The following is a 50,137-nucleotide window of genomic DNA, read 5'->3' on the forward strand; positions in this document are numbered from 1 at the left end:
GCGATGCAGAGCGTTTTGAAGTTTAACGCTTCATGCAGTTCCATCGATTCGTGCGGCGCTAGCGTTGGATTAGCCATTCAGAAATGATCCCCTCCTTTTTCATCAAGATTAGATTTTCCAATGCATCGGATCTTATACTAATATGGATCACCGGAGAGGTAAGATCCGAATATTCCCATACAGTCGCAGGGATATATACAAAATCTCAATCCCATACTTATTTCTGTTTAAATGAATGATCTTACTCATGGAAGGAGGAGTCACGGTGCCCAATAAAAACAAAATTGATCTAGCAACCGAAAACGCAAGAAAACCAGCAGAAGATGCACTTAACTCGAGTGGTAGTAATACGCTGGAGCAGCATGCATCTAACGCGGTTTCTAAGGTGCAGACGGCTTTAAATCAGGCAATAAGCTCGTTAAGTGAATCTAATGCGGCAACAAATTCACAAGCGTTGGAGATTGCCAGGCAGCAATTGACCCGAGCAGAGGAATTTTTAGATCAAGCGATAACTTCAGCCAATGCATTAGGTTTACCGGACCAACAATAAAACGGTTTTGGTACTGATAAGCTTGGTAAAGTTTTGCGTTGACGATCGGAAGAAGCATTTTTCCTAGAGCACATATAGTTAACGTCAACATGCTTCGGCTTACGCCGAAGTTTTTTTGTATTTTTAAATGTATCGGACAATTTCAAAATCGAGGTTAAAAAAGAATGATTAAGGGCCAGGCATTAGAAAAAGTCTTGAACATAATTATAGGTAATATCTATTCAACTATGTTGAGGAGGACATCATACAGCCTATGTTACCTATGGAAGAATATTTTGGTAAGTTAGAACTCGTTCATTCCTTTTACGGGGCTATGCCTACAGGCGTTAGTGTATCCGAAACCGGGCGTACCTTTATTTGCTTTCCAAAATGGGGAGATGACGTTAGATTTACGGTAGCGGAAATTGTTGATGGTCAGATGCAACCTTATCCTAATGAAGAAACGAATTTGATCAACCCATTGAATATCGTTATGTCCTTCATTAGTGTCCAGAGTGTTGTTGCAGATGGAAGGGGAACCCTGTGGGTACTGGACACGGCTGCACCAAATTTTTCAGAGCCTATTAAAGGAGGGGCAAAATTAGTCGCGGTAGATTTAGAAACAAATACAATTAGAAAAGTATATACATTTGCAGATGATGTAGTCTTGCCGACAACGTATCTAAATGATGTCCGATTTGACTTTCGTGTAGGAAAAGCAGGTTACGCATATATAACGGATTCTTCTTCCAATGGTCCAGGCGCTATTATCGTCGTAAATTTAGAAAACGGAAATGCGTATAGACGGTTGCATGGAGCAAGCTCGACCTCACCCGATCCGTATTTTGTGCCGAAAGTGGAAGGTAAAATTTTGATGAATCGAAACGCGGATGGTTCGACATCTCCGTTTCGATTGGCCTCTGATGGTATAGCGATTTCCCCTGATGGAAAAATGTTATTCTATTGTCCATTAACCAGTCGCCAGTTATTCTCTATCTCAACAGAATCGTTAAGAGACAGAACGATACCGGATTTTAAGTTAAGTGATCTTGTGCAGTATTGGGGAGAGAAGGGTGCATCTGATGGGATGATCACAGACGCTAAAGGAAACGTTTATGCTGGAGATTACGAAAACGATAGTATTCGAAAGATATTGCCAAATGGAATCATGGAAACCATCGCCCATGATCCCCGAATTTTATGGCCGGATACTTTTTCTATTGGTCCGGATCAATACTTATATGTAATTGTGAACCAATTACATAGGCAGGCCAGATTTCATTACGGAAAAGACCTGCGACAAAAACCCTATAGTCTACTACGCATGAACATTGATGAATTACCTGCTCCTACCTTTTGATACATCCCACTTTTCAAAGCAGATTTTAATAGCAGATTATTCAGTTCATTTTGCGGGACCGTAGGCCCTTTATCTAAGGGCAATATAGTAATTCTAATGAACTTAAGATAGGGACAGGTATCAGTTGATGCCTGTCTTTTTGTTTTTTGTCGCCCAAGAGGAAAGCCGGAGACAGATACAAAGGGTAGGGTACCATAATACACTCATTCGATTAAGATTAATCTGGTAGCATGTTGTTCCCGATATTGCTGTTAAACTACAAATTGCCGGTCGTATGATTTTTCGATTACAGGACAAGATATTAACCTTATCACCATTTTATTACTTTGATAAAGGAGACGACCATGGTTGAAAAACACGAGCCTCAAATGAAAAATCATCAAAAGTCTACATGGCTTGATGATTTAAAACAGATATTAAACCATATGGAAGATGCCGAAATCATTGAGCACAAAATAGGTACGAGTGCTTCAGTCCATCTTTTATTTATAAAAACATTAATAGATCAAGAGCGTTTAAACGAGGCGATTATTCAGCCACTTCATCAATCAGGCGGAAATTCGCTTCCTTCATGCATAATCAATTCTGATGTTTCAGAAGTTATATCGATCGAAGATGCTGGGCAAAAAATAATGCAAGGATATATTCTTCTATACGATTCAGTCAACGATCAATGGCTAGGCATACAGTTGGAAAATCCTCTTGGCCGGGCAATTGAACCTTCCCAAACGGAAACGGTTATATATGGAGCGAAAGATAGCTTCAGCGAACAAATCGATAATAACATTACAATGTTGCGCAGACGTTTGCCTATAACGACATTAAAAACGGAAAGCTTCACTATAGGATCACTGAGTAAAACAAAAGTTGTGTTAATGTACATAGACGGAATAATTAATCCGGAATTTGTTTCCCTTGCAAGAGAGAAAATTGAAAGTGTGGATTTCGATCAGTTTTTAGACTCCGCACAGCTTGCAGCTTTTATTGAAGATCATAACCATACGGTCTTTCCCCAGTTTCTACAAACGGATCGGCCGGATGCCTGCGCCTTCGCCTTAGGTGAGGGTAAGCTGACTTTATTAGTCTCCAATTCACCGTTTGCTTTAATTTGTCCCATTACATTATTCCATCTATTCCAATCGCCAGAAGACTACTTCCTTCGTTGGCCGGTAGCCAGTTTTTTACGTTTAATGAGGTATGGAAGTTTTATTATTTCTTTGACGATGATTCCTTTTTATGTTGCGTTAACGACATTTCATTACCAAATGGTTCCGCTGCCGATTCTCTTCGTATTATTGGAATCGAGAAGCAAATTGCCCTTTACTCCGTTTGTGGAAGGAATTTTCATGATCGTAACGCTGGAAATCATCAAAGAAGCAAGTTTGCGAATGCCGACCAAAACCAGTCAAACTCTAGGGGTTATCGGTGGTATTGTCATTGGACAAGCGGCTGTAGAGGCAGGCTTTGCAAGTAAAGTATTAATTGTTTTGATGGGTATATCCGCTATTGCTTTCTTTTTAGTTCCCAATTATCAAATGACAAAATCCATGGTTCTGTTGCAATTGCTTCTTCTTATCCTTGCATCGTTTCTTGGGCTGCCAGGAATCGTGGTCGGGATAATCGGCATTCTTGCGCATCTCCATGCATTAACGTCATTAGGTCAACCTTATTTAGCGCCGCTTTCACCTTTTTATGGGAAGGATTGGATTGACCTCTTTATTCGCGGGCCTTTGATTTGGATGAAAACGCGTCCGCATAATCTAAAACCACTACAGAAATGGCGACAGGAGAAGATGAAGAAATGAAGACTTTATCCCTATTCAATCAAACTTCCACCCTTGGCGGCATCCATTTCCTTTTATTAGTTAATCGAACGCAAATGCATTATTTTATTTTAATCATGCCGGTTTATTTGGTTCATTCCTATATGGTTTGGGGAATTGTCGCCTTGGGGCTACTGTCCCAACTTAATTTGATGATGCTATCCAAATGGTTTACTTCCAGTTATGCATCGAAAGGCTATCAAGGATTTGTACAGCTTTTTGGGAAACGGGCGGTTCAAGTTTTCGCGATACTTGGTTTTGTAATAATACTGTTAAAAATTTCAATCATCACACTGGGTTACGTTGAAATGCTCCATAATTTTATATATCCATCAATGAATAAAAAGTGGCTGATCCTAGTTATCCTTTCGATCAGTTTATTTGTGGCTTCACATGGCATGGAAAAAACATTGCGTTTTGTCGTTATCGCCTTTCTTTGCGGGGCGTGGATCTTAATCATGTTTATTCCCTTTTTCTTTCCAACGATTGCAAATTACCGCGATTTGTATCCTCTAATCCCCACCGAATGGTCAGGACATTCATGGCAGGGCTTGTTGTTTATTTGGTCGGCATTTTCCGGTCCAGTATATTTGGCCTTTATGGTTCCATGGTTAAGCTCCAATAAAAAAATATCAAAATATCTTGTCATTGGAAACATGCTGACGATTATGGAATATTCATTATTGTTCATTGCTTCGGTATTGTTTTACGGTTCAAACTTTTTAAGCAAGATCAACTTTCCGGTAGTATATATGGGAAGTTACATTCAAATGAGTGGTTTAGAACGAATCGATTACATCCTTATCTCTTTCCATATGTTTAATTATGTATTTGACATTTCAATTCTTTTGTTGTGTTTATATGGAGCTGGAAGAGTCTTTATGAAAAAAATGAACAAAAGCACAACTCGGCTCGGATTATTGTCGAGTTGGTTTGTCATTTTGATAAGTATTATCATAATGGATCAATGGTTATGGCAAACGGTTCCGGGTCAAAAGATGTTGCTGAACATTCAAATCTGGCTTGGTGCATTCATTTATTTACTTGTTCCTACGATCCTTTTCACTATGGTTAAACGAAAGGAGAGTGTGTAGGCATGATACCATACAAGCATTATGGTTTATTGGCGATTGTAAGCCTTATGTGGATGGCCGGTTGCTCTTCACCATATGCCGAGAACAATATCATCGAAGAGATCGCTCCGGTAGTTTTCTGGTCGGTTGACAAGGGGACGGAGGGGAAGTTTAAAATCAGCACTTTAGTGCCACCACTCATCAAAGAAAAAAAACGCTTTCTCTCCAAGGAAGTTGATCTGTTAAAACAGGGGGGCAAGGAGTTTAATTTAATTTATTATCGGGAATTAAAGCAGGGGCAGCTGCGAATGTTATTAATCAATGAGGAACTGGCAACAAAAGAAGGCATTGAAAAGCTGATCAATACGATATTGGTTGATCCCGATATTTCAATGCATGTCTATTTATTGATTGTCAGAGGCGATTTTGATGAATACATAAAAAATCAATTGACGAAGCAAGAAAACCAAGATTATTTTCTTTATCGGATGTTAAAGCATTACGAGGAACATAACCAAGGTGAAATGAGCATTGTCAATATTCATCAATTCATGAAGATGTTATATTCCCCTCTTAAGGATCCGATCCTGCCGGTTTTTCATGCGGATAAAAACAATTTCAATTACGTAGGAACGGCCTTTTTCCAAAATGATAAAGAAGTAATGGTTACTCAAGACGTAAGTGATGAAATTTTTCAACTTCTGGATAACGATCATTTCTTAAAAGTCTTGGCCATTCCAAAGTTATCTATCAGTTTGGGACGTGTTCGATCCAATATTCGCATGAAACTATCAAGTGACTATTCATCCTTGTCTTTACATGTGGGATTGAAAGGAAGAATTGAGGAATATCAGGGAGAAAAGAATATTCAAAGCGAGGAACAATTGGAACATTTAATTCATGAGATTGAGGTATACCTTGAGGAACAAACGTCAGAATTATTAAAAAGTATGCAACGGTTGAGAGTGGATCCCTTAGAGGTCGGAACACATTCACTTAAGCCTTTTTCTAAACCAATAACGGAAGAGCAATGGTTGAGATATTGGGAAAATATGAAAATTAATGTTGACTTCGACATCAAAATACAGCCTTTGATTAATGTTGAACGGCTGTCGTGATTTAAAAGATGCCCCCTACATGATCAAATACATCATTGTGGGGGCATCTTTTTGTTCAAATCATGTACAAAGAGAGCTTATTACTGCAGCCCGTGGCGGACAAGCCATTTGGATATCTTTAGAAAATGGAAAGTCTAATGATCTTATCGTCAACAATAACAAAATGATAATCCAATAATAGCGGATCGGGTAGACCCGTCTTATCGTAGGTACCATCCAGCTTGCATGTTAACACAATTTCATCACCTATTTTTTTGGCTTTTGTTGGCTCTAACGTTACATTCGCCGCGAAATGGTTTTGATCACTCCATTTCCGAATCGCCTGTTTGCCATTTCGCTTTTTTCCTTCATCCATCACAACGGCATTTTCTGAAAAACAATCTACAAATACTACTGGGTCTGGCTTGTTAGATGCAGTAATGTATTTGGCAATTACAGACGGTAAATGATTGAGATCCATATTGTTCTCTCCCTTTATTAATTAATTATTAGACGGTAGGGATAGTTCCCCCATCTATGACATATTCACTACCTGTAATAGATGCTGCTCGGTCTGAGACCAGAAATGCGACCAGCTCAGCGACTTCTTCAGGAAATCCTGGCCGACCAATTGGAATACCTCCGAGTGAAGTCATAAGTTGTTCAAGGGCACTTTCTCGACTTCCGGTTTCAGTTGCGATCCGATCAATTAATGCGTCAGCTGCTTCTGTCTGAATAAACCCAGGAGACAACGTATTTATGCGAATTCCTTGTGGGGAAAATTCATTTGATAATCCCTTGCTATAATTAGCCAGCGCGGCTTTGGCAGACGCATAAGCCAGTGTAGTTTCATATAAAGGCAAACGTCTCTGGATGGAAGTGAAATGAAGAATAACGCCTGAATTATTTTCTAACATAAGTGGAATTAAGCCACGATCAAGTCGAACTGCTGCGAGTAAATTCCAATTTAATGTATGAAGCCAATCCTCATCACTCAATGCAAGTGCGCCTCCTGGTGGTGTCGTTGATCCACCTACGCAATGGACGATAATATCGATACCTCCAAGTTGCTCTTTTACTGCTGTAATTATTTGCTCTACACCTTCAGGTGTGGCGACATCTGCTTGCACAAATTTGACCGAATTTGGCAAGTCAGCAGATAGGGAACGGGCAGTAGTAAGAACTGTAGCTCCGCCGTTTGCAAGTCTTTTCACAACTGCTTGCCCCATTCCCTTTGTTCCTCCGGTTACAAGCACCCTTTTACCTTTAAATTCTGATACAGAGAACTCAAACTCTTTATGCATAACTATTCCTCCTAGTGATGGTATTCAATGATTAATTTGAAATTGCTCTGTCTCTAAACCTTAATGTGTAGTTCGAGAGGAGCTAGAACTAATACTACACTTGCTACTTTCATAACGTCCAATTTATTATAATAATAGAAATGATGAATATTATTAATATATGGAGGGGTGTTTTAATGGAACTTACACAATTGGAATACTTTATGACCGTTGCACAGCTTGAACATATGACCTTAGCCTCCAAAAAACTCGGTATTACTCAGCCAGCGTTAAGTCATGCAATTGCCAAGCTTGAAAACGAGATAGGAGCTCCTTTATTTGAGAGAAATGGACGAAATATTAAGCTGAACCGCAACGGTACTATGTTCTCTAAATGGATTGGTAGGGCCCTACATAATATTGAAAATGGTCTAAAGGAAATCGAAGAGTGGTCCAACCCGGATACTGGTGTGATTACGTTGTCTTATCTAAATATTCTCGGTGTTGAATTGATCCCTAGCCTAATTCGGAGTTATCAATTGAAGTATCCCAAAGTTCGGTTCGAATTGACACAAGGGAACTTAGGAGATATTGATGAACATCTGGAGCAAGGATTCTCGGATATTATGATTACATCGAGGGAATCTACTTTGGATAATCATCACTGGAAGACGATTAAAAATGTTCCTTTATACATTGTTGTTCCCTCCCAACATCGTTATGCAGATTGTAGCGCTCTTAGTTTGACAGAGCTGTCTGGCGAGCCTTTTATTGGATTGAAAAACAACTGTGGATTAAAAGCAACGATCATATCCCGGTTCCGACATACCGGATTTTTTCTTGCTTCGGCTTATGAAGCGGAGGACCTGATCACTGTAGCCGGTTTTATAAAGTCGGGTCTAGGTGTATCAGTACTGCCTAAGACGCTGGGGTTGATGTTAGATGAATTGGTCTGGATCCCTATCATTGATGAAGGATGGTACTGGGAAATAGGATTAAAGTGGAGAGATGATCATAATATTTCCCCAGCAGCGAAAAGGTTTATTGAATATGTGGATACTTTACATCAAGGAGAATGACCGCCAAATTTTTTAGTTTTGAAAAGAAATTCTGAGAAAACAATCATACTTTATTGTATTTGAACACAAGGAAAAAATCCTTTTACAATCATTGGCAGTGCGTTATAATACAATCACCAGGTAGATAACAAACAAAAAAGTGAAATATTGTAATACCAGTCACACTCGGCTCATCATAGTTCTTTGAGCCGCTTATCACAACATAATAGATATCGGAGGTATGGTTATGGTCAAGAAGAAAATTTCCACAGCCCTCAGTGCAGCTTTAATCGTTTCTATGCTGGCTACTGGCCTAATAGTCACTATCCAAGGTAACACAACGTTAGAGGTAGCGAAGTCAGCAGGGGATAAAAAGGTTGAAGTTATTAAATGAAGGCAAGACGTTAATTAATTAACCTGCCGCGGGAAATGAACATATTCCTATTGAAGTCGCTATTTTAGCGGCTTTTTTTGTTTTATCGGTAAAATTGGGTTTAATACTAACGAATATTTTGTTGAACAAGTAAAGAGAAGTTTAGATGCAACCTTTTTTACATTTGTAAACCATTAGGTTTAAAGCAATAAAAAAATGATTAAGTCAACTTAAATAAAAAATTGTTTTTTTCTATAATCAATCATAAAATGTGCAAATGTAAACTAAAACAGATATATACATAAATAATAATGTTCATTTAAACAAAAATACTTTGACAAATGAAAACGAGTGGCTTATTTTGTTAATAAGGAATGCAAATTACTTTTTTAGATTTTAAATAGCCTTAAGGGAGCGTGAATAAAATTAAAAAAGTACATCTATCAGGTGAAAATAATATCAGCAAAGATCCAGAAAACTTTATTTATAAAAATGAATACCGACCGCAAATACATTATTCCCCTAAGGGAAATTGGATTAACGATCCTAACGGAATGGTTTATTACGAAGGAGAGTATCACCTTTTCTACCAATATACTCCCCATGATACGCAGCCTGACTTCGACAGAATGCATTGGGGACATGCAGTAAGTAATGATTTAGTACATTGGGATGAACTCCCACCAGCCATCTCACCTGGGGAAGATGGAGCGATCTTTTCGGGAAGTGCGGTAGTCGATAAGAACAATACAAGCGGATTCTTCAACGAAGCAGGATCAGGATTGGTTGCAATTTATACTAATAATGGTAACAACGCTCAACCCGGTAAACCGCAGGTTCAAAGCATCGCTTACAGTAAGGACAATGGTCGAACCTGGACAAAGTATGAAGGTAACCCTGTTTTATTCCCCACGGAGACGCTAGACTTTCGAGACCCAAAAGTATTCTGGCATGAAGAATCCTCAAACTGGGTAATGGTTCTTGCTGTAAGTGACCATGTAGAATTTTACACATCTTCGAATCTTAAGGATTGGTTTTTTGCAAGCGGTTTCGGTTCTGATATTCCAGGCATACATCGTGGGATTTTTGAATGTCCTGATGTTTTTAAACTCCAAGTGGATGAGGACCCTAATACCACTAAATGGATTCTGACACTAAGTATCGGAGATAGAAATGGCGTAAATCCAAACGATTCAGAACCACCCGCAGGCGGTTCTGGCATGATGTATTTTATAGGTCACTTTGATGGTAAGGTTTTTACACTAGATGAAACATTGGAATCATTCGATACAATCCAATGGATAGATTACGGATCTGACTTTTACGCGGCCGTGACCTGGGATGGTATACCGAATGAGGATGGGCGAAAGATTTGGGTCGGCTGGATGAATAATTGGCGTTATGCTTCCACTCTTCCTTCTAAAGAATGGCGTGGCCATATGTCCATCCCACGAGAGATTCAGCTCAGGACGTATTCGGAAGGACTTCGCTTAATTCAAGCACCCATAAGTGAGTTAAATCAACTTAGAAGATCAATTCTGTCTCTACAAGACATTACGATTAAACCAGATATGAACGTTTTGTCTGATGTTTCTGCTACAAAGATGGAAATTATTGCGGAATTCGAAATCGGTAATGCAATAGAATTTGGGTTCAAGGTGCGAAAGTCTTCCTCTTCCAACCAGGAGACAGTCATCGGATATAATGTCTTGAATGAGGAGTTGTTTGTCGATCGAACGAAGTCAAACGCTGTTGATTTCCATCCCGATTTTGCTACAAAACACAAGGCCCCTATGAAGCCAGAGCATAGACGGATACAGTTGAGCATCTATGTTGATTGGTCAAGTGTAGAGATCTTTGGCAACAATGGGACAACTATCATTTCAGACACGATTTTCCCCGACTTGGGAAGTAGAGGGCTGGAACTCTATGCCATTGGCGGAGAACTAAAGGTCGTGTCGCTTCAAATCAATGATCTCGTAAGCATTTGGGAAAATCAACCGAACTGAACTGGTTGTCCAAAACCAATTAAATTTGAACCAACTTCACAATATTATTAGAAAAGAGGGTATGGAATGAAAGATAAATCTAAATTCGCAATATGTCTTCTGATGGCAACGGGATTAGCTCTGACTTCAAACGGGATTTTTACATCTAAATCAATTGCGGCTAGTGCTGTACTTGCAGATCAGGAAACAAATAAACAGGCAAAGGAGGAGCTTGATATTTTTGAAAGCGCATCCAAATCAAATACCAATCTGATAGGCTGGCAAGTGAAAGGAAAAGGAGGATTAGAGGATACTTCAGAAGGAATCTTGCTAACTTCACAGCCTAAAGAAAATGTAATGGCCATCTCAGAGACAGTGTCCGATGATTTTATCTATGAAGCTGATGTCATGATCAGGGATACGAAGGCGGATGCAACATTGTTGTTTCGATCTAATGAGGATGGCTTTAGCTCGTACATGCTGCAAATCGTTCCGGACGCAGGCCTGATTCGGTTAAGAGATGCAAGAAATGGAGATGGGAAATTAAAGGAGGAGCGTAAAGTTTCTGTTGAAATGGGGCAAATCTATCATCTCAAAGTGAAGGCAGTGGGTTCCTCGCTAAAAGTATATTGGGGCAATCAATATAAACCATTAATTGATGTTCAGGACATTTCGTATCAAAGCGGAAAGCTTGGACTCCATGTATGGGATGGATCCGCCTTGTTTTCGAACATCGTGGTGAGTGATCTGAAAGGTAATTTGGGGCCGGTGATTTCTAGCAAGGGAAAATGGCAACCTGATATCAACGGCAAAAGAGGGACGGTAGAACAGGGGAGCATAGCACAGCAAATCTATAACAAAGAGGCGACTGATATGGTCTATGAAGGGAATATTACCCTTCGTCCTGATTCTATTGCAGCTCTCGCATTTCGATCTTCAACCGATGGAGCTGAAGGATATGAAGCTACTCTTACGAAGGAAGGAGATCAGGTCCGTGTAAGTTTGACGAATACAAAAGGAACAGTAATTGCAAGTTCGCAACGTACTTATCCGAGTCAGATGGGAGCCAAACATCATGTGGAAATCAAGGCAAAGGGAGATCGAATTCAGGTCTTCCTGGACGGATACACTACGGCCGCGATTGACGTGAAAGATTCAACCTACAGGAGTGGAAGTACCGGAATCGTCGTAAAAAAGGGGACGGCTTACTTTCAGGATACTTATGTAACGGAACTGAGCCAATATTACAATGAGATATATCGTCCACAATATCATTACACGCCAATACGTGGTTCAGCGAGTGATCCGAATGGACTTGTCTACTTCGAAGGAGAATATCATCTCTTCCATCAGGATGGAGGAACATGGGCGCATGCGGTAAGTAAAGATATGCTGAACTGGAAACGGCTTCCGATTGCACTTCCCTGGAATGATCACGGACATGTCTGGTCTGGGTCGGCTATTGCGGATATGACAAATGCATCTGGTTTATTCGGAGATTCAGGAGGCAAGGGCCTTATTGCATATTATACTTCCTTTAACCCAGATAGCCCGAATGGGAACCAGCGTATAGGTCTGGCATACAGTAAAGACCAAGGTCGTACTTGGGAGTATTCGAAGGAACGCCCGATTGTGATCGAGAACCCGGGTAAGAGCGGAAATGAAGCTGGGAATTGGGATTTCCGCGATCCGAAAGTGATCCGTGATGATGAGAATAACCGCTGGGTTATGGTTGTGTCCGGAGGAGATCATATTCGTTTCTACACGTCAACGAACTTACTTGACTGGACATTGACAGATAATTGGGGATATGGGGATTACGTCCGCGGAGGCGTATGGGAATGCCCTGATTTGTTCCAGCTTCCGGTAGACGGAACGTCACAGAAGAAGTGGGTTATGATGATCAGTACAGGAGCGAATCCCAAAACAGGCGGATCAGATGCCGAGTATTTTATCGGTCATTTAACAGCTGATGGTAAATTCGTGAACGATAATCCGGCGGGTAAGGTACTAAGAACAGATTTTGGTAAAGAGTTTTACGCTTCGATGTCTTTCGCTAACATGCCTGATCATCGCACAGTGATGATGGCGTGGATGACGAATTGGGACTATCCGTTCGCTTTCCCAACGTCCAATTGGAAAGGTGAACTAACCATTCCGAGAGAAGTATCATTGGTAACAACCAAAGATGGAATTCGGATGACGCAAAGTCCAATCAAAGAATTGGAATCACTGCGTAAACCTTTGTACTCTGCTTCTAACAAGTCGGTGAGTCCTTCTTCCGGGAATCTGCTAAAAGGTATTATTTCAGGTGCTTACGAAATTGAAGCTGAAATTGAAATCCCTGAAACCAGCACAGCGACCGAGTTTGGCTTTAACATTCGTGAGGGTGCAAATCAGAAGACGGTCGTGGGTTATAAGGCAAGCGATAGTAATATGTTTGTGGACCGAACTGCATCCGGTGAAACGGATTTTTCTAACCTATTTAGTAAGAAACATGAAGCGCCTACGCAAATGGAGAATAATCGGATCAAGATGCGTATTCTTGTGGATGAATCTTCTGTTGAAGCCTTTGGTAACAACGGCAAAGTCGTCTTTTCAGATGTAATATTTCCGGATCCTGCTAGTAGAGCGATGAGTTTTTACGTGAAAGGTGGGAATGTGAACGTTGTTTCCTTGAAAGTGCATCAACTTCAATCTGTCTGGAATGAGGACATTCCTTCAAAAGCTCAAATAAAGATGGATACGAGGGTTCGGGAACTGGGGGTAGGCGAGTCGGATACACTGCAGGCGATGGTCGAGTATGGCCCAGGTCTAGGCGTTCAACCGCTGAAGTGGAGTTCCAGTAATAACGACGTAATAGCCATAGACTTGGTAGACAATTCACATGCAGTTATTAAGGCAAAAAAAGAAGGGGAGTCCACAGTCACTGTATCTACTCCGAATGGTAAAGCTTCCAGTAGTGTGCTCATTAAAGTCTCAGGTGGCGAGTTCCGGACAAACCTGAGTGGATGGACTAAAGATCTGTCTGCTGCTTCATGGTTAGTTAGTGAACATGGGATTCGTGGTAAGTATTTTAGCGATGCGAATTATATTGCCAAAGAGAAGGCTGGGAACTTTACGTATGAAGCAGACATGATGCTCGGTGAAACAGGAGGGGCAGGTTCTATTTTGTTCAGGGCTAGCGAAGATGGTCGCAGTGGTTATTATCTGAATCTAGACCCTAACATGAAGGCCATTCGTCTTTTCTATAAAATCAATGGAGGATTTGAAGAACGTCAGGTTCTTGCAAAAGTACCAACGTTCATTCAGCCAGGTCATACGTATAAGGTGAAAATAGAAGCGCATGGTCCGCATATTGTCGTTCACGTGGACAGTCAAAAAGTGATAGATATCATGGATGGTACTTTTGCAGAAGGCCACTTTGGACTCCATGTTTTTGGCGGCTCCGCATCTTATCAGAACGTCAATGTGAGCAACGGTGAACCTGCAAACATCACCAAGTCCAGTCTTATAAATGCCGCAACACAAAAATCCATTTATACCGTGAACCTTGTCAACGGGGAGCCGGTTACCTTGCAAGATACAAGTGCAGCTTCCGTCCAGAAGTGGGTATTTGTTCCGACAGGTGACGAAGAAGGTTCGTATTCGATTCGTACTACGGCCGGTCAGACGCTTGATCTGGATATAGGGCAAAACAAACTTCAGCTGTATCATTACTTAGGGTACAACAACCAGCGTTGGGTCCTTCACGAGAACAAAGACGGATCAGTTCATATTACTTCAGCTCATCATCAAAAAGCATTAGAGGTATCGGAAGATGGGACCGAACTCTTCTTAAGTGAACTGAATCCATCACTTGATCGACAAAAGTGGATATTAGCAAAATAATCAAAGTTTATTCCATAATGGCGTAACTAATAGATATTCCAATAAAGAAGTGTCGTGGGAAGGGACATTGTTCAATTCAAGTCGCTATTATAGCGGCTTTTTTCTTTTAATCTTGTCCTAACAGAGGTTCGATGGCTATCGCTATGCGGATTCGTAAGCTTTCAGTTGGATCTTTGAGTTTCACACCCAGGATTTTTTCACACTTTTCCAGTCGATACACCACCGTATTTCGATGAACGAAAAGTTGCTTGGATGTTTCGACAAGCTGGCATTGTGTATCGTAAAAAGCGTTTAAGGTGCGCAGCAACTCTTTTTTTTCATGTTCGTCTGCAATCTGCAGCAGTCCGTTTAAGGTCGCGTCGTAAAATTGTTTCAGTTCGTTGTGGGGAAGCATGTGGAATAAATATCCGATGTCCTTGGCTTGGTAAGATTGGACAAATTGCTTGCGTTTTAGCCAGTAGCCGAATTGCAATGCATTAACCGCTTCTGTATAAGAATGACGAACGCCGAGTACATTTGTTGCAGGTTTGCCAATGCCGATAGACAGACTCAGTCCTGTCTCAACATGCAGCTCTTTAAGCATTCCTGACAACTGCTCGGTGATTTTCGCCTCATCCCACCCCGACTCAGGGATAGATAACAGAAGACAGTAGGTATCATGTTTGGTAAACATGACGAAGGAATGATCTAACCCACCAAAAAGACGTTTGATGTGTTCATATTGCTCTTCTTGCTCCGTGATATTATCTCCTTTCGGAGGCGCCGAACCTTCGTGATTAGGAAATCTTTGATGTATGTGATGCACCTCGTCATTACGCATGGTCAGCACAACGCTTGCACGCCCCTTGATAAGCCCACATCTCTTGCCGCGGTTCAGCGCCTCCTGCTCAGAAGTGATATATCCCTCAATCAGATCGGAGAAGAACTCGTTTTTGTGCCTGCGGGAGCGCTCTTTGACAGCCTGTGATTTGGTCAGCTCCATTCCAATGACATTGGAGGCCTGTTCAAGCGTCAGACCGAAAAGCCCAGTCCATTGATCCGGTGAATGAAAGGATAACAAATAGCCTTCGTGGCGGTAAGTTTTTACTGGATATACCAGCATGCAGCAACGCTCTCGGACTGATGAGTTGATGAAGCACAACGAAGTGGGACTAGAAATATCGGACAAGTCTTGAAGTGTATTTACAGCGGCTGCAGTGAGTTCAGCAACACTTGTATTCTGGCTGGAAGCAGAGATAGTTTGCCATTTGTAGTTTAACAGAACGACTGGGGATGAGAACAGTTTGGACAGAGAATCGATAATGCTGGAAATTCCTTTGCCGCGCATGATCATCTCGGAGAATTTTTTGTGGATGCTGAGTGCATATTGCAGTTCGTCGCTCTTGTTATTCAGAATCACACTGGTCGATCGCTGCAAAATTTCGCCAAGGGATAGACGGACATCGGAAATTTCGATGATGGGAAATTCGTTCTGATCCGCTTCCCAAAGTATTTCATCAGGGATTGGCAGTTCAAAGCGCTTGGTTTTGATGGCCAACCCCGAGCACTTAAGACGCTGCATGTCCCTGATTAGTTGAATAAACATCTCAGGCTGCTGTTTCATGAAAAAACCGTTGGTCAGCAAGAGCTCGTTTGGCCTTAGAAAGTGAATGATATCCGGACAGTCCATAATGTTGACCGTTTGAACCTCACGTACTAGACCCTTATGCCCCGTAATCACTCTAGCATCATCGTAAATGCCGTTTTTCAGCAAATCTGTCAGCAGCACATCGAGCCATCCCTTTCTGGAACAAGTTATTTTATTGTTAAGTAATATAACACTACGATCATGTGGAGTAAATATCTTTGGTTTGATCATCCAAGATTGCTAATTATTTTTATCCTTTTCATCCAATGATTTCTCAGAAGGAGTGAATTATGCTTAAAGTGTTTCTTGCGTGTAATAAAAGCGTACATGAACGGAGGATGTAATGATTGATCTACTTATCACAGATACGGTGATTTCCGGGGATGAAAGGCGAATGGATGTCGGGATATCCTCAGGCAAGATTGCATTTGTCACGCCATGCGGGGAAAGGAAAACCGAAGCGTCTCGTGTAGTGCAAGGCGAAGGGGGCTTATTGCTGCCCGGATTCGTCGAGCCGCATATTCATTTGGAAAAAGCATATTTGCTGGATTCCATGGATCGGGAGGCGGAGTCTCTCCAGGACGCGATTCAGATAACATCCAAACTGAAAAGTTCGTTCACAAGGGAGGATATGTACCGGCGCTCACTGGTTGTCATTCGGGAAGCCGTCAGGAATGGTGTAACCCATATGCGTTGCCATGCAGAGGTCGATCCGGTTCTTGGACTCAGAGCTGTCGAATCTGCTCTTCGTCTCAAACAATCCTTAAAACATCAACTGGATTTACAGGTAGTTGCCTTTCCGCAAGAAGGGGTGTATAAGAGTCCGGGGACTGCTGGGCTGATGGAAGAGGCCATTCGTATGGGAGCCGATGTGATTGGAGGAATCACTTATCAGGACGCAGATCTGCGAGAGCACTTGGATTTTGCATTTGGTCTGGCAGGGAAGTACGGAAAACCGCTGGATTTTCACGCCGATTTTTCGGTCGATTCCAACGACCGTGCCGTTGTGGAAATTGCAAAAAGGACAATTGCTGCAGGAATGCAGGGGCATGTAGCCGCTGGACATGTAACCTCGCTCGGTTCCCTCCCTGAACACGAAGCTTTGGCTATCGGAGAGCTTCTGTGTCGTGCCGGGATCAGCATCATTACGTTGCCGATGACAGACCTCTTTTTGAATGGAAGAGAAGGCCCAGAAGGACATCATAGAGGTCTCACTCCCGTGAAACTGCTGCAGGATTGTGGAGTGAATGTGGCAATTGGCGTCAATAATGTGCGCAACCCATTCACGCCGTTTGGCAAGGCAGACCCGATTGAGGCTGCCTGGCTATTGGCAATTACTTCGTACATGGGCGGCAAACGGGATGCGTTCATCTTGACCAACATGCTGACGCATAACGCGGCACAGGCGTTAGGCATTGAGAATTATGGCGTTAAGGTTGGCGCTCCGGCTGATATGGTATTGTTCCGAGAGCGGTCGGAAAGGGAAGTGCTGCTTAATAAACCGGAGGCCCGTACGGTCTGGAAATCAGGATTACAGGTAGCTTGTACTGACTCAAAACCATTGGAATTACCTTGGTTGTCGGATCGGATCGAAACAATTTGATTATGATGTAAGGGGATGGAGTTATGGAGAAAGGGTTAACACTCGTAAAAAATGTCAAATGGTCGGAAAACCTGTTTGATCTAACGATTGATCAAGCAACTGGACTTATTGTCAGCATTGAGACTGCCGGAACGGATGCGGATCTCACATCTGTAAATATTGCCGGTAGGGCGACAACCGTCATTGACGCGGACGGGCTCCACTATGTACCGCCAATGGCAGATATGCATACCCATCTGGACAAGCATTTTATTGGTGAGCCGTGGAAATCTTTGCAGCCGTTTGTCACGCTGCCCGGCCAGTTGGAATTTGAGAAAAGCATGTTGGGAGAACTACCGACCGGGGCGGGAGAACGTGCGAAACGAATGTTGGATTTAATGTTAGCCCAAGGTACAACGGCAATCCGCACACACGTTGACGTCGATCCACAAATTGGTCTCTCTCATCTTGAGGAGGTCTTGGAAGTGCGTGAGATGTACCGGGGACGCATTGAGATAGAAATTGTGGCGTTTCCCCAGCAAGGCCTGCTTCGGTCTGACTCCGTTTCCGTCATGCGGCAAGCGCTTCGTGCTGGAGCCAACTATGTTGGTGGTGTGGATCCGGCCGGACTGGACCGCCGGGTGGATGCCAGTCTGGAAGCCATGTTTGAACTTGCGACAGAATTCTCTGCGGGCATCGACTTGCATCTGCATGACCCGAGTCATCTCGGAATATACACGATCAGCCGCTTCGCCGAACTGACAGAACAAGCCGGTATGTCCGGCCGTACTGCGGTAAGCCATGCCTATTGTTTGGGCCAGGTTGGGGAAACGGAGGTACGCTCACTCGCAGAAAGGTTGTGTGCGACCGGCGTAGCCATCATGACGAGTGTGCCCATTGATAGGCCCATGCCCCCCATCAAACTGTTGATGGAAACGGGAGTGTCCGTGCATATCGGTTCCGATAACATTTTGGATTCGTGGAGCCCATTCGGAAATGGCGATATGCTCTCCCGTGGGTCACGTCTCGCTGAAGCATCCGGTTGGGTGGAAGACTTCTGGCTGTTAGAAACGTACAAGCTTATTTCCAATGCGCCATTAACTCCAAAAGTGGGTGAACGAGGCACTTTCTCGTTGGTAAATGCCATAAATGCGATGCATGCGTTGGCTGCAGCACCTCCACGCGAAGCTGTATTTTCGGGTGGTGTGCTTGTTGGTGGTCGAATGTTTCCGAACAGCAGACAGATGGCAGCCATCCATTCGTAACAATCTTTAATATACATGAAGCAGCGCATCCTTTTTCAGGTGCGTTGCTTTTTGGCATGAAAAGGCTGATCACATGACGTATAAAACATCGCTCAATGCAGTGCATGTCATAAAACATTACATTTAAATTGAAATAGGATTTTCTTTTGGTGTAACAATCCAAATGAAATCATTTTTTTTAGTGAATCACACCAATGACTGAGGCTTACTTACATCGTATTATTCATATAAGAACAATTTTGAGTCACATTAACTGACATTCATAGAATAGGAGGGATGTTGGAGGAGTTACACAAACCAAACATCATTGTTACGAACAGGGGGAGAGAGACATGCGTCGAGGTTTCCATGCAAACCGCATCCAAAATATCAGAAAGCATGGGCTGTTATTGGTCATGATTTTGCCGGGCATCGTCTATCTGTTCATCAACAATTACTTGCCCATGTTCGGCATTGTGATTGCGTTCAAAGATATCAATTTTGCAAAAGGAATCTGGGGAAGTGACTGGGTAGGCTTCGATAATTTCGCCTATCTGTTCCAAACGCAGGATGCTTGGGTGATTACCCGAAACACGTTACTCTACAACGGCGCATTTATCGTGCTTGGAACAGTGCTCTCCATAGCTGTGGCCGTATTGTTGAACGAGGTAAAAAAGCGATTTGCCTCCCGACTGTACCAAAGCATCATTTTGCTGCCCTATCTGATCTCGATGGTCATTGTCGCTTACTTGGTTCTGGCATTGCTCAACGAGGAAAACGGATTCGTCAATCATTACGTGCTTCCTTTGCTGGGGATTGACCCCGTGTCGTGGTATGCGGATTCAGGTAAATGGCCCTTTATATTAAGTGTCGTATATCTGTGGAAAAACGTTGGTTATACATGCATTGTTTATCTGGCCTCAATTGTAGGCATCAGCCAAGAATATTATGAATCCGCTACGCTGGACGGTGCATCCAAGTGGAGGCAAGTCTGGAGCATTACCCTTCCTTTGCTTAAACCCACGATGGTCATTATGGTGCTTCTTGCAGTGGGACGCATCTTCAATTCCGATTTCGGTTTGTTCTATCAGGTTCCGCTGAATTCGGGTGCACTGCAAACGACTACCGATGTCATTGACACATACGTTTATCGTGGATTGATGACTTTTGGGGATTTCGGAATGTCATCCGCTGCCGGACTTTATCAGTCCATAGTCGGTTTTCTGTTAGTATTGACGACCAATGCGATCGTTCGTCGCAAAAACCGGGATTTGGCGCTGTTTTAGCTAAGGGGGAGGACAACATGTATTCAAATAGGATATATCAAATAGCTGTTCACCTCGTGCTCATCATGATGGGAATCGCTGCAGTGTTTCCGTTTATACTTCTGATATCCGCTTCCCTAACCGAGGAACAAGCCATTATCAGGGATGGTTATCGTTTGTTACCAGCTCAATTCAGCTTCGATGCTTATGTGTATCTGTTTAATCAGTATTCGTTGATTCTGCGGTCGTATGGAATTACGACGTTCATCACGGTCGTGGGCACAATCGTTGGGTTGTTGATCACAACCCTGGTCGCTTACCCGCTATCCAGAAATGTGCTTCCATTTCGTTCGTTCCTGTCCTTCTTCGTATTTTTCACCCTGCTTTTCAATGGGGGGCTGGTGCCGATGTACCTGGTTTATACGGACCTCTTCCATTTGAAAGATACCATCTGGTCGCTAATCATCCCGAATTTACTGACCAACGGGTTCTACATTTTGTTGATGAGCAGTTTCTTTTCCACATCCATTCCTGGAGAAGTCGTGGAGTCAGCCTATGTGGATGGAGCCAACGAATGGGTTATTTATTGCAAAATCGTTCTCCCGCTTGCTCTCCCAAGCCTGGCAACCATTGGTCTGATGCTCATGATTTCGTATTGGAACGATTGGTTTAACGGTCTGATCTTCATCAATGATGGAAGCCTCTACAGCATTCAAAATCTGCTTAATCGAATGTTGTCTGATGTCCAGTACTTGCAGCAAAACAGTCTGTCTGGCCAGACGGCTGTTGTCTCATCCGTACCTCTCGGCAGTGTGAGAATGGCTATTGCCGTAATCGGCGTGTTGCCACTGATCGTAGCGTATCCGTTTTTCCAGAAGTTCTTCGTCAAGGGATTGACCATTGGTGCCGTAAAAGGTTAGTCATTGCTTCGTATCCAAGATGTCTCATCCAAAAGCAAACACGGGGAGTGAATGAAGATGTTTAGAAAAAGATTACCTGCGGGTTTCATAACGGTAATGTCCTTAATTTGTGCGGCCCCTCTATTGTTGACGGCATGCGGAAATCCAGACAGTAAGGAGGGAGCAGAACCTGGGAAAGCTTCAGCAACAGATATGTATGAAGTGGTCATGACGTATCCAGCTTTTGGGGATGTAACAGATGTTAAGGAAATTCAGGAAGCCATCAGTGATATTACAGCGGAAAAGGTAGGCGCCACCGTGAAGCTCTTGCCTGTTAATGGATCGAACTATGCCAATCAAATGAACTTGATGCTGGCGGGCAGCGAGAAACTGGATCTGGTGTATACCAGCGTATGGTTCGGCCTTGAATCCCAAATCGGCAGGGGGCAGTTACTGCCCATGGACGAATCGCTGAATGAATTTGGTAAAAAGATACTGGAGGCTGTTCCGGAGGAAGCCGCAGAAGCCGGGAAGATGAATGGCGAAACATATGGCGTTCCCAGCATTAAAGCTTGGGCACTTTCCCCCAGTTTTGTGATGGACAAAGAGCTTGCCGATAAACATGCTATTGACCTTAGCGCCATAAAAACCTGGAATGATATCTCTGCTGTATTGCAGCTTATCAAGGACAAGGAGCCGGGTGTCACGCCGATTGTCAGCTATAACTCACAGGAAACACCCGGACAAGCCATGCTGAATTTTGATCCATTGGGAACAGCACCTGGCGTACTGGATTTTGGCGGGGAGGACTTCACCGTGCAGAACCTTTTTGCGACTTCGCGGTTCTCCACAATGGCTGACCTGATGCGTGATTGGTATCAAAAAGGTTATTTCAGCAAAGATGTCGCAACGTCACAGGAAACGGGCTCCAATCTGATCAAGGCAGGCAAAGCCTTCTCGTATATCCGGAATATCAATGAATGTTACTCGGAATCACTTGCGGCTGGGACTGAACTTGTATGCGTCCCCCTTGAGGATTCGTATATGACGCGAAATAGCGTAGCTTCCAACATGATGTCTTTGGCAAGGAACAGTGAGCAGCCGGATAAGGCGATTCAAGTATTGGAACTGTTTTACTCGGACGAAGCAGTCATTAATCTGTTTACGAATGGGATCGAAGGCAAGCATTATGTTAAACGGGATAATGACCTAATCGGCAAGCCGGATGGCTTTACTGCAACAGGATACGATTCAAACCAATATGCCGTGGGGAACAATTTCCTGTCCTATATATGGGAAGGGAACGATCCTGACATGTGGGAGCACTTGAGGGGCGAAAATGAGAGTGCCGTAAAATCAAGGGCGATGGGTTTCAGCTTCGACATCAATCCGGTCAAAACACAAATTACCTCGGTGGCCAACGTCCAAAACCAGTATGATGCAGGCTTTCAGACAGGAACTTTTGACCCGTCAGAACTGGGTGCTTATCTCGACAAACTAAAGAATGCAGGCGTAGAGAAAATATTGACGGAAAAGCAAAACCAGTTAAACCAATGGCTTGAAAATAAATAGAAGGAGCTGATCACGCATGTTTAATCCTGTCATTGATGTTCACCACCATATCATCTCTAAAGAAATGCAACGAAAGCAGCGGGAGCTGGGAATGGAAATTCCAAGTTTTATGCCGAAGTGGACGCCCGAGATCGGGATGCAAAAAATGGATGTATGTGACATCTCGTTTTCATTCCTTTCGGCCCCGTCAGACCTGACGTTCATCGACCAATCTTCTGCCAACGCATTGGCACGTAAAATGAATGAAGAGCTCGCATCGTATGCTCAACTTCATCCTGAGCGGTATGGTGCGTTTGCAACGCTTCCGCTGCCGGATCCCGCAGCAGCCATGAAAGAAACCTTGTATGCACTTGATGTTCTTGGGATGGATGGTGTTGCAATGCTGACAAGTTATCAGGGGAAATATTTAAGCCATCCGGATTACACCGAATTGTTAACCGAATTGGATCGACGCAGTGCTGTTGTGTTTCTGCATCCCATCCTCATACCGCAAAAAATCGCTGGGCTTAGTCCTGCATTGCTTGAGGGCACCTTCGATACAACGCGGGCTGTCACTACGATGGCTGTTCATCGCATTTTCGACCAATATCCATCCATTACGTTCATTCTTCCCCATACAGGGGGCATGGTGCCGTATATCAAATGGAGAATTGCGCTTGCCGCCATCGGGCAAGATTCGATTCAGGTTGAAACAACACCGGAACAATTTCAAGCTGAAATAGCCAAACTGGACCACCTTTATTATGATTCCACGTTGAACCTCGGCACGATCCAAAAGTTGATTGCGCCTGATCGGATTCTGTTCGGAGCGGACATACCTTGGCCAGCGGACAGCGTCCTTCGGATACAACGGGAGTCGGTATTCCATGAAGCACAGCAGATCAGCGAAGAAAACGCGAAAGCGATCGCTTATGGCAATGCCTTTCGTCTATTTCCCCGCATTTCTAAGCTTTTTGATATAGAGAAAAATTTAATTTAAAGTGTTAGGAAACGATAACCCAACATTACAAAACAATAGTTTAATCTGTCATGACAATGTAACAACAAAACAATCGTTCTTGAAACGGTTGTTTTGTTGTTAACACCCATTAGTTACATTCTGGTTCCTATCTAATAAAAAGGTGCCTACTTTTCAAGTAGTATGAGACATTTTAAGATTAAACGAAAGGTGGTTAAACAGAGGGCGTATGTAATGAACAAAAGTTATATGCAACGTTGCTTTGACGTAATAGAGATCATCCCGAAGGAGTTGAATATAGATCGCACCATTACTTTGTAGAAGATATGCATAGTGTGATCGTCAAATTAACCGATTAAGTGGGAGATTCATTGAAAGTAATTGAGGGGATGGTAGCGCCATGCCAATTGAAATCAAAGACATTGTAGTGTTTTAATGAGTAAGCTTCAAGATCATAGTTTAAACTTTAATTTTAATCTAGGTATTCTTCGAGTTGCTGACGAGTTGAAGACATTAACTGGCGAAACCATCTTTATCGGTGTCTTGAATGATGATTCCTTTTATTAAAGAGCTCGAGCAAATTAAAAAATCGGGTTTTGCGGTAGATAACGAGGAAGCCGATCAAGGAGCAAAGAAAACAGAATAACCCTTCTCAGAAATGAGGTGGGTATCCTGTTTATAGATGTTGGCATTTTAAAGTGCCCTCAATCATCATGGAGAGCCTTTTTTTGGGGAGTAGCATAGTTTAGTGTTAATCATCTGAACTAGTGAGTAGAAATTTTCCGATAATATTCTCGTTGCTATCGTACAAGTTTATATACTTATCGACTTTTGGTTCATTCATACTCTGAATTGCTTCTTCGGGAGTTTGTGGCAGATCTTGATTCATATCTGAAGTCTTGATGTAACCTTCAGTTCCGTCTACACCAAAAGCCTTAACTAGATCTAATTCTGTTTCATCATGATAAATAAATGAACCATATGTTTGACCGTTATCATTGATTTTTATTTCCATTTGATCTTTAGAGGGACTAGTATCGGCAGATGCAGCTCCCCAGCCATAAACTCCTATTCCAATCCCTAAAGCACAAGTCACACCAACTGTAATTAATTTTAGTGATTTTGTTTTCATTAGAATATCCTCCTAATGTTGAATGAATGGTGTTTTAGAACCACCGTCATATTCATACTTACCAGACTGTCAAACGGCAAACACTGCCTCAGTTTCGTAATCCCCAGATCCTTAACTCCAGTAGAATCTATTAAATTACTCAATTTCAAATTAATGTAACATTTAATGTCGTAATTGTAAACCATTTTTAGGTTATTTAGATTCTTATGTAACCACGGAAAATTCACTGGCATATTCAGTCGCAATAGAGGGCAACCGGAGGAAGGAACAAATCCTTTTACAATCATTGTCAGTACGTTATAATACAATCACCAGATGGATTACCCAACAAAGTTAAATATTGTAATTAGACATTGGAGGTATGGTTATGGTCAAGAAGAAAATGTCCAAAGCCCTCAGCGCAGCTTTAATCGTTTCTATGCTGGCTACTGGCGTGATAGTCGCTATCCAAGGTAAAACAACGTTAGAGGCATCGTCAGGTGATAAAAAGGTTGAAGTTATTAAAGCACAAGCGTGACCTTACTATGAAGAAGCTTAGGTGCGACTATATCGTCCCAATTAGGGCATATTCGAAGCACCTGATGCGAAAACCTCAGCTCGGTTAACCGAGCTGAGGTTTTTTCATTATCATTATGAATTGATGTCGAGGGACAAGATCATGGTGCGCAATTACCAATTATACATTGGCACCTCGTGCAGGTACATGGGCAATTTTACGATGGCATTCAGCCACCACTTGGCATGCCTTACGGATGGATTCGATTTCATAATCACTTTTTAAAATGATCATGTTCGTATCAGGCCCCATTCGTAATAGCTTGCATAGCGAGTCGGGCGAGTCCGGTGCAAAAGTAGGAGGGCACGGCGACGTCCAGGATTTCTTCTTTGCGCTACATACGTATGAGCTCATTTTGTTCTTTAGTACGGGGGCGGTGAGCAACGGGACTTGTTTAAGGAATTAAGCAAAAAAGATGAGTTATCTGTACTTCAGAGAGATCCAAAACTTATCTTAGTTGAACTATATTTTATAAGGAGACACGTAAGATGGAATTAAAATTTAGGGAAAAGGCTCTGTTATTTTATTTGATCGAGGCTAGATACAATGATTTGGAGTTACGAGAGGAGCAAGTATATCAGGAAATTGAAGATCTATACTTTAAATTTAAAGATGAGTTAGAAAGAGAATATGGGGAAGACTGGCGAGAAATTTAAAGCAAGGAGGTACCCAAGAAAATGATTTATTGGAGTATGCAGACATCAGAGGTTTGGAAACAAGCTCAAGAAACAGGTTACTTGGAGGGAAGCTCTGAACACTTAATGTTTCCAAAACAATACATATGGATGATGGAACAAATGAAAACAAGATTACCTAATTATAAAGGTGAGTATCCAATCTGGCTATGGATCAAAAAGCCGGATATGAGATCTACCGGACATTTTGAGGGAGGAACTAAATGCGTAAGATTGACCATTGATCTCAAGGAGACAGATGTACTAATATCAGATCTTGATAGATGGAACCTGGTACTGAACAATGGATTTTGCTCTGATAATGAACATGAAGAAGGTGAGTTTAATAAGGGGATACTAGAAATGACGAAAGAAGAAAGTTGGGAGCGGATTTTTGATTTAAATCGAGCGGTTGATGTTAATTGGACAGGTAATGGTGCATGGCTTCAGGGAACTACGGGACGAATCTACTTAGAAAAAGTGAAGAGAGTAGAGCAATATATTAGTCGTAAATCAAAGTTATACTAATAACAATTATAACAATAAGGTAAATAAGACATATCATGACCTCTTTTCAAATGTTGTTGGGGGAACATTGAAAAATCCTTCCCTTTAATCGTTACTTACAATTCCAAGTTAGGATATGGCCAATAGCCTAAATGTGTGAGGGCTAAAGTCATTAATCTGGTGGTTTAGTACTCTAAACTCATCATTCATAATGTCAGAGAATATAGTTGATAAGCATTATCATTCATGATATATTGTTAACCAGTAAACTAAATATAAGAATTTATTTAGAATAACTCTATTTTTTAAAGAATATTTTTGTTTACAAGTAAATAAGGAGCGATCAAAGAATGATCTCAAAAGATCGAACAAAACAGTTGCTTTATGACCAATTTATCCGTTTTTTACATGTGTATGAGAACCACAAGGATACAGAAATCGAGCATTTCCTAAGTATCGCCCAGCGTGAAAGCATCGAGAAAATCCCTCAGCATTTGACCGCGGTTCATATGATAGATTGCATAGGCAAGCATGAGCCAATTAACAACACGGGTATTGCCGAGGCAATGAATTTGTCCAAAGCAAGTATCACCAAAATTGGCAACAAACTGCTGGAGGAAGGATTCGTCAAACGTACGAAAATGAACGACAACAAAAAGGAGAGCTATTTCCGGTTGTCACCGCAAGGCAAAAAGATCTTTGAACTGCATGAACGTCTGCATATACATGAGGCTGAGCGCTTCTATCGTACTCTCGACAAATATTCGGAAACGGAGCTAAAAGTAATCCATCAATTTCTTCAAGACAGCAGTATAAATATTGAATCCAGATAGAACAAAGGAGAGTGAAGCATATGAGTCTGGCGGAATTGATCAGGGAGCGCAGGAGTATTCGTAAATGTAACTCTACGCCGGTGGATCAGGAGTTGGTTGTTGAACTACTGCGTAAGGCTATACGGCTTCAACCATTTGTTGAGTCTGGCTCATGGCGTGTAGTATATGCCGGAACGCCAGAAGCACGCAAACGGTTGGTGGATTGCATGCTGGAACAGATGTCACAAAGCAAGCTCGGCAAGCTGATTCCAGGGAAACTTCTGGATGTTTTTAAAAAGAGATTTACCGATATTCCTGCGCACGTCATTGTTATGTCGACTGTAGGACCGAATCGTCTGACCAATGACCGTAATTATGCGGCTGCCTGCGGGGTGATGCAGAGCTTCCAACTGTTGGGCTGGGAACGAGGGTTAGGAATGTTGTGGGATACAGAGTCCATGATTCAGCATGAAGGGTTCTTCAATGGAATTGGCTTATGTGAGGATGAAAGATTTGTTGGTATTCTTCATATAGGATATTACGACAAAGCACCAAGAAGTCGGAAAAGAACACCAGCCGAGCAGAAGTGGACCGTATTGCGAGGACAGTCTACATAGAAGAGGAGGATGTAAAAATGAAATTGTCAGATTTGGAAGGAGACATGGACGGTCCGATTGAGTTTTTGGATCAACCGGTATCGCAGGATCTAATCCTTGAGTTGCTCAATCATGCCGTATGGGCGCCAAATGATGGCCTCCGAGAGCCGTGGCGATTCATCTTTGCTGATAACCCGTATGGGGACATCATGCAGGGATTACAGAATCAGGCTCCTGCGTATCTTCTGGTCTTGGTGAAGGAAGAGGCGGATCAATATAAGCGGGAAGAGGACTTTGCAGCTGTCTGCTGCCTAATTCAGAATTTCCGCTTGCTGGCTCATGAGCAAAGTCTGGGTGTGCGCTGTACCTTGCATGACTGGATGTACGACCCGAGCCGTACTGAAATGTTTGGTGTACTAAGTAACGAGCGCATTGCTGCGGTTCTGGAATTGGGATACGGTGCAAATCAGTGGAAAGGAAATACGAAGTTACCTGAGACTCAACTTCATTTTGAACTGCTGTAAGGTGGGAACGATGGGATGAGACTCCAAATGGAAAAAATTGTTTTACAATCATTGTCAGTACGTTATACTACAATCATTAGGTGAATTACTCAATAAAAAAGTGAAATATTGTAATTGATTAGTCACCCACGGCTCGTCATCGTCTTGAGCCACTTATTACTTAATAAATATAGGAGGTATGATTATGGTCAAGAAGAAAATGTCCACAGCACTCAGTGCAGCTTTAATCGTTTCTATGCTGGCTACTGGCGTGATAGTCGCTATTCAGGGTACAACAACGTTAGAAGTAGCGAAGTCAGCAGGGGATAAAAAGGTTGAAGTTATTAAATAAAGCATACGTGAGAGACCTGCTAGAAAGTTAAAAGAACCTCATCTCGGTTAACCCGGCTGAGGTTTTTTTCTGTATCATTAGGCATTGAAAAAATGCAGACCTAAGTCCGTGAACGCTTGACCACCATTTACCTTGACGCAAAGTCCAATCTAATGTACACGGAACTGGAAATGACCAACTAGGAAAAACGGCAATCCAAGCAGTCACAATTAGTTGCTTACTACAAAACACCAGATAACGAGTATTAACAGCTCAACATTACGAGAGGTGAGGGAACGCTTAACGCAGGGAAAGATATTAACACTTGGTACCGATTTAACCGTTGGCAATAATAGATCAAACTTCATGAACTTGAATACCAACTTAAGCAAAATCATAAATAGTGGGACAGTTCGAATCAATCTGTATGATGTACCTCTGTCAAGAAAGTGGACACTTACGCTACGGATCTTGCGGTAAATTGCTGTGCAAAACGGGCAGGGGAAAGGTACCCCTACACCAAAACATCATAATTGATTGAGCTTGCTTTCAGGCTCTTCACCATTTTCTACACGTTTTATATTCTTTATAAAGAAATCATATCTTGTTTTATGAAATTTCCGACCATCAGGCATTCCCGCTGTATGGGGAGTAAGTATCACATTACCCAGACTCCGGAGCTCACTGTCAATCGGAAGCGGTTCAGATTCAAACACATCCAGGCATGCGCCTGAAATATCCCCGTTTTTTAATGCATCAATCAAGTCTCTTTCGTTGACAATGCCGCCGCGTGCTGTATTGATAAAAAGAGTGGTGTTTTTCATTTTTTTGAATGCCGCTTTGTTGATCAGTTGTTTGGTTTGCTCATTCAAGGGTACATGTACACTGACTATGTCCGATGTACTTACAAGAGTATCGAAATCCGTCATTTTCACAAAACCATCAGATTGTACAATGGCATTTCTCGCATACGCCAGCACATTCATGTCAAAAACCCTGGAAAACGCAGCTACTTTTTTTCCAATAGCACCCAAACCGATAATCCCAATCGTTTTGCCCTTTAATTCACTCCCTGTATAGTCCAATTGATTTTCATCCATCTTGTTTTTCATGAAAGTATCAAGAAACGGTATGTTTTTATAATAAGACAATATCAGTGCCATGACGTGCTCGGCCACTGCCTGTGCATTCACTCCTCCAGCATTGGCCACCCAAATGCCGCGCTGTGTACAGGCAGGGACATCCACATTATCAAATCCTGCACCTGTCTGTACCAATTTTAATTTTTTTGCGTTAGAAAGCAGACTGTGATCCACTTTAATATGTTCAGGAATGATTACTTGGCAATCTTCAATATGATGCAGCATTTCTTTTCCGGGCGGAACAATTACAACGTTCCAGTCTTGCGGAAAACACCTTGCAATATTTGATTTTGAGGTCTCGCTAAAATAGCCAACGATGAGAATTTTCATTGCTAAACCACCTTTCATAAGCTATACCATTTTTCAAATAAAACCGTTGATGCTCGTCATTTTATCCTTTTAATACAATTTTATCAATAAAATCTCATCACGTTCTATTGAACGGGAATGGAAAAGAATCTAGATAAACAATATACTAGCTATATAGTTTTTTTTGTTGAGGTGAATAGTTCTAATGTCATTCTGTTGTGGATCGTCATACTCGGAATTGGTGGAGGTTTCGCCTTTAGTTTGGCCATGATGTTTTTCGGGTTGCGTACTGAAAATGCGCATCAAGCAGCGGAACTATCTGGCATGGCCCAATCGATCGGATATCTTCTTGCCGCAATCGGTCCAGCCCTTATAGGATATCTGCACGATGCAACAAATAGTTGGAACCTGCCACTTTTCATTCTTCTTGGGGCTTCGGTGTTACTCTTTGTAGTTGGTATAGGAGCAGCAAGTAATCAAAAACTCAATACCATGAAATAATAAAAAGCCCGCAAGGACGCGGGCTTTTGTTAGTTTTAACATCAAGTATACATTACCTGCCGGAAATTTCATTCAGCGAGATTTCTTGTTCCTCCAGCAGTCGTTTCAGCTTTTGGCGCTGCCGTTTTTCCTTCTGACGGCGCTCTTTGTCCTCAGCCTTTAGAGCCTTGAGCAGGGAGAAACACATACCGATAAGGACAATAGCGAACGGCAATGCGGTTACAATGGATGCTGTCTGGAGGCCAGTTAACCCCCCGCTGATTAGCAGTACTACCGCGATGGAGGACTGCATAATTCCCCAGGTTAATTTCACTCTTGTACTTGGGTCCAGTTTGCCATCTGAAGTGAGCATGCCCAGTACAAAGGTAGCTGAATCAGCCGACGTAATAAAGAAGATCATGATCAGCATTGTGGCGATGAATGCCACGATCGTGCCCAAAGGCAGCTGCTCCAGCATAAGGAATAAAGCGGTTGTCGTATCTTCCTTGACAGCCTCCGCCAGATGAGCGGCATTGAACAATTCCATGTGAAGTCCTGTTCCGCCAAAGACGGAGAACCAGATAAATCCGAAAAGACTTGGAATAACCATGACGTAAATTACAAATTCCTTTATGGTTCTTCCTCTGGATACCCTTGCGATAAAAGTGCCGACAAAAGGAGCCCACGAGATCCACCATGCCCAGTAAAATAACGTCCATGCTCCAATCCAGGTTTCTCTTGAGAACGGCGTCAGTCTCAAACTCATGTTAATAATATTCTGCATGTAACTGCCCAAGGTTGTTGTGAATGTGTCAAATATAAAAGAAGTCGGTCCAGTCACCAATACAAACAACATCAATAACAAAGCTATAACGAGGTTGACGTTGCTCAGAATCTTAATACCTTTATCCAGACCGGAGGTTGCCGAGATTAAAAACAGTACGGTTACAACGATGATAATGACAACCTGAGACAGAGTCGAGTTAGGAATACCGAATAAGTGATTCAGACCCCCGCCGATCTGAAGAGCACCCAATCCAAGCGAGGTCGCAACACCAAAGATGGTGGATATGACCGCCAGAATATCAATAACCTTACCAAGCCAGCCAGCAGCAAGACGCTCACCGATCAGAGGAATAAAGGTGGAACTGATCAGCCCTTTGTATCCTTTCCGGAACTGGAAGTAAGCAAGCGCTAAACCGATGACGGTATAGATAGCCCAAGGATGCAGCCCCCAGTGGAAAAAGGAATAACGCATTGAAAGTATGGCTGCTTGCGTTGTTTCGGGTACCGCCCCCTCAGGTGCAGATAAATAGTGGGACAGCGGTTCAGCAACTCCCCAGAAAACCAGCCCAATGCCCATACCCGCGCTAAACAGCATGGACAGCCAGGAAACCGTAGAATACTCCGGCTCATCATCGTCATCCCCAAGCCTAATACCGCCAAATCGGCTGAACGCCAGATAAAAAGCAAAGATCAGGAAGAACAGTGTCGCTAGCAAATAAAACCAGCCAAAATTCTGAATAGAGAAGTTGTAGGCAACATTAGCCACATCCGCCAGCTGATCAGGAGCGACGGCTCCCCATATTGCAAACAGTGCAACGATGATAATTGTGATTGTAAATACCATGATGAGACCTCCATTATGTAAGCTTCAGCCAACTGTTTCCTTAGTATGTGCTAGTCCAACTTGTAATATTTCGAAAAGCTAGCTGTTGATAAATTAAAACAAACCGCCATGTAATGAAACACTCAGCGGTTTGCTTTGATCTTGCCTGAATAATATATGGCCTATAATCTCTTGTTAATCTGAGATATTGTATCATCTCATCTAACTAGTTTTATTCATTTATGAAAAGAAATCTGAAGAAGGCTGACTGTCATCGTAAATTTACAGATCCTTCAGATTAAATTGCATGCGTGTAAGCATGTCGGTCATCATTGCAACTTCTTCTTCACTGAAATCCAGTATCATCTGATGAAGAAACTGGTTTCGATCCTGCTTGAAATTGGCGATATGCGTTAGCCCTTGTTCTGTTAACCGGACGAAGGTTTCCCGATGATCGTCAGGGTTTCTTCTTCGTGACACCAAACCGTCTGCTTCCAGTTGCTTCAAATGGCGTGTAACAGCAGCACTGTCAATATGAATGGCCTTCTGCAAATGGCTTTGTGTAACTTCTTCATGAAGATAGAGATGATACAGCAGAACGTATCGTGAGGAACTGATCCCCGTACAACGTTCAAATTTAGGTTTCAACTGATTGCTTATATTTTTAAGTAATATTAATAAGGTTTCTTGTTCCAGCGAACAATTCATTTTTGCCCCTCCTTGAATGGTGCAGAATGTCTTGAAAAGCTTCATGTAACAAGGGCAGATTCCTTCCAAGACATTCAGCAACTAAAGGCAACTATATCACAATGTGGAGACTGCTCGCACTATCGCTTTGAATCATGCCCAAAATGTGGTCTCTTCGGCTGGCATACGGTAGGAGGTGTATCCCTCGCTTGCAGCTTTTCCAATTGTCAGTAGCATGACTGGTACATAGCGTTCTTTATCCAAGCCAAACACTTCGGCAATTTGATCTTTTTCATAACCGCCGACTGGATTGGTGTCATACCCATGTGCACGGGAAACCAGCATCAATTGCATGGAAACCAGACCGGCGTCAAGCATAATGACATCGTTCATTTCAGCATCGGACATGTTGTTATAGATGGGTTTGAATGCCTTCAACTGAAAGTCCTTAACATCTTGTGGCATTAAGCCATGCTCAACAGCTTTTCCATAGATGTTTTCTGCATAATCGAAGTTGTTTTTGTCTGCAAACACGGCAATGACAGCAGAAGCTTGAGCAACTTTTTCTTTGTTAAAGCGGGACAGTGGGACGAGTTTTTCTTTTCCCTCTGGAGTATCCACCACAAGGAAGCGCCAAGGCTGCATGTTGATGGAGGAAGGGGCAGTGCTAGCTTCATTGATGATTTGAGTCATTTCTTCCCTGCTGATTTTTACGGATGAATCGTATGTCTTAATGGAGCGGCGTCCATAAATAATTTCGTTAAAATCGTTTGTTTGTTGGTATGGTTTCATAATAGTTACTCTCCCTTTATATTTAGTTGATCTATCAATGTTTGACTAGTCAATTGTTGATAAGTCAAATATAAACGAAAACTAAGTCCATTTCAATAGTTTTTTTATGTAAAATTATAACAATAAAAGCAACATTTCCGACAATTCTAACTTAACTTTTGCATAATTTTATCCTGGTTGTTTAAAAATGAGTAAGGATCATATGCATGAACCCCAGTGACTAGATACAAATAAATAATCGGGAATAACATGTAAAAGGATATTAGCTTAGAGGAGTGATACAAAAATGAAAGCAGTTGTGATTAATCAATATGGAAGTAAAGAAGAGTTAGTTGAGCAGGAAGTGAATAAACCGAGGGCAGAAGCCAATCAAGTGGTTGTAAAATTAGAGGCTACATCCATTAATCCAATCGATTGGAAATTAAGAGAGGGTTACTTAAAAGAAATGTATGATTGGGAATTTCCTATTATCTTAGGCTGGGATGTAGCTGGGGTCATAACTGAAATTGGTTCAAACGTTAGCAAATGGAAAGTTGGAGATCGAGTATTCAGTCGTCCTGATACAACACGATTCGGTTCGTATGCTGAATATACAGCAGTTGATGAGCACCTTCTGGCAAAACTACCTGATTCAATCTCATATGAGGAGGCTGCGGCTGTACCTTTGGCCGGTTTAACAGCATGGCAGGTACTGTTTACTCATGGCGATCTAAAAGAAGGTGAAACCGTACTTATTCACGCTGGAGCTGGTGGTGTAGGTATGTATGCCATTCAATTAGCGAAACATGCCGGCGCTCATGTTATTACAACAGCAAGTGAAAAAAATCATGAACTTCTTTATTCGTTAGGTGCTGATCAGGTCATTGATTACAAAACGGAAAATTTTGAAGAGATTCTAAAAAATATAGATTTAGTGTTTGACACGATGGGTGGAGAAGTAGCTGAAAATAGCTATAAGGTGCTTAAGCCAAATACCGGAAGACTGATTACCATTGTTGGTGAACCCAATCATGATACTGCTAAGTCTCACAATGTATTAGCAAAGGGGATATGGCTACAGCCAGATGGTGATCAATTGCAGAGAATGGCAGATCTGATGGAGGAGAAAAAGATAAAGTCGATTGTAGGGGCAACATTCCCGTTTAGTAGACAGGGGATTTATGATGCACATGCTTTGAGTGAAACCCACCACGCTGTAGGTAAAATCGTCGTTACATTTTAAAAAAGAAGACTGGGAAAAACCGCTAAACGTTAAAATAGGCAACTGTCGAGGGACAAAAACATATTCCTATTAAGTCGCTATCTTAGCGGCTTTTTTATATTATCAGTACAAGTTCGTGTCCCGAGCCAAGGACAAGAACTTGTACCGATTACGATTTAAGAGATTTATGTAAGCAAACTTTGCGTCTCTTTAATAAAAGCGGCGATAGCAGGAGAGATCGCTCCCAGAGAGGGGACTGCTAATCCTATGACACGGTTAATGGAAGGGGGTAACGGTTTTACCAGGATATTAGTTGGTACAGCCGGTAGTATCATCGAAGAAAATTGTATGGCTAACGCCCGATTGGCTGGTATTTTTCATTTTACACTCGAAGGGCAATTCATTATCATGGATTCTATAGAGCAGATGGAGGTGGGTCACGACGATGATAAATTTGCGAGTCGTTCATTTTATACTGACAGGTTTCTCCATTCAAGTTGGAGAATTCGCGCATGTAACCCTTGAAGATTATTTGCGCCTGACCGAGAATTGGGAGGATGTTCATGATTGAACTGATCAGACACGTTATGGAAGACATGAACAAGCAGCTTGACCGTATCGAGAAAAGTTTGAACTTGCTGAATGATGAACTCATTTGGATAAGAATAAAGGGCTCCATGAATAGCGTCGGTAATCTTTGTTTGCATTTGGTAGGTAACGAATATCAGAATTTCGTTAGCGCGATCGGCAACAGACCGTTCATCCGGACGCGAACCCTTGAATTCACGAAGGACGGGGGAATATCGAGAGAAAAGCTGATTCTTCTTCTTCGGGAAACCAGAAAGGAATCGGAAAATGTTTTAGCTGCGTTATCGAACGACGATTTGTCCCGAGAGGTTATCATTCGCTATGACCGTGAGGATTGGAACCGAATGCACCGAACGAATAGGTGTACTGAAGAAACCTACGATACAAGAGTAATCGGTCGTCTGCTTATCCAGGTATCGGCACACTACGGATATCACGCAGGACAGATCGTTGTGCTTGCCAAGATGCTGCAAGATACGCAAGAAAATGTCACGGGTCAGTACCATTGAGGAGGGCATAGATGGTCATGATCAGACTTGAACCGTTCAAACATCCCGATTCGACAAGGCTGGTTCTAACGAACTGGAAGTCGAGAAAATGGAGGATAAGCTTCTGACGAAAGTCCACGCCAACGTGAATCCAATGCTGATGTCCCATGCGATCGCCAACCTTGTGGACAATGCCATCAAATATTCAGGCAGTCCATCGCTAATCGAATTGAAGTTGGAACATACGACAAGCGAGATAGTTATACGGATACGTGATCAAGGTATCGGTATCGCGGGCGATGAGCTGGAGAGAGTGCAGGAACGTTTTTACCGGGCGAAAAATGCAAGCACAGCGAACGGTTCAGGTCGATGTAAAAGAACGAATACCCTTTAAAGTCGCTATTTTAGCGGCTTTTTTTGTTGTGAAGAAAAGGTACAAGTGCTTTCCAGAGTCAAGTAATTCACTTTAATGAAAAAATAAAAGTACACCATGAATGGATGCAAATATGTGGCACAGAGAAGAGGATGACCAAGCCGTTGAAATTGTCGGTCTATAGGAGTGAGAGAAGGATTAGGATATAAGGAATGCAAATTTCTCTCCTGTTCCTAAAACGTAAAGAAAGCGGGGTGAAATAAATGGCCATTTTATCAACTGGACCGATTGAGAATAATCCGGTCAGTGGTGTAAGACCAACACAACAGCTGACCATTAATATTGATAATAGAAATTTGGTTACGAATGCAATTGTTTTGATTCAGGGTTATTACCTAAACGGAACCAGAACGGAATATATACTCGAATTAATTAGCGTAAATCCAAATCAAGCCATAAAAAAAGATTATTTTGCAAACCTAGACGTATTTGAATTTGTCTTTACAACGAGCGGTTTAGCAGAACAACAAGTAGAAATTTCAGTTTGGGGAAAAAACTCCATGGGACAGCTCGTAACGCCTCACCGTATTGTATCTTCAGAATTGTTAGAAGACAATGGAGCCACGGGAATCACAGGCTCAACCGGCGCAACTGGGGCAACGGGCGTAACTGGAGCTACGGGGAACACAGGTTCAACCGGTGCGACTGGGGCAACGGGCGTAACTGGATTAACTGGAGCTACAGGGAATACAGGCCCCGATGGAGGTGCAACTGGAGCCACGGGCGGAACCGGAGCCACAGGCATCTCAGGTGCAACCGGCGAAACAGGGGCAACGGGCGTAACCGGAGCCACAGGCATCTCAGGCGCAACCGGCGAGACTGGGGCAACGGGCGGAACCGGAGCCACAGGCATCACTGGCGTAACCGGCGAGACTGGGGCAACGGGCGGAACCGGAGCTACGGGCATCTCAGGTGCAACCGGCGAGACTGGGGCAACGGGCGGAACCGGAGCTACGGGCATCTCAGGTGCAACCGGCCAGACAGGCGCAACGGGTGTAACCGGAGCCACAGGTATCACGGGTGCTACCGGCGTAACCGGAGCCACGGGGATCTCAGGTGCAACTGGCGAGACAGGGGCAACGGGCGTAACCGGAGCCACAGGCATCACTGGCGTAACCGGCGAGACTGGTGCTACCGGCGTAACGGGAGCCACGGGCATCACTGGCGTAACCGGCGAGACCGGTGCAACGGGGGTAACGGGAGCGACAGGCATCACGGGTGCAACTGGCGAGACTGGGGCCACGGGGGTAACCGGAGCCACAGGCATCACGGGTGCAACCGGGGAGACTGGGGCAACGGGGGTAACGGGAGCGACAGGCATCACGGGTGCAACTGGCGAGACTGGGGCCACGGGTGTAACCGGAGCCACAGGCTTCACGGGTGCAACCGGGGAGACCGGTGCAACGGGGGTAACTGGAGCCACAGGCATCACGGGTGCAACCGGGGAGACTGGTGCAACGGGCGTAACTGGAGCCACAGGCATCACGGGTGCAACCGGGGAGACTGGTGCAACGGGGGTAACTGGAGCCACGGGAATCACGGGTGCAACCGGGGAGACAGGCGCAACGGGCGTAACCGGAGCCACGGGAATCACGGGTGCAACCGGGGAGACTGGTGCAACGGGGGTAACTGGGGCCACAGGCATCACGGGTGCAACCGGGGAAACTGGGGCAACCGGCGTAACCGGCGTAACGGGAGCCACGGGCATCACTGGCGTAACCGGGGTAACTGGGGCAACGGGGGTAACTGGAGCGACAGGCATCACGGGCGTAACCGGCGAGACTGGGGCCACGGGTGCAACCGGAGCCACAGGCATCTCAGGCGCAACGGGCGTATCTGGGGCCACGGGGATCTCAGGTGCGACTGGGCAAACAGGCACAAGTGGGGCAACAGGTGCAACGGGCTCAACTGGGGCAACAGGGAGCACAGGTGCAACCGGGGCAAATGCCACAATACAAAATGGATTATTTAATGTTAGCGTACCTTCTGTTGCAAATGCGACAGCTATTTCGTATACGACTGTATTTATTAATGGCACTAACATATTGCATCCTACAAGTACAACCTTTGTACTGGCAATAGGCCACATTTATTTGGTTTCGTATACGTTTAGAGCAACGAGTTCTGTAGTTGGGAACGTTACGGTCACACCAAGAACTAACCTCGTATTTCAAAGTCGGTTTTCAGGGAGAGCAGTTACAGGAACTTTAGATGCGAATGTAAGTGTATCGGGTACGTTTTTAGCTGATGCTACTTCAACTGCGCTTACAATCGATTTTCTTTATAATGGATCGGCAACAGCTACACTTACAGATGGTTCTGTTTCGATTATTCAGGTTCAGTAGCGGAGTGGAAGATGAGCGCCTAAATTTTTGTTAGTTTAAAACCAAAGGGGTGGAGGTGGATGAATATTTCTACCTCTAATCATTTTGGAAAAAAGGAGAATAAAATTTTATGGCTATTTTATCAACCGGACCGATTGAGAATAATCCGGTCAGTGGTGTAAGGCCAACGCAGCAACTGACAATTAAAATGGATAATCGAGATTTAATCAATAGTGCCGATGTTTTGATTCAAGGATACTATCTAGACGGAGCTCGAAACTTATACGTAAACGAACTCATTAATGTGAATCCAAATGAAGTAATAACGAAGAATTATGATGGGAACTTTAATGCTTTTGAATTTGTCTTTACAACGAGCGGTTTAGCAGAAGATCAGACGGGAATCTCGGTTTGGGGAAAAAATGTAGAAGGGCAACTTGTAATTCCCCATCGTATTGTATCTTCAGAATTGCTAGGTGCAAATGAAGTAACAGGACCCCCAGGAACAACGGGAGCTACAGGAGCCATAGGAGCCACTGGGGCTACAGGGGCTACAGGAGTCACAGGAGCGACGGGAGCCCCAGGTACGATTGAGCCTAATGCGACCATCGTGGGAGTAGGACCAAATGTCAGCTCTCAATTTAACGAATTAAGAACCAGTGAAAAAACGCCGATTATTGAGTTGACTTCTGTATATGGCTTATCCAACCTAAGAGACATTGTTTTAACATTGGGCGATGCTACAGTGGGAAGTAATAATACGGAATTTCAATTAACTACAACTATATCCGGATCTGACATTGCTATTCTTCAAAGCTCGGAGAGAGGAAGGTATGAATCAGGTTTAGCGGGAGAAATAGGAATAGGAGTTCGATTGCCGGCTCCACCGACAGGGGCCCAAGTGGTCAGATGGGGCGCTTTTGACGATCAGAACGGCTTATTCTTTGGGCAGAGCGTAGTGAATGGAATATTTGTAGCGATCAGAAGAGCAGGTGTTGACACTATTATTCCTCAAGCATCTTGGAATGTGGATAAATTAGATGGAACAGGTCCGAGTGGCGCAACGCTTAGTTTATCTACAGGGAATATATTTCAAATCGTATTTACATGGTACGGGTATGGAGTAATCGAATTTAGAGTCGTCATCCCTCATCCTTCAACTTTAGCACAAGAAGTAATTATCGTTCATCGCTTTTCCCCCAATGGGCAAACCAGTCTGGCCGATCCTAATCTTCCGCTACGTGCGGAAATCTTTAATAATGGCACAGAATCAGAACTCAATTTATTCGTTGGAGGAAGACAATACAGTATATTGGGTAAATATAATCCCGTTTTCAGGGTTACTTCCGAAAGGAGAACTGTAACTGCAACAGGGTCACTCACACCAATTTTGTCTTTCCAGAGAAAGACATCCTTCCCGCCAGGTTCAGGTAGGGCAAATTCAGTGAGTGTCAAATTAGAAAGTATTGATCTTATAACTACAGATGATATTTATTATCAGATCATATTAGGCGGAACGATTAATGGAGGCTTCGTAAACTTTCCTACAGCAACGACTAATATTCCAACTTCGGAAACAGCTCTTCTAATTAACAACACACTAACGACAATTGCGGATGGTCAAGTCCTATTACAAGGCTTAGTAGCCGGAGTTGCGGGAAGTGTCAGAATATCAGCTTCAGCTTCATTATTGGATTTCCAATTACCTGACTCTGAAATTGTGACTTTAGCCGTAGCGAATTTAAGCGGGGGTACTAATCCTGTTACGGCCACCTTCAGTCTTACTGAAGAATGGTAAAAAGTAGTAGAAGAGGAGGGATTCACTTTTCCCTTTCTGCGAAGGAGGAACTATTTTGTCGGATATTATTATCTCGAATATTGGTCCGAATGTAAGTTCGCAATTCAATGAGCTAATTGTATCGGAAAAAACCCCAATCGTGGAGTTAACATCTGCATATGGTCTATCCATTCTAAGAGATTCCGTTACGACCACCGGGGATGGGGCGGTTACTAATGATGCAACCGAATATAACCTAAGCAATACCATTAACGGAACAGATTCGGCCATTCTAGAAAGTGTATTAAGAGGCAGGTATGAGCCAGGATACGCAGGAGAAGCCGGAATTGGCGTTCGAGTACCTATACTGCCGATAGGCAACCAGATTGGAAGATGGGGATTTTTTGACGATCAGAACGGGGCTTTTTTTGGAGTAAATAGCACAAATGTATTCGTGGTCATACGGCGAGGAGGCTCCGATACAACATTTCCTCAAAGTTTATGGAATGTAGACCGATTAGATGGAACAGGTCCGAGTGGAGCGACGCTTAGTTTATCTAAAGGGAATATATTTCAAATCGTATTTACTTGGTATGGATATGGAGTAATCGAATTTAGAGTGGTCATCCCTAATCCGTCGACTTTAGCGCAAGAGGTAATTACCGTCCATCGATTCTCTCCAACAGGTCAAACGAGTTTTATTGACCCGAACCTCCCATTAAGAGCACAAATCGATAATAACGGAACTGCAGAAGCTTATACCCTTTTTGTAGGAGGAAGACAATATAGTATTATCGGAAAATATGATCCTACTTTTAGGGTCACTTCGGAGAGGAGAAGGATTACTAATCTTACATCAACACTAACGCCCGTCCTATCATTTACAAGAAAAGCAATCTTCCCTTCGGGATCAGCTAGAACGAACTCTGTTCAGGTGGATCTAGAAGAACTAAACATTATCTCATCCGTAGATCTTAGTTATCAAGTACTTGTGGGTGGAACTCTCGATGGAGCATTTATTAATTATCCAACAGCTACAACGATCATTCCCGATAGTGAAACGGCTCTGTTGGTAAACAATTCGTCTACAACGATTACCGGAGGAGAAGTAGTGTTTCAAGGTGTTACAGGAGGCGGAACAGGTGTTGCCAGAATATTAGCTTCATCAGAACTATTGGACTTCACGCTTCCTGAAAATCAGGTCGTAACATTAGCTGTATCAAATATTGGTGGGGCAGGCTCAAATATAGTTGATGTGGTATTTAGAGTTGCTGAGAGCTGGTAAAACCTCAGGTCATAATGAAATACAATAGATGTTGGGAAGGGGTAAGAGAGAATGATTTTATCCACCGGACCGATAGAAAATAATCCTGTTAATAGTGTAAGGCCGACACAACAGTTGACGATCAAAATAGATAATCGCAACTTAGTCGATGGCTCAAATATCTTGATTCAGGGTTATTATTTGAATGGAACAAGAACACTATATGTACTTGAGTTAATTTCTATAAATCCTAATCAAGTCCTAACCAAAAATTATTACGCAGACTTTAATTCTTTTGAATTTGTCTTTACAACGAGTGGTTTAGCAGAGCAACAAGTTCAAATTTCAGTTTGGGGTAAGGATGCTGCCGGACAGCTTGTCTCGGCGCATCGCTTAGTAGCTTCTGAACAACTTGACGAAGCATAAGAAGCAAGATAAACGGCGGGCTGAGTTAGATAAAACAAACTCGTCAAAGCACTTTAGAAAAGAAATGAAGAGGATGGTGGATGTGTCTTTTGGCTCAGGGGATGATAACAGCCAAAAACCAATCTTCCGAAAAACACGACAATGGAAAATCAGTACAAAAATAAAAAAAGGACCGTAAGTGTTCATCCTCTATCGATGAATGCTTTCGGTCCTTTGATGTTTATCCTGTACTAATGAACGACGGGATCGGTTTCCGCCTCTCTATGTTAACGTCTTCGGAAGGCTCCGCAAAACCCGCAATAATGTTCCCAAGTACACCGCCCGGTACGTCCCGCCCAATCAAGTTGCCGCTTAACCAGCCAATAAGTCCACCAACAATGAGTACCCAAAGCAGATCCATGGATTGTTCTCCTTTCTTCGAGTTTATTACAAGTTATGTTGGGCTGAGTGGAATATACCTCACCTTCCAGTTGGTGGAGGAATCTAAAGTGTCTGTGCTAAGATGGGTTAATAGTTGATTGAAGCTGGTGAAAACAAGGCTAGATAGGGGTGTACAGTTGAAGAAAATCCTAGTCATTGATGATGAAATCGCAATTCGAGATTTAATTGAGCTGGTGCTAAGGCGAGAAAACTACGATGTGCAGACCGCAGAGGACGGCAAAACGGGCTTGCAGCTGCTCGACTCTTTTCAACCCGATTTAGTCGTACTTGATCTGATGCTGCCAGACTGCTCCGGATATGACTTGTGTAAGGAAATTACCGGAAAGCGTGCCATTCCTGTGATCATGCTCTCTGCCAAAAATGAGGTGATCGACAAGGTGTTGGGACTAGAGCTAGGGGCGGAAGATTACATGACCAAACCCTTTGACAATCGTGAATTGCTCGCTCGGATCAAGGTCATTCTGAGAAGAAACGAGAGCAAGGAAGAATCAAGTGAAGGAACCGAAGTGAAATCTACACGCATCATTCATGAAGAACTGACATTTGATCTGGAAAGCCGCAGGGTGCTAAAAAACGATGTACCCGTGTCTTTAACGGCCAAAGAGTTTAAAATTCTGGAAACGTTACTCAAAAGGCCAGACAAGATCTTTACTCGGGATGAGCTGCTGCAGATCGGATGGGGATATGACTTTATGGGAGACAGTCGCAGTGTGGATATGACCATCATGCGGTTACGGAAGAAGCTGGAGGATAACGCGGACGAACCGAAGTATGTCAGGACGATCTATGGATTTGGCTATCAACTTGGAGGTGGCGAGGCCTGAAGTATGCAACCCGGTTACTGCTGAATTATTTATTTTTCTCCGTGCTGTCCTTTGGCATCATCATTTTTGCGGTGAATAAAGCCATCGATTACTACAGCTTCATTACCATTGAGAAACAGATGATGGAGAAGGCGGATCTGTCCGAGTTGTCCTTCCGTGAGGTGTTATCACAGCATAGGTCATCCTCAGGAGAGCCCCAGACCAAGGAAATTGTCAGACTTGCTCTAGAGAAGCTGAAAGCTTCAGGCAAAGAAGTACGTATCTATGACAGCTCCAAGCAGTTGCTGGGCTTGGCTGTGGATGGCATCATCATTAATGATGGCAAACCTCTTATTTTTGAAAAGAATATTGAGAAAGCACTGAGCGGCAGTTATGCCTACACCGTTACGGAAAATCATCTGCTTTATTTTGCTACGCCCATTCAGGATCAATTCTACGAGAACGCTTATGTGTATGAGTTCGTGGAGGACATTTCCTACTTTTATGCGATTATGGATCAAATCCGTTATATCCTGTTTGTCGGTGCAGGCGGATTTATTGTGCTGATTACCTTATCCAGCCTGTGGATTGCCCGCAACACAACCAAGCCGATTAAACTGTTGCTTAGCGCTGCGCAAAGTTTCTCTAGACAGGAGTTTCTGAGAGTTCATCTCAACCGGAAGGATGAACTGGGCATGCTGGCAGATGGACTGGATTCCATGGGGCGGCAGCTTCATGATTACATTCAGTACCAGAAACAATTTGTCTCCAACGTATCTCACGAGTTAAAAACACCCTTGGCAGCCATTCGTGGTTTCTCTCAGTACTTGGTTGAAGGGGAAAACGAGGACAAGGAGTTGCAAAAAATCTATGCTCATCTGCTGCAGGAATCGGATCGGCTGACACGTTTGATTAATGAACTGTTGTTGTTATCCCGATTCGACAAGGCTGGTTCTAACGAACTGGAAGTCGAGAAAACGGAGATGAACGAACTGATTCAGCAAGTTGCAATGAGTATGGGTGCCAAGGCTAAGGATAAAGGGATAGAGATCAGAGTTAGTCAGGCGGAGGAAGAACCGGATGATGAGGGTAAAACAAGAGTTTACGCCAACGTGAATCCAATGCTGATGTCCCATGCAATCGCCAACGTTGTGGACAATGCCATCAAATATTCCGGCAGTCCATCGCTGATCGAATTGAATTTGGAATATACGCCAAGCGAGGTAGTTATACGGATACGTGATCAAGGTATCGGTATCTCGGGCGAGGAGCTGGAGCGAGTGCAGGAACGTTTTTACCGGGCCAAAAATGCTAGCACAGCGAACGGTTCAGGTCTTGGGCTTTCTATTTGCAAGGAGATTGTCGAGCGGTTTAATGGTTATATTGACATGGAAAGTCAAATCGGGGAAGGGACGACCGTTACGATTGTGTTGCCCCGTGCGGAAACACAATCGTAAATAATTAACGTTACAAGATTGGTACATTTCTGTTATGAGACTAACAAATGTTTTATTTATAATCACTTCATAAGAACAAATCACACATTTATGGAGGGATCATGATGAAGTTAACAAAGAAAGCTGCAGGTTTTATCGTACTAGGTGCTTTACTAACGGTGGCATTAACGGGCTGTCAGTCCAATGATGCTACGCCCCCAGCAACCGGACAGAACACAGCGAATGAACAGAGCAAAGGCGAAGGAGCAACAAATGCGAATGCGCCTGCTTCCGAAAGTTCGGAAGAAAAGGGTACTGAAGCTATTAAAGAAGGTTCGATGGAGAAGGAAGGTAATGTGGTGCTGAAGGAGCTTGCTTTTGTCTATAATGAGCACACCATTGCGATTTCGGATACAGCGAATGAAGATCAGATGGAACAGATGCTGGGCAAACCGGATAACCTGAAATCTCATACGTACAGTGCCGACGATGGAACAAACATGGATACGTTAATCGGTTTTACAGAAAAGGTCTATACGTATCCTGGTCTGGAGATTAAAACAATCAGTATACCAGAGGGAAAACAAGACTCCATCTTTCATATCGAAATCACAGATCCCAAGTACGCGACAGTGCGAAACATTAAAGCAGGAGATAGCCTGGATACACTCAAAAACGCCTACCCTGAGGGGAAACTGCTTGGTGATGGAGCCCCTAATGAGGAGGATGACTTCCGTTACGAGCCATCCAATTATGTGGATGTGATGTCGTTCCATATCAAGGATGCCAAGGTGGAGAGCATTCAGATCTACAGCCTTTTGGACTAATATTTAGGAATCGATGTTGGTAAGCCATTCATACGATTCACCTTTAATACCTGATAAAAAAGAAAAGTTAACCCTCATACTCCTGAAAAGGAGCATTGAGGGTTAACGTAGTTTTAGGACTTTTAAATTAAGCGCTGCTTGGGCAAATGCAGAATAACGTTGAATTGATCACCATGAATTTCAATTTTGATCTCCCCGCCGTGCAGCTCAACGATACTTTTCACAATGGACAGCCCTAGGCCGGAGCCTTCTGTCTGGCGGGATTCATCTGCTCTTTTGAAACGTTCGAACAACTCTTCCGCAGCAAAATCAATCTCATAAGCAGCAGTATTTTGAATTTTGAATAGCACCAGATCATCAGACTCGTTCAAATAAATATAGATTCTGGTTCCCGGAAGCGAATATTTCTGCGCGTTGCCAATTAAATTTTCGAATACACGCCAAATTTTATTGCCGTCCAAATGTGCATGGATCGGGAATTTCGCAATCCTCTCCCGAATCACAGGCGACGCTTGTCCTATACTGGTGTTGGACTCGGCAATCGCCTGTGTCAACAATGTCGCGACATCGACGTACTCAATATCCAGCTCTACTGTACCGCTGGCCATCTTTGAGATTTCGAACAGGTCTTCAATCAACAGCTTCATCCGTAGCGCCTTCCGGTCCAGGGTTTCAATATAGGATCGGGTGGTCTCTGTAGACAGATTTTCTTTTTTTAATAAATCAACATAGTTGATAATAGAAGTAAGTGGGGTCTTCAAATCATGTGATACGTTGGTAATCAGCTCTGTTTTTAACCGTTCGCTCTTCATCTGATTCTCCAGCGCACTTTGATACCCGGCTTTCATATTGTTAATATAGCCAGCAAGCTTGGATAGATCATCCTTGCCGGTATCCTGAATTGTGTTCTGAATGTTCCCTTCGGCAATCTCTTTGCTCCCGTTGATAATGGCGATGAATCTTCTAAGCTTGGAAAGTATATATGGAACGAAGAACAACACGTAGAGCAACAAATAAAGTAGAAGCCACCCCTGTCCGTAGTATGTGACTGCCTGCCAAATACAAATGCCGGCTATCGCGGTTAGCAAAAGCATCATGATGAGGCTAAACGTTAGTCTCCAGTTTTGTAAACTGGCTCTAAGACCGGTTCTCCAAATATGAAAGTAATCCATCAGCAGACTGCCATGCCAGAAGGAACGACTATTATGGGGTGCCTTAAAATAAAGAAACAGTCTGCTTGCCAGCAGGCAAAGAATAATAATGGCAAGCAGTGCCTGGATGTAACTTGAAGTTGAATAGCTCAGACTCAACCCCGTGTATGAATACCTGTTTATGAGTACGAGGCTCCATAAAATCGCGGCGACAATGATGACAATAAGGTCAATTGGTACCTTCCGATCGGCTTTATTTTTTCTCGATTTTGTATCCAATTCCCCATACCACCTTTAAATATTTTGGGTCTTTGGGATTGATTTCAATTTTTTCACGAATGTTTCTCACATGTACGGCAACCGTATTCTCTGAAGTGAAGATCAGTTCATTCCACACGCGCTCATAAATCTCTTCGATTGAGAAAACTCTGCCCTTGTTCTCCATCAGCAGCTCTAAAATTTTGTATTCTTTCGGGGTCAATCTGACGTCCTCTCCATCTATCTCAACAGTCTTCGAGCTTTTGTTCAGCACGAGTCCTCTTACTTGAATGAGCTCATCCCCGTTTGACTGGAAGGAACCTAAATTCGTAAACCGGCGCAGCTGAGATCGGACTCTAGCGATCAGCTCTAGAGGATTGAACGGCTTCGTAATATAGTCATCAGCCCCAACGTTGAGTCCCAAAATCTTGTCGCTATCTTCTGACTTGGCGGAAAGCATAATGATCGGTATATTTTTGTTTTCACGAATTTTAAATGTCGTTTTAATTCCATCGAGCTGTGGCATCATGTTGTCCATGATAATAAGATGAATGGTTTCTTGTTCAAGAATTTCCAGCGCCTCCAATCCGTTAGAGGCAGTTAATACATCCACATCTTCGCTTTTCAAATAAATAACGAGCGCTTCTCGAATTTCCGGTTCATCGTCTACAACAAGAATGTTATTTATAGCCATTAATTCTCACCTTCATCACGATATTTCTTATATTTACTAATCCGGAACTCATGTATCCCGAAAATTCAACATGGCCGGGGGGAGCGTCTGCAAGCATCAGCTCCGCTGGTGATTCTTCCTGATCCGTGTAAAATCCATGCACCCCGAACCTGGACAGAATCTGCATAACCGGTCTGCTGTTGACGGTGTGAACATAGCTTTTCACCCCAAACTTATGTAGTGTTGGAACTAAATTGGGGTTTAGATACACACGGTATACAGGCATGGCAACCGCTGTCAGTTGTTTGTCCCTTACGAATTCTACAATACTTTCGGCGGAGGCGCCAGTTTTGTAAAGTGAATATATTTTGTTTGGAAAGGGGTGGATTCCCATAACCGTGTCATACATTTCCGGGCTGAAAATTTCAGGTATAATCCGGTTGAGCAGTGCAGGATCCGTACGTCGAACCTCATTGACTAGATGCGCAAACTGCTGCTGAATTTGCTCTTTGTTGCCTGCTTTTGTATCCACAATTAAGTCAAAATCAGGATATTGCTGCATCAGCTGCAGTATGTCCGGCAGTGTAAGAGGGTGGAATCTTCCCATGATAAGCGAGTTTTCAAACTGAAGCGTTGTTACGTTTCGTCCGCGATGAGCGGCCAAATCCGGCTGTAGCCTCTGCGACCAATCATGTCTGGCTACAAGTTTCCCGTCCGTCGTCTGCACCAGATCAACCTCGAACAAACGGTACCCTCTATTGTAATTGGTTATAAACGCCTCATAAGAATTGGTGTAGCTAGCACCGTTAACTCCACCAAATGCATGTGCAATAAGCCTATTTTCCTGCCAGCCGCTGGTGCCAGCTGTAGATTCCATTTGATTCTGACCTGTCCTAACAAGCCCCCAGTTGCACCAGATCATTCCTGCCGTAATGACTATGAGTAAGGTTAACATCATCGTTTTCTTCATTCGTTGTGCTCCTTCGTTATCCCGATGTAAGACATACTACAGGACGCAAATGAAGAAGGAGTGGTATAAAAACGAAGGAATTTATGAAGTTTTTACATTTCACTACCAAACGAGATTTCTTCACTGAAGAGAAGACATTCACAGTCACAACTTTCCGCCTAGTCACGCCCCCCGTATGCACTGTTCAATGACCCCGAATGAAATGAAATTGGTACTTCAGAGTTTAAAAAGAGTTTTGGTAATCAACAAGTATTAACAGATCTGAATTTTCAATTTGAAAAGGATAAATTTATGGCCTTACCGCTGGCAATACTACCAACTCTCTGAACACCGATGCAAACATCACGATGTTAAATAATTATTTTCGCTTGTTTGATGCATCTCGCACTGACGATCGGGCTATGAAGGACTTGTTATCCCTGTTCACGCAGAATGCTGAAATTGTTTCAAACGGTAGCAGTTGTACAGGATTCGAGGTGGTTATTAAGACTTTTTATGAATACAATAAAGACATTAAACATATGTCGGATGCATGGGTTCTTCAGCCCGACGGCAGTTATCGAACTAACTGGGCAGTATGCGGGCAAGCAGTAGATGGCACGGTGTATGCGAAGGCGGGTATAGATATTATGCGTGTGAACGAGTCAGGGCAGATCGTGTATCTGAAGAACGTGCAGACGACTGAAGATGCTTACAATGAATATAACTCGTAAGATGAATATAGGTGGTTGTTACTTCATAGGCCTCTGGTAAGCAACCATTGCTAGTTTGCTACATAGTAACCCATTTTTTTGATCAGTAGACATAATTTTATCGACTTATATTTTAGATTCACAGCATCTGTGGCCTTCAACCGAACTATCCTAAAACTAAAGAAACCGATGGGACTTTACATAATGGTCTTACCCCTGTCAAGTAGACAGATGAAAAAAGCTATGCTGCCAGTGCGCATCGATATTCAATCGGTGCGCGCTGTTTGAGTTTGGCTTGAAAACGTCGGTAGTTGTAATTGTACATGTAATCTTCCACGGCTTGTCGAATCTCTGCTTCTGAATTACACTGGTTAAGGTACAGCTTCTCTGTCTTGAGATGCGAAAAGAAGGATTCGATGCATGCGTTATCCAGGCAGGTTGCTTTGCGAGAGTGGCTGCCCTTGACGCCGAATGCTTCTAATCGTGTGTTGTACGCCTGAGACGTATACTGGAAGCCCTGATCCGAATGGAGCACGGCTTCCGAAACGTCTCTTTTTTGTGTCCATTGTTCTACCGTATCCAATACGAGCTGAACATCGTTCCGTTTAGACAACTGCCAAGCTACAATTTCGT

At 43.1% G+C, this 50,137-nt stretch carries 47 protein-coding genes and 2 pseudogenes (1 of these 49 only partly in view); 35 read left to right on the top strand and 14 right to left on the bottom strand.

Annotated elements, in window-relative coordinates:
- Nucleotides 1-77, bottom strand: partial view of a hypothetical protein gene (locus C161_RS16110; protein WP_036615405.1) — the start only. It extends 166 nt beyond the left edge of the window; 77 of the gene's 243 nt are visible here — the first part of the coding sequence; the start codon lies at nt 75-77; its stop codon lies beyond the left edge, outside the window.
- 188 nt (nt 78-265) lie between these two features.
- On the opposite strand from C161_RS16110, the gene C161_RS16115 reads away from it, so the two are divergent.
- From C161_RS16115 to C161_RS16135, 5 genes are all read left to right on the top strand, one after another.
- Entirely contained in the window at nt 266-550 is a 285-nt protein-coding gene (locus C161_RS16115) for a hypothetical protein (protein WP_036615403.1), read from the top strand.
- Nucleotides 551-803: 253 nt separating this feature from the next.
- The gene (locus tag C161_RS16120) at nt 804-1,889 is read left to right on the top strand and encodes an L-dopachrome tautomerase-related protein (protein WP_174806471.1); all 1,086 of its coding nucleotides are present in this window, start codon (nt 804-806) and stop codon (nt 1,887-1,889) included.
- 344 nt (nt 1,890-2,233) lie between these two features.
- Nucleotides 2,234-3,694, top strand: coding sequence for a spore germination protein (locus C161_RS16125; RefSeq protein WP_036615397.1), 1,461 nt, complete (start codon nt 2,234-2,236; stop codon nt 3,692-3,694).
- The gene (locus tag C161_RS16130) at nt 3,691-4,806 is read left to right on the top strand and encodes a GerAB/ArcD/ProY family transporter (protein ID WP_036615394.1); all 1,116 of its coding nucleotides are present in this window, start codon (nt 3,691-3,693) and stop codon (nt 4,804-4,806) included. Before C161_RS16125 ends, C161_RS16130 begins: the two co-directional genes overlap by 4 nt.
- Nucleotides 4,807-4,808: 2 nt before the next feature.
- Entirely contained in the window at nt 4,809-5,903 is a 1,095-nt protein-coding gene (locus C161_RS16135) for a Ger(x)C family spore germination protein (RefSeq protein ID WP_036615391.1), read from the top strand.
- Between the two features lie 118 nt (nt 5,904-6,021).
- Here C161_RS16135 and C161_RS16140 read toward each other — a convergent pair whose 3' ends face one another.
- Together C161_RS16140 and C161_RS16145 are read right to left on the bottom strand one after the other, a co-directional pair.
- A complete protein-coding gene (locus C161_RS16140) occupies nt 6,022-6,363 on the bottom strand; it encodes a nuclear transport factor 2 family protein (protein ID WP_036615388.1) in 342 nt (113 codons plus the stop codon).
- 28 nt (nt 6,364-6,391) lie between these two features.
- Nucleotides 6,392-7,186, bottom strand: a complete 795-nt coding sequence (locus C161_RS16145) for an SDR family oxidoreductase (protein ID WP_036615385.1) — start codon at nt 7,184-7,186, stop codon at nt 6,392-6,394.
- A 176-nt stretch (nt 7,187-7,362) separates the two neighbouring features.
- Here C161_RS16145 and C161_RS16150 point away from each other — a divergent pair, with 176 nt between their 5' ends.
- The 4 genes from C161_RS16150 (at nt 7,363) to C161_RS16160 (ending at nt 14,475) form a co-directional block, all read left to right on the top strand.
- The gene (locus C161_RS16150; protein ID WP_036615383.1) at nt 7,363-8,244 is read left to right on the top strand and encodes a LysR family transcriptional regulator; all 882 of its coding nucleotides are present in this window, start codon (nt 7,363-7,365) and stop codon (nt 8,242-8,244) included.
- 226 nt (nt 8,245-8,470) lie between these two features.
- Nucleotides 8,471-8,617: a hypothetical protein gene (locus tag C161_RS32780; RefSeq protein ID WP_200868520.1), complete on the top strand. Its 147-nt coding sequence runs from the start codon at nt 8,471-8,473 to the stop codon at nt 8,615-8,617.
- A 395-nt stretch (nt 8,618-9,012) separates the two neighbouring features.
- Nucleotides 9,013-10,605: a glycoside hydrolase family 32 protein gene (locus tag C161_RS16155; protein WP_076317774.1), complete on the top strand. Its 1,593-nt coding sequence runs from the start codon at nt 9,013-9,015 to the stop codon at nt 10,603-10,605.
- A 66-nt stretch (nt 10,606-10,671) separates the two neighbouring features.
- Complete coding sequence (locus C161_RS16160) at nt 10,672-14,475, top strand: GH32 C-terminal domain-containing protein (protein ID WP_051449768.1); 3,804 nt, start codon at nt 10,672-10,674, stop codon at nt 14,473-14,475.
- Nucleotides 14,476-14,581: 106 nt separating this feature from the next.
- Here C161_RS16160 and C161_RS16165 read toward each other — a convergent pair whose 3' ends face one another.
- Nucleotides 14,582-16,228 carry a PucR family transcriptional regulator gene (locus tag C161_RS16165; protein ID WP_235193832.1) on the bottom strand — a complete coding sequence of 549 codons (1,647 nt, stop codon included), beginning with the start codon at nt 16,226-16,228 and terminating at the stop codon, nt 14,582-14,584.
- A 217-nt stretch (nt 16,229-16,445) separates the two neighbouring features.
- Between C161_RS16165 and C161_RS16170 the strand changes: the two genes are divergently transcribed.
- The 6 genes from C161_RS16170 (at nt 16,446) to C161_RS16195 (ending at nt 23,643) form a co-directional block, all read left to right on the top strand.
- Nucleotides 16,446-17,705: an amidohydrolase family protein gene (locus C161_RS16170; RefSeq protein WP_051449769.1), complete on the top strand. Its 1,260-nt coding sequence runs from the start codon at nt 16,446-16,448 to the stop codon at nt 17,703-17,705.
- 23 nt (nt 17,706-17,728) lie between these two features.
- Complete coding sequence (locus C161_RS16175; protein WP_036671472.1) at nt 17,729-18,949, top strand: amidohydrolase family protein; 1,221 nt, start codon at nt 17,729-17,731, stop codon at nt 18,947-18,949.
- Nucleotides 18,950-19,281: 332 nt separating this feature from the next.
- Nucleotides 19,282-20,214: an ABC transporter permease gene (locus tag C161_RS16180; protein WP_036615375.1), complete on the top strand. Its 933-nt coding sequence runs from the start codon at nt 19,282-19,284 to the stop codon at nt 20,212-20,214.
- 17 nt (nt 20,215-20,231) lie between these two features.
- Nucleotides 20,232-21,113, top strand: a complete 882-nt coding sequence (locus tag C161_RS16185) for a carbohydrate ABC transporter permease (protein ID WP_036671483.1) — start codon at nt 20,232-20,234, stop codon at nt 21,111-21,113.
- A 57-nt stretch (nt 21,114-21,170) separates the two neighbouring features.
- A complete protein-coding gene (locus C161_RS16190; RefSeq protein WP_051449770.1) occupies nt 21,171-22,664 on the top strand; it encodes an ABC transporter substrate-binding protein in 1,494 nt (497 codons plus the stop codon).
- A gap of 16 nt (nt 22,665-22,680) precedes the next feature.
- Nucleotides 22,681-23,643 (top strand): amidohydrolase family protein, encoded by a 963-nt coding sequence (locus C161_RS16195; RefSeq protein WP_036671486.1) that lies wholly within the window; start codon nt 22,681-22,683, stop codon nt 23,641-23,643.
- 730 nt (nt 23,644-24,373) lie between these two features.
- Here the strand turns inward: C161_RS16195 and C161_RS16200 are convergent.
- On the bottom strand, nt 24,374-24,754 hold the full coding sequence (locus C161_RS16200; protein WP_051447390.1) for a hypothetical protein: 381 nt from the start codon (nt 24,752-24,754) through the stop codon (nt 24,374-24,376).
- 367 nt (nt 24,755-25,121) lie between these two features.
- On the opposite strand from C161_RS16200, the gene C161_RS32785 reads away from it, so the two are divergent.
- From C161_RS32785 to C161_RS32790, 7 genes are all read left to right on the top strand, one after another.
- A complete protein-coding gene (locus tag C161_RS32785; RefSeq protein ID WP_179086457.1) occupies nt 25,122-25,271 on the top strand; it encodes a hypothetical protein in 150 nt (49 codons plus the stop codon).
- 527 nt (nt 25,272-25,798) lie between these two features.
- Nucleotides 25,799-25,966 (top strand): hypothetical protein, encoded by a 168-nt coding sequence (locus C161_RS32385; RefSeq protein WP_155985137.1) that lies wholly within the window; start codon nt 25,799-25,801, stop codon nt 25,964-25,966.
- Nucleotides 25,967-25,987: 21 nt separating this feature from the next.
- Nucleotides 25,988-26,512: a DUF3841 domain-containing protein gene (locus C161_RS16205; protein WP_036615368.1), complete on the top strand. Its 525-nt coding sequence runs from the start codon at nt 25,988-25,990 to the stop codon at nt 26,510-26,512.
- A 329-nt stretch (nt 26,513-26,841) separates the two neighbouring features.
- Nucleotides 26,842-27,324 carry a MarR family transcriptional regulator gene (locus C161_RS16210; protein WP_017688279.1) on the top strand — a complete coding sequence of 161 codons (483 nt, stop codon included), beginning with the start codon at nt 26,842-26,844 and terminating at the stop codon, nt 27,322-27,324.
- A gap of 20 nt (nt 27,325-27,344) precedes the next feature.
- Complete coding sequence (locus C161_RS16215; RefSeq protein ID WP_036671488.1) at nt 27,345-27,920, top strand: nitroreductase family protein; 576 nt, start codon at nt 27,345-27,347, stop codon at nt 27,918-27,920.
- Nucleotides 27,921-27,937: 17 nt separating this feature from the next.
- Complete coding sequence (locus tag C161_RS16220) at nt 27,938-28,423, top strand: nitroreductase family protein (RefSeq protein ID WP_051449771.1); 486 nt, start codon at nt 27,938-27,940, stop codon at nt 28,421-28,423.
- 184 nt (nt 28,424-28,607) lie between these two features.
- Nucleotides 28,608-28,754: a hypothetical protein gene (locus C161_RS32790; protein ID WP_179087923.1), complete on the top strand. Its 147-nt coding sequence runs from the start codon at nt 28,608-28,610 to the stop codon at nt 28,752-28,754.
- Nucleotides 28,755-29,260: 506 nt separating this feature from the next.
- On the opposite strand, the gene C161_RS16225 is transcribed toward C161_RS32790, so the two are convergent.
- Nucleotides 29,261-30,205, bottom strand: coding sequence for an NAD(P)-dependent oxidoreductase (locus C161_RS16225; RefSeq protein WP_036615361.1), 945 nt, complete (start codon nt 30,203-30,205; stop codon nt 29,261-29,263).
- Nucleotides 30,206-30,382: 177 nt separating this feature from the next.
- Between C161_RS16225 and C161_RS16230 the strand changes: the two are divergent.
- A pseudogene (locus tag C161_RS16230) lies at nt 30,383-30,685 on the top strand (MFS transporter); the annotation flags it as partial.
- A gap of 52 nt (nt 30,686-30,737) precedes the next feature.
- Here C161_RS16230 and C161_RS16235 read toward each other — a convergent pair.
- The 3 genes from C161_RS16235 to C161_RS16245 all read right to left on the bottom strand — a co-directional run bounded on the left by C161_RS16235 (nt 30,738) and on the right by C161_RS16245 (nt 33,752).
- Nucleotides 30,738-32,294: a glycine betaine uptake BCCT transporter gene (locus C161_RS16235; RefSeq protein ID WP_036671491.1), complete on the bottom strand. Its 1,557-nt coding sequence runs from the start codon at nt 32,292-32,294 to the stop codon at nt 30,738-30,740.
- Nucleotides 32,295-32,555: 261 nt separating this feature from the next.
- Entirely contained in the window at nt 32,556-32,981 is a 426-nt protein-coding gene (locus C161_RS16240; protein WP_036671493.1) for a MarR family winged helix-turn-helix transcriptional regulator, read from the bottom strand.
- Between the two features lie 132 nt (nt 32,982-33,113).
- Nucleotides 33,114-33,752, bottom strand: coding sequence for a nitroreductase family protein (locus C161_RS16245; RefSeq protein WP_036671495.1), 639 nt, complete (start codon nt 33,750-33,752; stop codon nt 33,114-33,116).
- A gap of 286 nt (nt 33,753-34,038) precedes the next feature.
- Between C161_RS16245 and C161_RS16250 the strand changes: the two genes are divergently transcribed.
- The 8 genes from C161_RS16250 to C161_RS16290 all read left to right on the top strand — a co-directional run bounded on the left by C161_RS16250 (nt 34,039) and on the right by C161_RS16290 (nt 42,253).
- Nucleotides 34,039-34,974, top strand: coding sequence for an NADP-dependent oxidoreductase (locus C161_RS16250; protein ID WP_036671498.1), 936 nt, complete (start codon nt 34,039-34,041; stop codon nt 34,972-34,974).
- Nucleotides 34,975-35,398: 424 nt separating this feature from the next.
- Nucleotides 35,399-35,524, top strand: coding sequence for a hypothetical protein (locus tag C161_RS33325; RefSeq protein ID WP_256721207.1), 126 nt, complete (start codon nt 35,399-35,401; stop codon nt 35,522-35,524).
- Nucleotides 35,517-36,050 carry a DUF1572 family protein gene (locus C161_RS16260; protein WP_036671502.1) on the top strand — a complete coding sequence of 178 codons (534 nt, stop codon included), beginning with the start codon at nt 35,517-35,519 and terminating at the stop codon, nt 36,048-36,050. Before C161_RS33325 ends, C161_RS16260 begins: the two co-directional genes overlap by 8 nt.
- Before the next feature lie 88 nt (nt 36,051-36,138).
- Nucleotides 36,139-36,423, top strand: a complete 285-nt coding sequence (locus C161_RS16265; protein WP_036671505.1) for a sensor histidine kinase — start codon at nt 36,139-36,141, stop codon at nt 36,421-36,423.
- Nucleotides 36,424-36,665: 242 nt separating this feature from the next.
- The gene (locus tag C161_RS16270; protein WP_156946124.1) at nt 36,666-38,807 is read left to right on the top strand and encodes a beta strand repeat-containing protein; all 2,142 of its coding nucleotides are present in this window, start codon (nt 36,666-36,668) and stop codon (nt 38,805-38,807) included.
- 109 nt (nt 38,808-38,916) lie between these two features.
- On the top strand, nt 38,917-40,584 hold the full coding sequence (locus tag C161_RS33000) for a hypothetical protein (protein WP_179086454.1): 1,668 nt from the start codon (nt 38,917-38,919) through the stop codon (nt 40,582-40,584).
- A 55-nt stretch (nt 40,585-40,639) separates the two neighbouring features.
- On the top strand, nt 40,640-41,848 hold the full coding sequence (locus C161_RS16285) for a hypothetical protein (protein ID WP_036671512.1): 1,209 nt from the start codon (nt 40,640-40,642) through the stop codon (nt 41,846-41,848).
- 51 nt (nt 41,849-41,899) lie between these two features.
- Nucleotides 41,900-42,253, top strand: a complete 354-nt coding sequence (locus C161_RS16290; RefSeq protein WP_036671514.1) for a hypothetical protein — start codon at nt 41,900-41,902, stop codon at nt 42,251-42,253.
- A gap of 289 nt (nt 42,254-42,542) precedes the next feature.
- On the opposite strand, the pseudogene C161_RS16295 reads toward C161_RS16290, so the two are convergent.
- Nucleotides 42,543-42,653 (bottom strand): annotated as a pseudogene (locus C161_RS16295) (GlsB/YeaQ/YmgE family stress response membrane protein); the annotation flags it as partial.
- A 157-nt stretch (nt 42,654-42,810) separates the two neighbouring features.
- On the opposite strand from C161_RS16295, the gene C161_RS16300 reads away from it, so the two are divergent.
- The 3 genes from C161_RS16300 to C161_RS16310 all read left to right on the top strand — a co-directional run bounded on the left by C161_RS16300 (nt 42,811) and on the right by C161_RS16310 (nt 45,760).
- Complete coding sequence (locus C161_RS16300; RefSeq protein WP_036671517.1) at nt 42,811-43,518, top strand: response regulator transcription factor; 708 nt, start codon at nt 42,811-42,813, stop codon at nt 43,516-43,518.
- Between the two features lie 71 nt (nt 43,519-43,589).
- Nucleotides 43,590-44,954, top strand: coding sequence for a sensor histidine kinase (locus tag C161_RS16305; RefSeq protein WP_235193833.1), 1,365 nt, complete (start codon nt 43,590-43,592; stop codon nt 44,952-44,954).
- A gap of 101 nt (nt 44,955-45,055) precedes the next feature.
- Complete coding sequence (locus C161_RS16310; RefSeq protein WP_235193834.1) at nt 45,056-45,760, top strand: hypothetical protein; 705 nt, start codon at nt 45,056-45,058, stop codon at nt 45,758-45,760.
- A 122-nt stretch (nt 45,761-45,882) separates the two neighbouring features.
- On the opposite strand, the gene C161_RS16315 is transcribed toward C161_RS16310, so the two are convergent.
- Genes C161_RS16315 through C161_RS16325 form a run of 3 tightly spaced genes read right to left on the bottom strand, consistent with a single transcriptional unit; the run spans nt 45,883 to nt 48,812 of the window.
- On the bottom strand, nt 45,883-47,190 hold the full coding sequence (locus tag C161_RS16315; protein WP_051449772.1) for a sensor histidine kinase: 1,308 nt from the start codon (nt 47,188-47,190) through the stop codon (nt 45,883-45,885).
- Entirely contained in the window at nt 47,165-47,863 is a 699-nt protein-coding gene (locus C161_RS16320; RefSeq protein ID WP_036613934.1) for a response regulator transcription factor, read from the bottom strand. Before C161_RS16320 ends, C161_RS16315 begins: the two co-directional genes overlap by 26 nt.
- Nucleotides 47,850-48,812 carry a phosphatidylinositol-specific phospholipase C/glycerophosphodiester phosphodiesterase family protein gene (locus tag C161_RS16325; RefSeq protein WP_051449773.1) on the bottom strand — a complete coding sequence of 321 codons (963 nt, stop codon included), beginning with the start codon at nt 48,810-48,812 and terminating at the stop codon, nt 47,850-47,852. Before C161_RS16325 ends, C161_RS16320 begins: the two co-directional genes overlap by 14 nt.
- Before the next feature lie 347 nt (nt 48,813-49,159).
- Between C161_RS16325 and C161_RS16330 the strand changes: the two genes are divergently transcribed.
- Nucleotides 49,160-49,525, top strand: a complete 366-nt coding sequence (locus tag C161_RS16330) for a nuclear transport factor 2 family protein (protein ID WP_235193835.1) — start codon at nt 49,160-49,162, stop codon at nt 49,523-49,525.
- Between the two features lie 220 nt (nt 49,526-49,745).
- Here the strand turns inward: C161_RS16330 and C161_RS16335 are convergent.
- A partial coding sequence (locus C161_RS16335) for an IS3 family transposase (RefSeq protein ID WP_036671523.1) occupies nt 49,746-50,137 on the bottom strand: 392 nt, incomplete at its 5' end.

The sequence above is a fragment of the Paenibacillus sp. FSL R5-192 genome (genome assembly GCF_000517845.1).
GTDB classification, from domain to species: domain Bacteria; phylum Bacillota; class Bacilli; order Paenibacillales; family Paenibacillaceae; genus Paenibacillus; species Paenibacillus amylolyticus.

Excerpts from the sequence above, each read along its gene's own strand:
- C161_RS33000 (WP_179086454.1), top strand. The coding sequence starts at position 38,917 with ATGGCTATTTTATCAACCGGACCGATTGAGAATAATCCGGTCAGTGGT.
- C161_RS16320 (WP_036613934.1), bottom strand. The coding sequence starts at position 47,863 with ATGGCTATAAATAACATTCTTGTTGTAGACGATGAACCGGAAATTCGA.
- C161_RS16270 (WP_156946124.1), top strand. The coding sequence starts at position 36,666 with ATGGCCATTTTATCAACTGGACCGATTGAGAATAATCCGGTCAGTGGT.
- C161_RS32780 (WP_200868520.1), top strand. The coding sequence starts at position 8,471 with ATGGTCAAGAAGAAAATTTCCACAGCCCTCAGTGCAGCTTTAATCGTT.
- C161_RS16180 (WP_036615375.1), top strand. The coding sequence starts at position 19,282 with ATGCGTCGAGGTTTCCATGCAAACCGCATCCAAAATATCAGAAAGCAT.
- C161_RS16245 (WP_036671495.1), bottom strand. The coding sequence starts at position 33,752 with ATGAAACCATACCAACAAACAAACGATTTTAACGAAATTATTTATGGA.
- C161_RS16250 (WP_036671498.1), top strand. The coding sequence starts at position 34,039 with ATGAAAGCAGTTGTGATTAATCAATATGGAAGTAAAGAAGAGTTAGTT.
- C161_RS16225 (WP_036615361.1), bottom strand. The coding sequence starts at position 30,205 with ATGAAAATTCTCATCGTTGGCTATTTTAGCGAGACCTCAAAATCAAAT.
- C161_RS16215 (WP_036671488.1), top strand. The coding sequence starts at position 27,345 with ATGAGTCTGGCGGAATTGATCAGGGAGCGCAGGAGTATTCGTAAATGT.
- C161_RS32785 (WP_179086457.1), top strand. The coding sequence starts at position 25,122 with ATGGTCAAGAAGAAAATGTCCAAAGCCCTCAGCGCAGCTTTAATCGTT.
- C161_RS16185 (WP_036671483.1), top strand. The coding sequence starts at position 20,232 with ATGTATTCAAATAGGATATATCAAATAGCTGTTCACCTCGTGCTCATC.
- C161_RS16330 (WP_235193835.1), top strand. The coding sequence starts at position 49,160 with ATGTTAAATAATTATTTTCGCTTGTTTGATGCATCTCGCACTGACGAT.
- C161_RS16145 (WP_036615385.1), bottom strand. The coding sequence starts at position 7,186 with ATGCATAAAGAGTTTGAGTTCTCTGTATCAGAATTTAAAGGTAAAAGG.
- C161_RS16210 (WP_017688279.1), top strand. The coding sequence starts at position 26,842 with ATGATCTCAAAAGATCGAACAAAACAGTTGCTTTATGACCAATTTATC.
- C161_RS16190 (WP_051449770.1), top strand. The coding sequence starts at position 21,171 with ATGTTTAGAAAAAGATTACCTGCGGGTTTCATAACGGTAATGTCCTTA.
- C161_RS16135 (WP_036615391.1), top strand. The coding sequence starts at position 4,809 with ATGATACCATACAAGCATTATGGTTTATTGGCGATTGTAAGCCTTATG.
- C161_RS16130 (WP_036615394.1), top strand. The coding sequence starts at position 3,691 with ATGAAGACTTTATCCCTATTCAATCAAACTTCCACCCTTGGCGGCATC.
- C161_RS16260 (WP_036671502.1), top strand. The coding sequence starts at position 35,517 with ATGATTGAACTGATCAGACACGTTATGGAAGACATGAACAAGCAGCTT.
- C161_RS16150 (WP_036615383.1), top strand. The coding sequence starts at position 7,363 with ATGGAACTTACACAATTGGAATACTTTATGACCGTTGCACAGCTTGAA.
- C161_RS16125 (WP_036615397.1), top strand. The coding sequence starts at position 2,234 with ATGGTTGAAAAACACGAGCCTCAAATGAAAAATCATCAAAAGTCTACA.
- C161_RS16220 (WP_051449771.1), top strand. The coding sequence starts at position 27,938 with ATGAAATTGTCAGATTTGGAAGGAGACATGGACGGTCCGATTGAGTTT.
- C161_RS33325 (WP_256721207.1), top strand. The coding sequence starts at position 35,399 with ATGATAAATTTGCGAGTCGTTCATTTTATACTGACAGGTTTCTCCATT.
- C161_RS16175 (WP_036671472.1), top strand. The coding sequence starts at position 17,729 with ATGGAGAAAGGGTTAACACTCGTAAAAAATGTCAAATGGTCGGAAAAC.
- C161_RS16205 (WP_036615368.1), top strand. The coding sequence starts at position 25,988 with ATGATTTATTGGAGTATGCAGACATCAGAGGTTTGGAAACAAGCTCAA.
- C161_RS16140 (WP_036615388.1), bottom strand. The coding sequence starts at position 6,363 with ATGGATCTCAATCATTTACCGTCTGTAATTGCCAAATACATTACTGCA.
- C161_RS16290 (WP_036671514.1), top strand. The coding sequence starts at position 41,900 with ATGATTTTATCCACCGGACCGATAGAAAATAATCCTGTTAATAGTGTA.
- C161_RS16160 (WP_051449768.1), top strand. The coding sequence starts at position 10,672 with ATGAAAGATAAATCTAAATTCGCAATATGTCTTCTGATGGCAACGGGA.
- C161_RS16235 (WP_036671491.1), bottom strand. The coding sequence starts at position 32,294 with ATGGTATTTACAATCACAATTATCATCGTTGCACTGTTTGCAATATGG.
- C161_RS32790 (WP_179087923.1), top strand. The coding sequence starts at position 28,608 with ATGGTCAAGAAGAAAATGTCCACAGCACTCAGTGCAGCTTTAATCGTT.
- C161_RS16310 (WP_235193834.1), top strand. The coding sequence starts at position 45,056 with ATGATGAAGTTAACAAAGAAAGCTGCAGGTTTTATCGTACTAGGTGCT.
- C161_RS32385 (WP_155985137.1), top strand. The coding sequence starts at position 25,799 with ATGGAATTAAAATTTAGGGAAAAGGCTCTGTTATTTTATTTGATCGAG.
- C161_RS16200 (WP_051447390.1), bottom strand. The coding sequence starts at position 24,754 with ATGAAAACAAAATCACTAAAATTAATTACAGTTGGTGTGACTTGTGCT.
- C161_RS16240 (WP_036671493.1), bottom strand. The coding sequence starts at position 32,981 with ATGAATTGTTCGCTGGAACAAGAAACCTTATTAATATTACTTAAAAAT.
- C161_RS16325 (WP_051449773.1), bottom strand. The coding sequence starts at position 48,812 with ATGAAGAAAACGATGATGTTAACCTTACTCATAGTCATTACGGCAGGA.
- C161_RS16170 (WP_051449769.1), top strand. The coding sequence starts at position 16,446 with ATGATTGATCTACTTATCACAGATACGGTGATTTCCGGGGATGAAAGG.
- C161_RS16120 (WP_174806471.1), top strand. The coding sequence starts at position 804 with ATGTTACCTATGGAAGAATATTTTGGTAAGTTAGAACTCGTTCATTCC.
- C161_RS16265 (WP_036671505.1), top strand. The coding sequence starts at position 36,139 with ATGGAGGATAAGCTTCTGACGAAAGTCCACGCCAACGTGAATCCAATG.
- C161_RS16195 (WP_036671486.1), top strand. The coding sequence starts at position 22,681 with ATGTTTAATCCTGTCATTGATGTTCACCACCATATCATCTCTAAAGAA.